Raw genomic sequence first — 56610 nt, 5'->3', positions numbered from 1 at the left:
CGAAGCCCGCGTCGATGTCGGCTATGATCGGCACGACGTGCGTCTGGTGGTTTTCGATCGCGTTCAGCAGGCGCTGCTCCTCGATCGCGTTGCCGGCAGCGCGCGCGGCGTCGACCTCGCGGAACATCATGCCGAGTTCGCGTGCGTCGGCCTGGCGGAGGAAGGTGTAGAGCTCCTCGATCAGCGCAGGGACGCTGGTCTTTTCGTGCATCGACTGGTCGGGCAGGGGGCCGAACTCGCTCCGCATCGCCGCGACCATCCAGCCCGAAAGGTAGAGGTATCGGCGGTCGGTGGTGCCGAAGTGCTTCTTGATGCTGATCATCTTCTGCTGCGCGATGAAGCCGTGCCAGCAGCCGAGAGACTGCGTGTAGGTGGTGGGGTCGGCGTCGTAGGCGGCCATGTCCTTGCGCATGATCGCGGCGGTGTAGCGGGCGATGTCGAGGCCGGTGGCGAAGCGGTTCTGGAGCCGCATCCGCGCGACCGATTCTGGCGAGATCGCGTCCCAAGTGCCGTTCTGGTCGGCGATGAGGTTGGTGATCCGGGCGATGTGCGTCTGGTAGGTCACGGGCGATCCTTCGCTGCTGCGTTGATCGTCGTGTAGGGTTGTTGACAGGGTTTTGGTCGGGAATGCGGTTGGGGATGAGGTGTGGATGTCACTGGCAGCGGACGCGTCGTGTCGTTGTGTAAAGAAGATTACAGAACGGGATAGGCAGCCATGATACGAAAAAGGGCGCCTGGATTGCTCCGGGCGCCCTCTTCCAATTCACCGACGTGGCAAAGCCACGCCGTCGGTCGTCGCGGTTCGCGACGCCGGCCGGGCTTCGGCGTCTCGCGGTCAGCTTGCGCTGGCCGCGTGCGCCGTGCGCCTTACCCGCTGTAGTACATGTCATACTCGACCGGGCTAGGCGTCATCTCCCAACGCGCAACCTCAGCGTACTTGATCTCGACATAGCTCTCGATCTGATCCTTCGAGAACACGTCGCCCTTCAGCAGGAAGTCGTGATCCGCGAGCAGGCATTCGAGCGCCTCGCGGAGCGAGCCCGCGACGGTCGGGACCTGGGCGAGCTCTGCCGGCGGCAGGTCGTACAGGTTCTTGTCCATCGCTTCGCCCGGATGGATCTTGTTGAGGATGCCGTCCATGCCGGCCATCATCAGCGCCGCGTAGGCAAGATACGGGTTGGCCAGCGCGTCCGGGAAACGCACTTCGACGCGCTTCGCCTTGGGGCCGGTGCCGTACGGAATGCGGCACGATGCCGAGCGGTTGCGTGCCGAATAGGCGAGCAGCACCGGCGCTTCGTAGCCGGGGACGAGGCGCTTGTAGCTGTTGGTCGACGGGTTGGTGAACGCGTTGACCGCCTTGGCGTGCTTGATGATGCCGCCGATAAAGTACAGGCACATGTCGCTGAGGCCCGCATAGCCATTGCCGGCGAACAGCGGGGTCTTGCCTTCCCAGATCGAGAAATGCGTGTGCATCCCCGAGCCGTTGTCCTCCTTGATCGGCTTCGGCATGAACGTTGCCGTCTTGCCGTACGCATGCGCGACCTGGTGGACGACATACTTGTAGATCTGCATGCGATCCGCGGTCTGCGTCAGCGTGCCGAACGTCAGGCCCAGCTCATGCTGCGCGGCTGCGACCTCGTGGTGATGCTTGTCGCAGGGCAGGCCCATCTCGATCATCGTCGAGACCATCTCGCCGCGGATGTCGACGGCGCTATCGACCGGTGCGACCGGAAAATAGCCGCCCTTGGCGCGCGGACGGTGGCCGAGGTTGCCGCCCTCGTACTCGCGACCCGAATTGCCCGGCAGCTCGATGTCGTCGATCTTGTAATAGCTGGTCGAATAGCTGTTCTCGAAGCGGACGTCGTCGAACATGAAGAATTCGGCTTCGGGGCCGACATACACGGTGTCGCCGACGCCGGTGGTCAGCAGATACGCCTCGGCGCGCTTGGCGGTCGAGCGCGGATCGCGTGAATACAGTTCCCCGGTCGACGGATCGGCGATGTCGCAGATCAGGATCATCATCGGCGTCGCCGAGAACGGATCGACATAAACCGCGTCGAGATCGGGCTTGAGCGTCATGTCGCTCTCGTTGATCGCCTTCCAGCCCTCGATCGACGAACCGTCGAACATCAGGCCGTCGGTCAGCTCGTCTTCGCCGATCAGGCTCGCGACCATCGTCAGATGCTGCCACTTGCCCTTGGGATCGGTGAACCGCAGATCGACCCACTCGATCTCCTGGTCCTTGATCATATTGAGAACGTCGGAGGCCGAATTCGCCATGATGCTTGCCCTTCGTTTTGAGATTTCCGCCGCATCATGCGGGGAATCTAATTGCGGTATGGAACGGGATTTCCACACAATGTTGCGTCGCGTCAAATGACGATGTCGTCACTCGTCGTCAACGCAATATGCGTGGTTCGAAACTAGATTGCGTCGTCGTCGCGCTCGCCAGTGCGGATGCGGAGCGCGCTCTCGACCGGGATGACGAAGATCTTGCCGTCGCCGATCCGGCCGGTCTGTGCGGCGGCCGCGATCGCCTCGACGACGCGTTGCGCGAGACCGTCCTCGACGACGACCTCGAGCTTCACCTTGGGCAGGAAGTCGACGACGTATTCCGCGCCGCGATACAGTTCGGTGTGGCCCTTCTGCCGGCCGAAACCCTTGGCCTCGGTCACGGTGATGCCGCTCACGCCGATCTCGTGCAGCGCTTCCTTCACCTCATCCAGCTTGAACGGCTTGATGATGGCTTCGATCTTTTTCACAGGTACGCCCCCGATTGTTGAAACCTTCGCCCTTTCAGACGAGCTGTACGCCCTGAAGGGCGCCTTGCACCAAGCGTGCCAGCCGCGGCGCCCTCGGGCAACCGCGGAATATCGTTGATTTCACTGCCCGAAATTGCGGCACCTTGGCGGTGCGTGCGCAATCCAAGGGCAGGGGCGCCGATCTCAGGATCTCGTGCAGCCGCGCAATCGGACGGCCGAGCCGGACGCCCTTGTCGGTCTCGACCAGCGGGCGTTCGATCAGCAGCGGGTCGATCATCATCGCATCGAGGATCGCCTCGGCGTCGCCATGCTTGACTGCCTTGGCGCCGTCCTCGGCCATGCGGAGCCCCTGGCGCGGCGTCATGCCGGCGCGGTCGTAGAGACGGACGAGTTCCGCGCGGGAGGGCGGGGTCTTGAGGTATTCGACGATCGTGACATCCGCTCCGGCGTCTTGCAGCAGCGCGAGCGCCTCGCGGGACTTGGAGCAACGCGGGTTGTGGTAGATCGTCGCCTTCACGAATGCTCCGTAATCATCTGACGCCCCGTCATCCCGCTCTACCTCCGTCATCCCAGCGAAAGCTGGGATCTCCCCGTTCGGGTCGCACCGCAAACCAAGCGAGAGATCCCAGCTTCCGCTGGGATGACGGGTGAGGTGGGGCGGCCGTTAAGCCCCCTGTTTGGCGAGCCACTCTTCCAGCCACTTGATCGTGTACGCGCCTTCCTGGAACTCAGGATCGTCGAGCAGCGCACGGTGCAGCGGGATCGTCGTCGTCACCCCCTCGATCACCATCTCCTCGAGCGCACGCCGCAATCGGCGCAGCGCACCCTGCCGAGTCGTCCCGTAGACGATCAGCTTGGCGATCATCGAGTCGTAGTAAGGCGGCACGCGATACCCGGCATACAGCCCGCTATCGACGCGGACGTGCATCCCGCCCGGTGCGTGATACACCTTCACCAGCCCCGGTGACGGCGCGAACGTGCGCGGGTCCTCGGCGTTGATGCGGCATTCGATGGCATGGCCCCGGAACTGGACGTCTTCCTGGCAGAGCGTCAGCGGATGACCCTCGGCCACGCGGATCTGCTCGCGCACGAGGTCCAGCCCGGTGATCATCTCGGTCACCGGATGCTCGACCTGGAGCCGGGTGTTCATCTCGATGAAGTAGAATTCGCCCGCTTCCCACAGGAACTCGATCGTCCCCGCGCCGCGATAGCCCATGTCGGCCATCGCCTTGGCGACGATCCCGCCCATCCGCTCGCGCTCTTCGGCGGTGATGATCGGCGATGGCGCTTCCTCGAGCACTTTCTGGTGGCGGCGCTGCAACGAGCAGTCGCGCTCGCCCAGGTGGATCGCGTTGCCATTGCCGTCGCCGAAGATCTGGAATTCGATATGCCGCGGATTGCCGAGGTATTTTTCCATGTAGACGGTGGCGTCGCCGAACGCGGCCTTTGCCTCGCTGCCGGCCTGCTGCATCTGCGTTTCGAGATCGGCGGCGTCGTTGACGACCTTCATCCCGCGACCACCGCCGCCTGATGCCGCCTTGATGATCACCGGATAGCCGATGTCCTCGGCGATCCGTTTGGCCTCAGCGATGTCGCTGATCGCACCGTCCGAACCGGGGACGAGCGGCAGCCCGAGAGCGCCAGCGGTACGCTTGGCTTGGACCTTGTCGCCCATCGTGCGGATGTGCTCGGGCTTCGGCCCGACGAACAGGATGTTGTGCAGCTCGACGATCTCCGCGAACTGCGCGTTCTCGCTGAGAAAGCCGTAGCCGGGATGGATCGCGTCCGCGCCCGAGATTTCGGCGGCCGAGATGATGTTCGGGATGTTCAGATAGCTGTCCGCGGCGGACGGCGGTCCGATGCAGATCGCCTCGTCCGCCAGCCGGACGTGCATCGCGTCGGCGTCGGCGGTCGAGTGCACCGCGACCGTCTTGATGCCCATCTCGTGGCAGGCACGATGGATCCGCAGCGCGATCTCGCCACGATTCGCAATGAGCAGCTTCTTGATTTGCGGCATTATTCCACCACGACCAGCGGCTGGTCGAACTCGACCGGCTGGCCGTTCTCGACCAGGATCGCGGTCACGGTACCGGCCGACGGCGCGACGATCGTGTTCATGACCTTCATCGCCTCGATGATAAGCAATGTGTCGCCCGCATTGACCTTCTGGCCGACGGTCGAGAACGGCTTCGCCTCGGGGTTGGCGGCGAGATAGACCGTGCCGACCATCGGCGACTTGACCGCGCTGGCGCTGATCGCCGGAGCGGACGCGCCGACCTCGGCCTGCGGGATCGACAGCGGCGCGGAAACGGGGGCCGGGGCGGGCGCCTGCGCGTAATGCGCGACGGGGGCAGCCTGAGCGGCCTTGCGCGCGACGCGAATACGGCGCGAGCCGTCCTCGACCTCGATCTCGGTCAGCTGCGTGGTGTCGAGCAGTTCGGCGAGCTGGCGTACCAGGGTCACGTCGACCTGCATCGCGCCTGTTGTTTCTGGTGTATCGTTCATGGCGGGGCCTCCTGTCAGAACCGTGCGACGGCTTCAAGCGCGAGCAGATACGAAAGCGCGCCGAAACCCGCGATCGTACCCTTCGCCGCCTGTCCGACCAGGCTCACATGCCTGAACGATTCACGCTTGTGGGGATTGGAAAGATGCACTTCGATCACCGGCGTCTTCACGCCCTTGATCGCGTCGTGCACCGCGACCGAGGTATGCGTGAACGCACCCGCGTTGAGGATCACGGCTTTCGCCCCACGCGCCTGCGCCTCCTGGATCCAGTCGACGAGATGCCCCTCGTGATTCGACTGGCGCATGTCGATCTCCAGGTCGAGCTCGCGGGCGCGGTCCTCCAGCATCCCGGCGATGTCGTCGAGCGTTTCGTCGCCATAGATTTCCGGCTCGCGCGTTCCCAGCAGGTTGAGGTTGGGGCCGTTCAGGACGAATATCGTATCGGGCAAGGGCGGCCTTTCGGTTACGGGTCGGTTGCGGGTGCTGCGGAGCGGTCTCTATATGCGCGTCACGCCATTCCTTACAGGCCCGTCTCGCGACAAGTCGAGCCGCGCCTTCGCTATATAGTGGATCACGCACCCATGCCCCATGCCGATGGCACCGTCTCGATCACCGTCAACGGCGAGCACAAGCGCGTCTCCGCCGGGCTTTCGCTCGCTGGCCTCGCGACCGAACTCGGCCTCGTACCCGAGAAGATCGCGGTCGAGCGGAACATGGAAGTCGTGCCGCGCTCGACCTTGGCCAACGTGATGGTCGAGGACGGCGACGATCTCGAGATCGTGCATTTCGTCGGAGGCGGCGACCATGAGGACAGCTGGACCGTCGCCGGCCAGACCTTCAAGTCGCGGCTGATCGTCGGCACCGGCAAGTACAAGGATTTTGCGCAGAACGCCGCCGCGGTCGAGGCGTCGGGCGCGGAGATCGTCACGGTCGCCGTCCGTCGCGTCAACGTGTCGGACCGCAACGCGCCGATGCTGACCGACTTCATCGATCCGAAGAAGATCACCTACCTCCCCAACACCGCCGGCTGCTTCGATGCCGAATCGGCGATTCGCACGCTGCGACTAGCGCGCGAGGCGGGCGGCTGGGAACTGGTGAAGCTCGAAGTGCTCGGCGAGGCGAAGACGCTGTATCCCGACATGGTCGAGACGCTGCGCGCGACCGAGATCCTGGCCAACGAGGGCTTCAAGCCGATGGTCTATTGCGTCGACGATCCGATCGCCACCAAGCGCCTGGAGAATGCCGGCGCGGTCGCGATCATGCCGCTGGGCGCGCCGATCGGCTCGGGGCTCGGCATCCAGAACCGCGTGACGATCCGGCTGATCGTCGAGGGGGCAGGGGTACCCGTGCTGGTCGACGCCGGCGTCGGCACCGCGTCGGATGCTGCGGTGGCGATGGAGCTCGGCTGCGACGGCGTGCTGATGAACACGGCCATTGCCGAGGCGAAGGACCCGCTGATGATGGCGGCGGCGATGAAGGCCGCGGTCGAATCGGGGCGGCTCGCCTACCGTGCCGGGCGGATGGGGCAGCGTCGCTATGCCGATCCGTCGAGCCCATTGGCGGGCTTGATCTGAAACATAGGTCATGACGCAAACGTCACGGAACCCACGGTAAAGACGGCCGTTATACCTTAGCAAGTTCAAGCGGCCCGGTTGGCGGGTCCGCAGAAGCAAGTGGAGGCTCTGATGGGCGAGTTCACCGACAAGGTCGCAGCAGCAGGCAACAAGGTTGCAGGCAACGTCAAAGAAGCCGTCGGCAAGGCGACCGACAACGAGAAGCTGGTAGCAGAAGGCGAAGCGCAGCAGGCCAAGGGCACTGCGCAGAACGTCAAGGGTAGCGTCAAGGGCGCACTCGGCGACGACATCTAAGCTTTGGCTTGATGTGAGAATACAGGCCGCTTCGGGAAACCGGGGCGGCCTTTTCTTTGCGCAACGTGTCCTAGCACCACCCCGGCGAAGGCCGGGGCCCAATTGGGGGACGATTCTGATTAAGAACAGCGCGCCCTTACATCGGCCATGCCCATTGGGCCCCGGCCTTCGCCGGGGTGGTGCCTTCGCCGGGGTGGTGCAGAGAACCAAACCGCCTTGCCCAACCCGCCAACCTCCCCCACGAGCACCCGCATGACCCTCCCCACTCGCACCTACGCCGCCTTCCTGTTCGACATGGACGGCACGATTCTCACCTCGATCGCGTCCGCCGAGCGCACCTGGACCAAATGGGCGATCGCGCATGGCCTCGACGCCGCGACGTTCGTGCCGACGATCCACGGCGTGCAGTCGGTCGAGACCGTTCGCCGCCTGAACCTCCCCGGCGTCGACCCGGTCGCCGAAGCCGCGGCGATCACTGCCGCCGAGATGGAAGATGTCGACGATATCGAACCGATCGCCGGGGCTGCTGCGTTCCTGGCCAGCCTGCCGCCCGAGCGCTGGACGATCGTCACCTCGGCACCGCGGGCGTTGGCCGAAGTCCGGTTGAAGGCTGCCGGCTTGCCGATGCCTGCCACCATGATCGCAGCCGACGACATCCCCAACGGCAAACCCGCACCGGACTGCTTCCTCGTCGCGGCCGAACGGCTCGGCGTTGCGGCGGGCGATTGCCTCGTGTTCGAGGACGCCGCCGCCGGGATCGCCGCGGGCGAAGCGGCGGGAGCGGACGTGCTGGTTATCACCGCCACGCATTCGCACGGTGTCGCGACGTCACATCCGACGGTGGTCGATTATGTCGGGTTGTCGGTCGCGGTCGGGCCGGACGGTCTGGTCGTCACGCGAGACTGACGCCCCGCCCTTCGTCATCCTGACGAAAGTCAGGATCCAGAGCCACGAAGCGCACCGACGGTTACCCTGGATCCTGACTTTCGTCAGGATGACGGAGGTGAGGGTAGCATCTGGGGCTCAGAACAGCCCCTCGATCAGCCCTTCGTCGTTCAAATGAATCGCCTCCGCTGCGGGCACGCGCGGCAGGCCCGGCATCGTCATGATCTCGCCGCAGATCGCGACGACGAACCCCGCACCCGCCGCAAGGCGGACTTCGCGGACCGGCACGATGTGACCGGTCGGCGCGCCCAACAGAGCGGGATCGGTCGAGAAGCTATACTGCGTCTTGGCGAGGCAAACGGGCAGATGGCCGTAGCCCGCATCCTCCCAGCGCTTGAGTTGCGCGAGCACGCTCGGCTCCGCGACCGCATGCTCCGCGCGATAAATCCGCCGCGCCACGGTGTCGATCTTGTCGAACAGCGACAGTTCGTCGCCATAGATCGGCGCAAACCCGCCACCATGCGTCTCGCAGATCTCGGCGACCGCGTCGGCCAGTTCGACTGCGCCCGCGCCCCCGTCGGCCCAATGCCGGCACAGGATCGCGCGCGAACCGTGCTGGGCAGCGGCCTCGACGATCGCCGCGATCTCGGCGTCACTGTCGGTGTAGAAATGGTTGATCGCGACGATCGCGGGGACGCCGAACTGGCGGATGTTCTCGATGTGGCGGACAAGATTGACCGCGCCCTTGCGGACCGCCTCGACATTCTCGTGCGCGAGGTCGGCCTTCGCGACGCCGCCGTTCATTTTCAGCGCGCGCGCGGTTGCGACGATCACGACCGCGTCGGGGGCGAGGCCCGCCTGGCGGCACTTGATGTCAAAGAACTTTTCCGCGCCCAAGTCCGCGCCGAAGCCCGCTTCCGTCACCACGTAGTCGCCGAGCGAAAGCGCTGCCCGCGTCGCGATCACCGAGTTGCAGCCGTGCGCGATGTTGGCGAACGGCCCGCCATGGAGGAACGCGGGCGTGCCCTCGAGCGACTGGACGAGGTTGGGCTTGATCGCCTCCGCCAGCAGCACCGCCATCGCGCCGTCGGCCTTCAGGTCGCGCGCGGTAACGGGCGTGCGGTCGCGCGTGTAGGCAACGACGATATCGCCGAGCCGGCGTTCCATGTCGGCCAAGTCGTTCGCAAGGCACAGGATTGCCATCACTTCGGAGGCGACGGTGATGTCGAAGCCCGACTCGCGCGGATACCCATTGGCGACGCCACCGATCGACTGGACGATATCGCGCAACGCACGGTCGTTCATGTCGAGCACGCGGCGCCAGACCACGCGACGGACGTCGATCTGGAGCGCGTTGCCCCAGTGGATGTGGTTGTCGATCATCGCCGCGAGCAGGTTGTGCGCGGCGGTGATGGCGTGGAAATCGCCCGTGAAGTGGAGGTTGATGTCCTCCATCGGCGCGACCTGCGCGCGTCCGCCCCCGGTAGCGCCGCCCTTTGTGCCGAAGCAGGGCCCGAGCGAGGGTTCGCGGAGTGCGAGGACGGCTTTGCGCCCGGTATGGCGCAGCGCGTCGGCGAGACCGATCGAGGTGGTGGTCTTGCCTTCGCCTGCCGGGGTCGGGTTGATCGCCGTGACGAGGATCAGCCGGCCCTTGGCGCCCGATTTACGCGTTTCGAGCCAGTCGAGCGCGATCTTCGCCTTGAAGCGGCCGTAAGGCTCGATCGCCGCGTCGGGGATGCCGAGGCCGTCCGCGATGGTAGCGATGGGGCGCAGCGCGACGCTGCGGGCGATGGCGATATCGGTGTCCATGCGGATCGGCCTAGCGAGGGTCGCGACAGGTTTCCAGATGCTAAGCTGGCGCGGGCGACGGCATTTCCGTAAACGCGACCGCAATGACGGATACCGACAGCAAGACGCCCGAGACTTCCTCCGGAATGACGACCGCTTTGACCACCGTGTTCGCGGTCGCGTGCGGCATGATGGTGGCCAACCTCTATTACGCACAGGCGCTGATCGGCGAGATCGCGCCGGCGCTAGGGCTTCACGGCAGCACCGCCGGGCTGATCGTGACGCTGACGCAGCTCGGCTATGGCGCGGGCCTGCTGCTGATCGTGTCGCTCGCCGATCTGGTCGAGAATCGCCGGCTTATCCTGATGATGGTCGCGGGGACGACGGTCGGCCTGATCGGCGTCGTATTCTCCAACGGCGCCATGAGCTTCCTACTATTCTCGTTCGTTACCGGCTTCTGTTCGGTCGGAGCGCAGATCATGGTGCCGCTCGCCGCGCACCTGGCGCCGGATGCCAAGCGCGGCCAGGTGATCGGCAACATCATGGCCGGGTTGATCACCGGGATCATGCTCGCGCGGCCGCTGGCGAGCGGGCTCGCGTCGGTGGCCGGATGGCGCGCGATCTTTGCCGTGTCGGCGGTGGCGATGGTCGCACTCGCGCTGTTGCTGGCCAAGATGCTGCCCGAGCGGCGACCGAGCCCGGGTCTCGGCTATGGCCAGATCCTTGCGTCGAGCTTCCGGCTGCTCGCGCGGACGCCGGCGATCCGGCGGCGGACGGCGTATCAGGCGACGATGTTCGCGATCTTCAACCTGTTCTGGACCGCGGTGCCGCTGGTGCTCGCGCGGAAGTTCGGTCTGGGACAAGTCGGTATCGCTCTGTTCGCGCTGGCGGGAGCGGGCGGTGCGCTGACCGCGCCGATCGCCGGCCGGTTGGGGGACCGCGGCTATATCCGGATAGGGACCGGGATCGCGCTGGGCAGCGCTATCCTCGCCTGCATGGTCGCGGGCTGGGCGGGCGCAGTGCACATGCTGATCGTGCTGGCGCTCGCGGCGGTGCTGCTCGATGCCGCGACGCAGTTGAACCAGGTGCTCGGCCAGCGCGTGATCTATTCGATCGCGCCCGAGGCGCGCGGGCGGATCAATGCGATCTACATGACCGTCGTGTTCCTCGGCGGGGCGGCGGGATCGATGCTGGCGTCGTTCAGCCTGTATCATGGCGGCTGGACCGCGACGATGGCGGTTGGCGGCGGGCTGGCGGTGGCGGCGTTCGCGCTGTTCCTGACCGAGCCGCGCGGCGATCACATCCTGAGCGGATCCGCGTAACCAGTGAGTTCGAGATAGCCGCTGCCGCCGGCCGTGCGGACCGCGCCCTCCCAATAGACCGGCATGCCGCTGCGCCGTGCGTCGAGCTCCTGATCGGCGAATAGCGGGTTCAGGTCGAACCGGCGGACGCCTTCGGGCAGGCGGATGCTGAGCCGTTGCGTGACGGGGTAGAGCGCGCCGGTGCGCGGCGAGCGCCACTGCCTGAGCGGATCAAAGCGGACGTCGCCGGGCGCGAACCGGACGACGCGGCCATCTGCGCGACGGAGCGAGCCGCCGGCCCAGACCTGTTTGCCGCCAGCCCCCCGGATCCGGAACGCCATCAGCGCGCCGCCATCGTCGAGGTTGAGCCCGGTCCAGTCCCAGCCGACCGCACCGCCGCCGAGATAATCCGACGACCATTCGCGATCGAGCCACGCCTGGCCGGTGACCGGCTGCGCCTTCCTGTCGCGGGTGAGGCTTCCCGTGATGGCGAGGTGAGGGACCGAGTAATAATAGCTCGCCTGCTCAGGGCGGGGGCCCTTCTGGCTGTAGCCATCCTGGCCTTCGAGCAGCGGGGATTGGCGTGGAGTGAGGGTCAGCGCGAGCGCGAAGTCGGGCGTCGCGACGGCAGTGACGAAGCGACCGTCGGGGAGGCGGCGGATCCGCCAGTCGCGCAAGGTCACGTCGGTGTCGCCAATCCGGGCTTGGGCAAGGCCGAAGCCGGCGCGGGCTGCGCGTTCGCCGTGGAGTAGATGGCCGATGTTCGGGTCCGACAAGGCGGCATGCGCGAACAAAATCTGCTTTGGCGCGAACCGGCTGGGGTTGGCGGCGTCGGTTTTGGGTGTGGTGCGGAAGAAGGTGATCTGGAAGCCGAGATCACGGCCTTCGCGGGTCTTGAGCAGGCCGGTGACGTACCACCATTCGGTACGGAATGCGGGGTGGGCGCCGTGCTCGCGCGGGAAGGCGAAGCGCGCGCCGGGGCGGACGACGGGATAATCGGTCGCGGCAGGCATCGCGGCGGTCAGCGCGAGCGCGGCGACGGTGAGAACGGATTTGACCGAGCGGCGCATCACCAATCCTCCCTGACCATGCGGACCGCGTCGGCGGCAATCGCGCGGCGTCCGGCGAGCGTGGCGGTTCCCGCGGCGGCAATGACCAGTGCGCCTGCGACGCTGACGACAATACCCCAGGGCACCCGCGTTGCCATCGTCCAGTTGAACGACTGCGGATTGATAACGTGGACGAGAACCTGTGCCATGATGCCGCCGAGCGCTATGCCAGCGATCTCGCCGACCAGCCCGAGCAGCGCGCCTTCGCTGGCCAGCATCGCGATGATCTGGCGTTTCGAGACGCCGATGTGGCGGAGCATGCCGAACTCGCGCGTGCGGGCGATGGTCTGCGCAGACATCGTCGCAGCGACCCCGGCCAGCCCGACGAGGATCGCGACCGCCTCGAGCAGATAGGTGACGGCGAAGCTGCGGTCGAACAGTTCGAGCGCGTAGCGGCGCAATGTCGCCGGTTGGGCGATCGAGATCAGGCTGGCGAGCGCGCGGGGGGAGCGGGCGGCGAGCGCGCGTTGGACTTCGCGGGCGTTGGCGGCGGGGCGAAGCGTGATCGCCGCCTCGGTGCGGGTAAGGTCGCCCGTCGCCTTCGCATAGTCGGTGTCGCGGATGACGATTGCTCCCTGCTGTCGGGCATAGTCGCGCCAGATGCCGGCGACCGCATAGCGACCGGCGAGCGGAAGCGTGACGGGTGCGCCGACCTTCCAGCCATAAAGCCGGGCGGCAGGTTCGGAGAGCCAGATCGGTGTCGTGCCGGCGGGGAGACGCTCGGCCTTGTCGAGCAATACCAGCGTCGGATCCTCGCCGTCAGCGACCGGACGGGCGATCAGAGTCACGGGGGGACGATCGGCGCGAAGCGTAAGCGGCACCTGACGGCTGAACGCGATGCGGGCCACGCCGGGCGTCGCGCGGAGGACCGCCTGCGCGGCGGGATCATAGCCGGTGCCACCCTCGACCCGCAGATACAGGTCGTCCGACAGGATCTGGCCGAGCCATTCGTCGACCGCGCCGCGGAAGCTGGTGACCATTACCGCCATCGCGATCATCAGCGCGGTACTGGCGACGATCCCGCACAGCGCGGTGGCGGCCTGGCCGGGGGCGCCGTGAAGATGACGGATTGCGAGGCCCGTTGCGACGTTGCGGTCCGGGCGGCGGGCGAGGGGGCTCAGCAACGTCCGCGCGAGCCAGGGCATGCCGGCGATGCCGCCCGCAAGGATCAGCGCCATGCTCGCAAACCCGAACAATGGCAGTCCGCCGATCGCCGGAATCAGCGCCGCGACGCCGCCGACCGCGATCAGGACCGCGGCAGGGATCCAGGGTACCGGCGTGCGCGGATCGATCACGTCGCCCGCATTGCGCAGCGCGGCGGCAGGCGCGGCACGGGCGGCGATACGCGCCGGGAGGACGCTGCCCGCGACCGCTGCGAGCAGCCCGAGCGAGAAGAAGCCGACCGCGACGGCGGGGGCGAAGGTCAGACGGACGCTGCCATCGGCGAAATAGCCTGCGCCGAGATCGCCACCGAACCGGGTCAGCGCGGCATAGGCGAGCGCATAACCGAGCAGCAGTCCAAGGCTCGCCCCGATCACGCCGATCGCGAGACCTTCGAGCGCGACGGTGGCGACGATCCCGTTGCGTGGCAGGCCAAGCGTGCGGATCAGGGCGAAGGCCCGCAGCCGGCGCGCGACCGACAGCGACTGCGCGGAGAACACCAGAAAGCCGCCGGTCAGCAACGCGACGAGCGCGAGCATGTCGAGGTTGACGCGATAGGCACGCGACAGCGCGTCGCTGCGCGAGGCATCGCTGGCGCTGGTCCCGATCGTCGCGTCGCGCGGCAGGATCGTGGCGAGCGCGGCTGTCGACGCCCCATCTGCCTGCTTGACGTCGATCCGGTCCAGCCGGTCCAGCCTGCCGAACCGCCACTGCGCAGTGGCGATGTCGACGACGCCAATCGCCTGGCCTTCCGCGACGCCGGGAAGGGCACCGGCGATGCGCAACGGCGTGGCCCGACCGTTCGCGGCGACGGTCAGCCTGTCGCCCGGCTTGGTGCCGATAGCGCGCATCGCCGCTGACGAGAGGAACAGCGCTTGTTCATCGAACGCGTCGTCGGTGCGACGGTCGATCCCGGCGGGCGCGATGCCGACCAGCGACGGCGTAACCTGTGCCGCGCGGATCACGTCGAGACCCAGCAGCGTGAAGCGCGCTTTGCCGGCTGTGGCGCGTAGCACGACGACCGGACTTGCATCGGCGACGCCGGACGCAGTCGAGACCCTGGCGTACAGCGCCTCGTCAAAGCCCAGCGGTGTGGTCGCGTTGACCTGGACATCCGCGCTGCCGTTGACGGTCCGCAGCGCGCCTTCGAACGACGTCAGCGCCGACCCGTTGACGAGATGAACCGCGAAGCCGAGCGCCACGCCGATCGCGATCGCAACCGCGGTGAGGGCGAGCCGGGCAGGGTGCGCACGCCATTCCCCGCCGATCAACCAACCCAGCGCAAGCCGCGCCGACACGAGGCTCACGGCCGCCGTTCCAGACCCGTCGCGGTCAGTGTCAGGACGACGTCCGCAATCGCCGCGGCGGCTTCGGAATGCGTGACGATGATCGCCGCGGCCCCGTCCTCGCGGACTGCCGTTGAGAACAGGTCGAGAACACTTGCCGCGGTATCGGGATCGAGATTGCCGGTCGGCTCGTCGGCGAGAATGATTGCTGGGCGATGGACGAAGGCGCGAGCGATCGCGACGCGCTGCAATTCGCCACCCGACAGATCGCGCGCATAGCCATCGCCGCGAGCGCCGAGACCGACGCGATCGAGCATATCGTCGGCGCGCGCGGCTAGCGCCTTGCGATCGGCGGACACGAGCGCGAGCGGCAAAGCGACGTTTTGACGCAGCGTCAGATACGGCAGGACGTGAAACGCCTGGAAGACGAAGCCGACCCGCGTCGCGCGGAGACGGGTCAACGCGGCTTCATCGAGCGATCCGAGATCGACGCCCTCGACCACGACATGCCCGGCATCGGCGCGGTCGAGACCGGCGAGGATATTGAGCAGCGTGGATTTTCCCACGCCGCTCTCGCCGACGATCGCGATCAACTGGCCACGCTGGGCGACCAGGTCGAGATTGCGGAACAGTTCGCGACCACCGGGCACCGACTTTGCAAGACCCGAAACGCGCAGAAGGCTATCGTCAATCATGCGTCGCTCATGCCATGCGCGCCGAGCTTGCGACAGTGACACGAGAGTGCGCTAGGTTGCTTTTCCGACGCATATGCCGGGACGAGCAAGGGCCTCACCCGCCAGATACGATAACTGATTTAACATAATATATATTATCGATCTTGCAGAGGTGGTGAGATTGATACCGGATACAGAGCGTTCGTGATCCCCGGCCACCAATTGCCTGTCAGCAGCGCAATGAGCGTCGCGCTTTGGTGACGTCGCGCGCTATGGCGATACGATAGGTTGATGACAGGCAGATGATTTCGATGATCGAACGGTTGGTGTCCATCATGGCGCGGTTGCGCGATCCGGTCGACGGATGCGAATGGGATCGCGTGCAGACGTGGTCGACGATCGCGCCCTACACGATCGAGGAAGCGTATGAGGTTGCCGATGCGATCGCGCGCGACGATCCTGCCGATCTCAAGGACGAGCTTGGCGACCTGCTGCTCCAGGTCGTGTTCCACAGCCGCATCGCCGAGGAATCGGGCGCGTTCACATTGGCCGATGTCGTCGCCGCGATCAGCGACAAGATGGAGCGCCGCCATCCGCATATCTTCGGCGATGTCGCGACCTCGCCGGGATGGGAAACGATCAAGGCGGCGGAGCGTGCGGGGAAGTCCGATCCCAGCGCCTTGGCCGGAGTCGCGATCGGCCTGCCCGCCTTGTCGCGCGCCGAGAAACTGCAGAAGCGCGCAGCACGCATAGGGTTCGACTGGCCCGATTCGGCAGGGCCGCTCGCGAAGGTTTTTGAAGAAATCGAGGAAGTTCGCGAAGCTGGCTCAGATACCGTGGTAGAAGAAGTCGGCGACCTGCTGTTCGCAGTGACGAACTGGGCGCGTCATCTCGGCATCGATCCGGAGGCGGCGTTACGCGCCGGCAATGCGAAGTTTGAGGCGCGGTTCAGGGCGATCGAGGCCGATGGCGGCGATGCTTTCGCCGCCATGACACTCGATCAGAAGGAAGCCCTGTGGCAGGCGGTCAAGCGTCGCGGCGGATGAACCGATCGTAGTCGTTTTCGGACAGCCGCACGTCGTAAGTCGTCTCGAGTTCGTCATCCAAGCTGCCAAGCACCTCACCGTGCGCATGCAACCATGCTGCTCCCGCCCCGTCGGTCGCATCGAGCGTGATGCTGTAGCGACGATGCGCGCCGGTAAGCTTGGCGGCGACCTGGTGGATCAACTCATCCACCCCTTCCCCGCTCAGCGCCGAGATGGCGACGACGTCGTCGCGGTGCGCAGCTTGGCCGGCGATCTCGTCATGCGTATCGGCATCGAGCAGATCGAGCTTGTTCCAGACCTCGAACCGCGGCGTGTTTTCATCCACGCCGATCTCGGCCAGCACGGTCTCGACGTCGGTGCGCTGCGCCTCGGTATCGGGATGCGCGATGTCACGAATATGGACGAGCAGATCGGCGGACACGACCTCCTCGAGCGTCGCCTTGAACGCCGCGACCAGCTGCGTCGGCAGGTCGGAGACGAACCCGACCGTGTCCGACAGGATCGCCTTGTCGATGCCGGGCAGCTGGATTTGCCGCAACGTCGGGTCGAGCGTGGCGAACAGCAGGTCCTCCGCCATCACGTCGGCGCCGGTGAGCCGGTTGAAGAGCGTCGACTTACCCGCATTGGTGTAGCCGACGAGCGCGATCACTGGCCACGGCGCACGCTGGCGCCGCTCGCGGTGAAGCCCACGGGTGCGGCTGACCTGCTCCAATTCGCGCTTCAACCGGGCCATCCGGTCGCGGATCAGGCGGCGATCCGCCTCGATCTGGGTCTCGCCCGGACCGCCGAGGAAGCCGAAGCCACCGCGCTGGCGTTCGAGATGGGTCCAGCTCCGTACCAGCCGGCCGGCCTGATAATCGAGATGCGCGAGTTCGACCTGCAGGCGTCCCTCGGCGGTCGCTGCGCGCTCGCCGAAGATCTCGAGGATCAGCCCGGTGCGATCGATGACCTTGGTCTCGAGCGCCTTTTCGAGATTGCGCTGCTGGACCGGGCTGAGACTCGCGTCGAACACGACGAGCCCCGCCTCTTCCATCCGCACCTGGGTCGCGAGCAGTTCGACCTGACCGCTGCCTATCAGCGTCGCCGGCTTGGGCTGACGAACGCGGTAAGCGATCCGCTCGACCACCTCGACGCCGATCGCCGCGGCGAGACCGGCGGTCTCCTCCAAGCGAGCATCGACGTCGCGCGATGCGTCACCCTGGTCGGGCAACACCACGATCGCGCGCGTACCGCGGGTGAACTCGTCCCGATCGCGTTCGAAACCGCTACTCAATCGTCATGGTCCGCGTCATCGACATCATCCGTATCAGTGGGTTCCTCGGCGAGGTTCAGCGGGCGCGCCGGCTGGATCGTCGAGACCGCGTGCTTGTAGACGAGCTGTGCCATGCCTTCGCGCTGGAGAAGCATGCAGAACAGGTCGAAGCCGGCGATCTGGCCCTGCAGCATGACGCCGTTGATCAGGAACATCGTCACGCTGTCTTCGGATTTCCGCACCGCGTTGAGGAAAATGTCCTGCAGCAACGGGTGCTTCTTCTGGTTCTCTCCAACCGCGTCCACGATCGCCGACACGTCCATCGGTCCGGCGGGCATGATCGTCGAAATGGCGTGCTTGTAGATCAGCTGCGACTGGCCGTCGCGGCGGAGCAGCACGGAAAAATTATCGAACCATGTGACGATGCCCTGGAGCTTCACGCCCTTGACGAGGAACATCGTGACCGGCGTCTTGGAGCGCCGGAGTGCATTCAGGAAGAGGTCCTGAAGCGAGCCTGGTTTATCGGCCAATGGGATAACCCTTTGTTTTTGGCGGGACTTTGCCCGCAAGGCGCTGTTTCCCAGCGTCGAAGATGCACCCGGTTACCGGGCACCGTATATGATCTATGATCGCCACCCCAATAGTTCCAGAGGGGGGCGAAATTGCGGCGCCTTATTCGTCGCGTGTTTCGGTGATGCCGAGGAGCTTCAGTTTGCGGTGGAGCGCCGATCGCTCCATGCCGATGAAGCTCGCCGTCCGCGAGATGTTTCCCGAAAAGCGCCGGATCTGGACGCGGAGATATTCGCGTTCGAACGTCTCCCGTGCTTCCCGCAGCGGCGATCCCATGATCGCGGTGCCGCCCGCCGCGCCCATGTCGCCCTGATCGCCAAGCACTTCGGCGGGCAAAAGGTCGATGTCGATCCGGCCGATCCGGTCGCCCGGTGCGAGGATGATCGTCCGCTCGACGACGTTGCGCAGCTGGCGGACGTTACCGGGCCAGTCATAGGATTGCAGCGCGACCATCGCGTCGGCTGCGATCTCGGGCGTCGGCACGCGGCGTTCGGACGCGTAATGCGCGATGAAATGCTGGACCAGCGCGGGGATGTCCTCGCGGCGATCGGATAGCGGCGGGATCGTCACGGGGACGACGTTGAGACGGTAGTACAGGTCTTCGCGGAACCGACCCTCGGCGATCTCGAACACGAGATCGCGGGCCGTCGCGGAGACGACGCGAACGTCGACTTTCACCACTCGGGTGCCGCCGACGCGCGTGAAACTCTGGTCGGTCAGCGCGCGCAAGATCCTCGCCTGCGTGGTGATCGGCATGTCGGCGATCTCGTCGAGGAACAATGTGCCGCCATGTGCCTGCTCGAACAGGCCGGGACGGACGAGATCACCCGCTTCCTCGACGCCGAACAGTTCCTCGTCGACGCGCTCGGGGGTCATCCGTGCGGCGCTGACGACGATGAACGGCGCGTCGGTGCGCAGGCTCCAGCCGTGCAACAGCCGGGCGGCGACTTCCTTGCCGACCCCTGCCCCGCCCATGATGAGCACGCGGCTGCCGGTCGCGGCGACGCGCTTCAGCGTGGCGCGGACGCCGTTGATCGATCCCGAACTGCCGGTGAGATCGGTCTCGCGGCCGACGGTTGCTCGCAACGTCGCGACCTCACGACGCAACCGCTCGGTCTCGGTGGCGCGCGCGACCATCAGCAACAGGCGCTCGGCCTCGAACGGCTTTTCGATGAAATCGGAGGCGCCGCGGCGGATGGCGGCGACCGCGGTGTCGAGATTGCCGTGGCCCGAGATCACCAGCACCGGGATCGACGGATCGCGCCGCTTGATCTCGTCGAGCAATTCTAGCCCGTCGAGCCGCGAGCCTTGCAGCCAGACGTCGAGCAGCACCAGCGATGGTCGCCGCGCGGCAATCGCCTCTAGCGCGCTGTCGCTGTCGCCAGCATCGCGCGTCGCATAGCCTTCGTCCTCCAGGACGCCGGCGACCAGTTCGCGAATGTCACGTTCGTCGTCCACGACGAGAATATCGAGCGCCATCAAATCATGTCCGGTTGCGAGTCATGGTGGCGAGTTGGCCATCCCCTGCCCCCTCGGGTAGCGGCCCTCTTGCGTCGAGCCCCCCTTGATCCAGGCCCCCTTGGTCGAGCGCGGTCAGCGCTCTGATATCGAAGATCATGGTGACGAGTGTACCGCCACCCGGTCGATCGGAGAACCCGATCGTGCCACAATGTTCCTCAATGATCTTCTTGACGATGGCAAGCCCGAGACCGGTGCCACGCGCCCGTGTCGTGACATAGGGCTCCATGATCCGGTCGCGATCGACGGGCAGGCCGATGCCCGTGTCGGCCAGCGCGATGGTCACGCTCCGGCCCGGATCCTGGCTCAGCGTCATGGTGACCGATCCACCGGGTTCACCCTTTGCCTCAATGGCTTCGACCGCGTTCTTAACGAGGTTCGTGAGCGCCTGTCCGATCTGGCGACGGTCGCAGACCAGCGCCAGGCCGGGATCATCGTTGACCAGATGGAAGCCGATTGCGGGATGCGCCACCTCGTGGAGGAAAAGCGCCTGCCGCGCGGCGTCGACCAGCGATTCCTCGCGGAAGACGGGCTTGGGCATTCGTGCGAACGACGAGAACTCGTCGACCATCCGGCGGAGATCGCCGACCTGACGGATGATCGTGTCGGTCAGCCGCGAGAAGGTGCCGTCCTGCATCTCGGTCTTTGTGCCGTAGCGGCGTTGCAGGCGTTCGGCGGCAAGCTGAATCGGGGTCAGCGGGTTCTTGATCTCGTGCGCGATCCGCCGCGCGACGTCGGACCAGGCGGCACGGCGCTGATCGAGTAATTGCTGCGTGATGTCGTCGAAGGTCAGGATCGGGCCCGTCGCAGGCCGCGCAATCCGCACCGCCAGCGTGCGGACGTCGCCGCCCTGCCCGACCTCGACGATCGCCTCGCGGTCGCCGCCATCGAGCATCGCGTCGAGCTCGGGTGCGACATCGACCAGTCGCCGACCGACCAGCCCGCCGGCATCGGTGCCAAGCAACGTCGTCGCCGAATCATTGGCGATCGTGATCGTCCGCTCGCGTCCGGTCGCGACGACGCCCGCGGAGACGCCCGCCATCACCGCCTCGATCAGCGCGCGGCGGCTTTCGAGCTGGCCGTTGGCGGTGACGAGTTCGGTGTTCTGCGCCTCCAGCTGCCCGGTCATCTGATTGAACGCGTTGGCGAGCGTGCCGACCTCGTCGCGGCTGCGCGGATCGGGCACGCGTGCGGTCAGGTCGCCGCCTGCCACCCGGCGCGCGGCGTCGACGAGCTCGCCGACCGGCCGGACGAGGCGATCCGCGACCGCCAGCGCGATCCACACCGCAATCCCGACGATCAACAACGAGATCAGCAGCAGTGCCGCATTGAACTGCAGTTGCAGGCTGCGCGCCCTGGCCAGAAGCGATCGATAACTCTTCAGCACATCGTTCGCGCGCGTGGTCTGTTCGGACAGTAATTTCGTATCCTCGACGCGGCCCGCATAGAGGAACAGCTCGTCAGATCCCGGCAGCATCGTGATCGTCTGGATACGATCGCCCGTCACCGCCACGACCGCGCTCTTGCCCGACCGTAGCTCGGCGATCGCCGAGGGGGTGACGCGACGCGTAAAGTCGATCTCGTACGGGTTGACGATCGCCAGCGTCTGGATCCCCTGCTGGGGGGACAGTTTGAACAACGCCGCTTCCGAGAGGCTGCGAAAATAGACCTGTTGGAGGAACCAACCGGAAAAATCCGGGCTCTGCAGCGAGCGTTCGCGGAGATAGGCGGACATGTCGCTCGCCATCGTCACGGTGGCTTCCTGCCATCGGTTAAGCTGGCGGGCGTAGGACGACTGGGCAAGCCCGGTCGCATTCTCAAGCATTCCGCGCGCCTGGTCGGAATACCAGAACTGGACGCCGTACTGGAACAGCAGCGACGCAAAGATCGTCACCAGCAGCATCGGCACCGCCGCAACGATCGAGAACAATGCGACGAGGCGGACGTGGAGGCGACCGCCACCACCGACCGGCGAACGCGCCGCACGCCGCATCGCCACGCGCCGCCCCAGCAGCATGAGCAGGGCGATCCCCGGCACGAGATTGGCGACGAGCAGCAGCGCGACGAGCGGCGGGGCCAACAGACGCTGCGGTGCGTCGGAGCCGGTGATGACGAAATAGCTGGCCACGGCGATCGCGATCGCGACGCCCAGCACAAGCGCTTCGACCGCAGGCGTCACCGCGAACCGGTGCGCGGGCCCGTCATCATCCATCGGTAGCGTCGCGGAAGCGATCATCGTTGCCCCGATACAACGTCAACCGTTGCCAGGAAACCACATAATGACAGGATCAGCGCCGTTCCGCCTCGTCACCGCGCTGCGCATCGACACCGCTGTCGATATGGATGCCGAGCGTATCGAGCCTTTTGCGGAGCGTATTGCGGTTGATGCCGAGCGCGCGCGCCGCGCGAAGCTGATTCTGGCCGTGGCGCGCGAGCATCGCCTCGATCAGCGGGCGTTCGACTTCGCCGATCACGCGGTCGTAGAGCGTGCCATCGTCGAGCGATGCGGGATCTTCGCGCGCGATCCGGTCGATCATCGCGCGCACCGCCTGGCCGATCTCGATCTCGACCGCTTCGCTCGACGCCGCCTGGGTGCCGATCATTGCCCGGATCGCCTCGGCGTCGATCACCTCGTCACGCGCCAGCACGGCGAGACGGCGCATCAGATTCTCGAGTTCACGGACATTGCCGGGCCAGTCGTGCGCCCCCAGTTCGGTCAGCGCGTCGCCGCCGAGTTGGCGGCGTGGCAGGCCTTGCATGGCGGCGTGGTCGAGGAAGTGGCGCGCAAGCAAGGCGATGTCCTGCCGCCGCTCGCGCAATGCCGGCAGCGCGATCGGCACGACGTTGAGGCGGTAGAACAGGTCTTCGCGAAACTGGCCATTAGCGACCTGCGATGCCAGATCGCGGTTGGTTGCGGCGACGATACGGACGTCGACGCGGATCGTCCGCGCGCCGCCGACGCTGGTGAACTCGCCCGACTGAAGCACGCGCAACAGGCGGGTCTGCGCATCCATCGGCATGTCGCCGATCTCGTCGAGGAACAGCGTGCCGCCCGACGCCTGCTCGAACCGCCCGGCATTGCGCGTTGCCGCGCCGGTGAAGGCACCGCGCTCATGCCCGAACAGCTCGGCCTCGATCAGTTCGCGCGGGATCGCCGCCATGTTGATTGCTACGAACGGCGCGGCGCTGCGCGGTCCGAGATCGTGGATCGCACGTGCGACGAGTTCCTTGCCGGTGCCTGATTCGCCCGAGATCAGCACGGTCAGGTCGTTCGAGACGACCCGGGCGATGATCCGATAGACGTCCTGCATCGCCGCCGAGCGCCCGATCAGCGGGAGCGCGCGATCCGCGTCGTGGAGCGCATCCTCGCTGACCATGCCGCCACGGGCAAGCGCACCGGCGACCGCACGCGTAAGGACGTCGAGGTCGAACGGCTTGGGGAGGTATTCGTAGGCACCGACTTCGGCCGCTCGGACCGCGGTGGTCAGCGTGTTCTGGGCCGAGAGGACGATGATCGGCAGCAGTGGAAAGCGCGCGGCGACGCTGCGGACGTGATCGATGCCGTCCCCGTCGGGGAGAATGACGTCGGTGACGAGGACGTCGGGAAGCGAGGCCGCGAGCGCGCGTTCGAGTTGCGCCAGACTGTCGGCGACGGTGACGTCATGCCCCGCCCGGCGGAGTGCCTGCGCGACGACGGTGCGGATCGCGGCATCGTCGTCGACGACCAGGACGGTGCTCATGATGCGGCCCTTGGCAGTAACAGGCGGAGGACGGTCATCTCGGGATTTCCTTCGCGGGCATATTGGACGATCCCGCCCATGTCGCGCGTGAGCTTGTCGACCAGCGCGAGACCTAGCCCCTGTCCTTCGCGACGGCCGGAGACGAACGGATCGAACAGGTGATCGGCGATGTCGGCGGGAGCGCCCGGCCCATTGTCGAAGACGCAGATCTCGATCGGCAGCGGCAGGCGCGGTTTGCCTGGGCCCGAGCTGACGGTAATGCCGTGACGGTAGGCGGTCGTCATGACGATGCGGGGTTCGCGTTCGTCTCGAACGGCTTCGCGCGCGTTCTTGAGCAGGTTTATGATGATCTGGAGCAGCGCGTCACGGTTGATCTGGGCTGGCGGAAGCGAGGGATCGAAGCGTTCCTCGATCGTGATGCCGCGCGCGAACCCGGCGAGCGCGAGCCGGCGGGCATGGCCGAGCAGCGGATAGATGTTCTCGCTGGCCAGCGGCAGCGGCCGCGTGTCGCTGAAATCCTGCATCCGATCGATCAACGCGGCGATGCGGTCGACCTCGGTGACGATCAGCGTGGTCAATTCACCGGCGCCGAGCAGTTGGGCGGCACCGCGGATGCCCGAAAGCGGGTTCTTGATCTCGTGCGCCAGCATTGCGGCCGCACCGACCGCAGCCCTGGCTCCGGCCGCGCGGTCTGCGGAATGGCCGAGGCGCCGCGAGGTTGCGGCGGAATGGAGCGTGATGGCGCGCCAGCCGGGATAGTCGGCGATCTGCGTCTCGGCAAAATCGACGCGGATCTTCACGCCGCGCGCGGTCGCTATCTCGGTGTCGTAGACCGCCAGGCCGTGGCCATCGCGGTTACGCGGATCGTCGGGCGGCGGGATGATCGCGTCGAGCGGCTGGCCGATCATCAGCCGCTCGGACAAGTTCAGCAGTTGCTCGGCGAGCGCATTGGCGTGCGCGACACGGTGGTCGGGATCGACGACGACGACCGCGACCGGGAGCGCGGCGAACAGATCCGCGAAACCCGGCCGTCCGCGTGAACTGGTGTCAGGCCGCCGCAAGGTCACGCCAGGGCGCGTAGAATTCGGCGAGCATCGCCTTGACCTGCTTGGGATCGGGCACCTGGTTCACCTTGTTGCGGAACTCGGCCGAACCGGGCAGCCCCTTGGTGTACCAGCCGATGTGCTTGCGCGCCATGTTGACGCCGGTCTCGATCCCGTAATGTTCGAGCATCGCCTCGTAATGCCCTGCGATCGCGTCATATTGCTCGGTGATCGACGGGTCTTCGATGCGGCGGCCGGTGGCGAACCACTCCATCACCTGGCCGAGCACCCACGGGCGACCGTAGCTGCCGCGGCCGATCATCAGGCCGTCCGCGCCCGACTGGTCCATCGCCGCTTCGGCGTCCTCGATGGTGCAGATGTCGCCGTTGACGATCACCGGGACCGTGACCGCGTCTTTGACCTTGCGGACGAAGCCCCAGTCGGCGCTGCCCTTGTACATCTGGTTGCGCGTGCGGCCGTGGACGGTGATCAGCTTGATGCCGAGATCTTCGGCGATCCGTGCGAGATCGGGGGCGTTGAGGCTGTCGTGGCACCAGCCCATCCGCATCTTCAACGTCACGGGCACGTCGACCGCCTTGACCGTCGCTTCGATGATCGCGCTGGCGAGCTTGGTGTCACGCATCAGCGCCGAGCCCGCGTCGCCGTTGACGACTTTGCGCACCGGGCAGCCCATGTTGATGTCGATGATCGCCGCGCCGCGATCCTGACTGAGCTTGGCGGCCTCGCCCATCTCGTACGGGGTGCAGCCGATCAGCTGCATCGACACCGGCTCTTCCAGCCGGTCCCACGCCGCCTTCTGGAGCGACTGGCGGGTCTCGCGGATCGCGGCCTGGCTCGCCACCATCTCGGTGACGTTGAGGCCAGAGCCATAGCGTCGCACGAGCGTGCGGAACGGCATGTCGGTGACGCCGGTCATCGGCGCGAGCACGACGGGGCTTTCGATCCGGACGGGACCGATCTGGATGGGGGATAGATTACGCATGAATGTGCCTGAAAAAGAGGCACGGCCCTACCCTGTCTGGCCGTTTCTCGCAAGACTGGCGAGCGCGGGGGCGAACCGCTAGGTCGCGGGGATGACACAGGGACAGCGTATCGTCGCGATCATCGTCGCAGCCGGAACCGGTGTGCGCGCCGGGGGATCGGTTCCCAAGCAATATGCGCGGATCGGTGGGCGACCGATGATCGCCTATTCGCACGCCGCGTTCGCCGCGCATCCTTCGATTGCCGAGACGATCGTCGTCGTAGCCGAAGGGCAGCAGGCGATGGCGATCGACGCACTGGGGCGCGGTGCGACGATCGTCATTGGTGGTGCGACCCGGCGCGAGTCGGTCGCGAACGGGGTCGCGGCAGTCGGCGGTGCGACGCATGTGTTGATCCACGACGCCGCCCGCCCCTTCCTGCCTGCCGCGGTTATCGATTCGCTCGTCGCCGCCTTGAAGATTAGGGACGCGGCGATTCCGGTGCTCCCGGTGACCGATACGCTCGCGCGCGGCAGTGGCCTGCTGGGTGACATCGTGCCGCGCGCGGACCTCAACCGGGTGCAAACTCCCCAGGCGTTTGCGGTGGAGGCCTTGCGCGCCGCGCACGCGGTCTGGCCTGCCGACGAAGAGGCGACTGACGATGCGCAGATGGTGCGACGGCTTGGCGTCGGCGTCGCGTTGGTGCAGGGCTCGGCGATGCTCGAGAAAGTCACCCATCCCGAAGATTTCGCGGCCGCCGAAGCGCGGGTCGCCTACGAAACCCGCACCGCGATGGGCTTCGATGTCCACCGGCTCGAAACCGGCGAAGAACTCTGGCTCGGCGGCGTCCTGATCCCGCACGACAAGGGACTGTCGGGGCATAGCGACGCCGACGTCGCGCTTCACGCGCTGACCGACGCGCTGCTGGGGACGATCGCGGCGGGCGATATCGGCACGCATTTCCCGCCGAGCGATCCGCAGTGGAAGGGCGCCGACTCCGCGCAGTTCCTCCAGCACGCGGCCAAGCTGATCGCCGACAAGCGTGGCCGGATCGATTTCGTCGACCTGACGATCATGTGCGAGGCGCCGAAGATCGGGCCACACCGAGCGGCGATGACCGCGCGGATCGCGGACTTGCTTGGGCTCACGCTCGACCGGGTCAGCGTCAAGGCGACGACGACCGAGCGCCTCGGCTTCACAGGCCGTGGCGAAGGGATTGCGGCGCAGGCCATCGCGACCGTGCGCGTTCCAGGAATGCCGGCATGAAGATCGCCGCTGCACTAGCTTCCATTGCTCTGCTCGCCAGCCCGGCGGTTGCGCAACCGCGCTGCATCACTGGACCCGAGGCCGAATCGCTCACACTCGTCGCGATGCCCGACATCCTGCGTGAGACCGGTCGTGTCTGCGCGGCACAGCTTCCCGCCGCCAGTCTCATCCGGTCGCAGTCGAGCGGCCTGATCGACCGGTATCAGATCGAATCCGACCGGGCCTGGCCCGCGGCGCGCGCCGCCATCGTCAAGCTGAGCGATCCTGCGGTCGACGCGATGCTCGATTCGGATTTTGCGCGGCCACTGCTGACCACGCTGCTGGTGCCGCAGATCGTCGGGCGGATCGCGACGCGCGATTGCGGGACGATCGACCGGATGGTGACGCTGCTCCAGCCCTTGCCACCGCGCAACACGGCGGGCATCGTCGTCGAGACGTTGCGGTACCTTAAATCCCAGAAGTCGCGCAGCGGTGATATCGCCGCGGTGGCGATGCTGCTCTGCCCGGTGGAGACACGCTGATGGATACCATCCTTCCCGCCGACCTGGTCGACGCCGCGCGTAAGGTCGTCGAGCAGAACCGCGCGATCGGCCGACGTGTCGCGGTCGCCGAAAGCTGCACCGGCGGCCTCGTCGCGGCTGCATTGACCGAGATTCCCGGATCGTCCGACGTGTTCGAAGTCGGCTTCGTCACCTATTCGAACGAAGCCAAGCTCGGCGTGCTCAAGATCAGTTCGGACGTGCTCGAAACGTTCGGCGCGGTCTCGATCGCGGTCGCCTGGAGCATGGCGCAGGCCGCGCTCAAGCAGTCGGGCGCCGACATCGCCGTGGCTATAACCGGCGTGGCGGGCCCCGGTGGCGGTTCGCTTAAGAAGCCGGTCGGCACGGTCGTGTTCGGCCGTGCGGAGAAGGGCGGCGACCCTTCCGACGTCCATGCCGATCGCAAGGACTTCGGCGATCTCGGCCGAGGCGGGATCCGGCTTCAGGCCGCGTTGTGGGCGCTCGAACTCTTGCTGCCGGATGCATCCGCACCATAGAGTTCGGCGGCGCGCGTTTCGAACGCGCCGATCATCTTTCGCAACGCGGCACCGAACACTTGGCCCGCGATCAGCTCGAACATCCGGTTCTTGAATGCGAAGTCGACGGTGAAGTCGACCGCGCAGCCCTGCGGCTCGGGTCGGAAATGCCATTCGTTACGCAGATACTTGAGCGGGCCATCGACGTAATCGACGTTGAGTTCGCTCGGCCGGACCTTCTGCACGCGCGACGTGAACGTCTCGCGCAGGCCCTTGAAGCCGACGATCATGTCGGCGAGCGTCTCGGTCTCGCTGTTCGAGCGCACGCGCATCGCGCTGACCCACGGCAGGAACTCGGCGTAGCGACCGACATCGGCGACCAAGTCGAACATCTGCTCAGGCGTGTAGGGCAAATGGCGCGTTTCCGAATGCTTCGGCATCAGATGCGCGCGACGCCCAGCTTGGCATCGCGGTTCGCGCGCAACCGCTCGAAGTCGTCACCCGCATGATAGCTCGACCGCGTCAGCGGCGACGACGCGACCAGCAGGAAACCCTTCGCGCGGGCGATCGAGGCATAGGCGTCGAACGCCTTGGGCGGCACGAACTCGGCAACCTTGGCGTGGCGCGGCGTGGGCTGGAGATACTGGCCCATCGTCAGGAAATCGATGTCGGCGCAGCGCATGTCGTCCATCACCTGATGGATCTCCAGACGTTCCTCGCCGAGCCCGAGCATCACGCCCGACTTGGTGAAGATCGACGGATCGTGGCGCTTCACGCTCTCCAGCAGCCGCAGCGACGCGTAATAGCGCGCACCTGGGCGGATCGTCGGATAAAGCCGCGGCACCGTCTCGAGGTTATGGTTGTAGACGTCGGGACGCGCCTCGACGATCGACTCGATCGCCGCCTGCGCCTTGTTGCGGAAGTCCGGGGTCAGGATCTCGATCGTCGTCGTCGGGTTCGACGCGCGGATCGCCTGGATGACCTTCACGAACTGCGACGCGCCACCGTCCGGAAGATCGTCACGATCGACCGACGTGATGACGATGTGGTTGAGGCCCATCTGTGCGGCCGCATCGGCCACGTTCTGCGGCTCCATGCGATCCACCGCGCGCGGCATGCCGGTCTTGACGTTGCAGAACGCGCACGCCCGCGTGCACGTGTCGCCGAGGATCATAACCGTCGCATGCTTCTTCGACCAGCATTCGCCGATATTCGGACACGCCGCCTCTTCGCACACGGTGGTGAGGCTTTTGGACCGCATGAGCTCACGCGTTTTTGCGAAGCCAGCGGAGGTCGGCGCCTTGACGCGGATCCAGTCGGGCTTGCGCGCACGGACCGGTGCAACCATCGGGGTCATGTCGTTCATGCACGCCAGATAGCCCCGCCCTGCCGCTGAGACAATGGTGGCGGGCCATGTCGGCGGGTTGGAACCATCGGACGAACCGGATAAAATCATGGAACCAGTTTCAACATGACAAGTTTGTCATGTTGCATCGCAAACTGATATGGAAGACTAACCGTGCCAACTCACTTTCCGGAAATGATCGAAGGCTATCACCGCTTCAAGGACGGCCCCTGGGAGGAGCAGCGCGAGCGCTGGAAGGAACTGCAGGACGGCCAGAGCCCCAAGGTGATGATCATCGCCTGCTCCGACAGCCGCGTCGAACCCGCGCAGATTTTCGATACGCTGCCGGGCGAAGTGTTCGTCGTCCGCAACGTCGCCAACCTCGTCCCGCCGTTCGAAACCGGTGGTGGTTATCACGGCGTCTCCGCGGCGATCGAGTTCGCGGTTACGCAGCTGAAGGTCGAAGAGATCGTCGTGATGGGCCACGAGAAGTGCGGTGGCTGCAAGGCCGCGCTGACGCAGGCGTTTGCCGATGCTGATCACGGTGCAGGCGGCTTCGTGTCCGACTGGGTCAGTCTGCTCGACGGTGCCCGCGAGAAGGTCATCGCGAAGTACGGTGAAGGTGCCGAGGCCGGCCGCGAGATGGAACTCGAATCCGTCCGGACCTCGATCGCCAACCTTCGCACCTTCCCGTTCGTGACCGAGGCCGAAGCCGCTGGCACACTGGCCCTGCGCGGTGCCTATTTCGGCATCGACAAGGGCCAGATGCTGCTGCTCAACGAGGATGACGAGTTCATCCAAGCAGAGTCGACAGAAGCCAAGTCAGCGAAGGCCTAACGCCTTCTCCGCCACCTTCTTGACCTTCGGGTCGAGCGGTGGCGGCACCATCGATACGCCGGCTTCGAGGCGGTCCGCGATCAGCGTCAGCGCTGCGATCCGGGCCGCCTTCTTGTCGTTGCCGTCGATGACGGTCCACGGCGCGGTCGCGGTGTCGGTGCGCGCGAACATCTCGGCCATCGCCTCCAGATACTCTTCGCGCCGCGACCGGTTGTGGAAATCGTCGAGCCCGGTCTTCCAGTGCTTCCACGGATCGTCGAGCCGCGCCTTCAATCGCCGGTCCTGCTCCTTCTGCGTGGTATGGATGAACAGCTTGATGAGGGTCGTGCCGCTCTCGACCTGCTGTGCCTCGAACGCGTTGATCTCGTCGTAACCGTGGCGCCATTCGTTCTCGCTGGCGAACCCCTCGACACGCTCGACCAGGACGCGGCCGTACCAGCTGCGATCGAACACCGCGATGTTGCCGTTCGCGGGCAGACGGCTCCAGAAGCGCCAGAGGAAATGATGCGCCTTCTCGTCCGCAGTCGGTGCCGAGATCGGCCAGACCTTGTAGTTGCGCGGGTCCCATTCGGCGGAGAGACGCTGGATGATGCCGCCCTTCCCTGCCGCATCCCAGCCCTCGAACATGACGATCGCGCGCGTACCACCGACGATGTGCGCGACCTGGATATGTTCGAGGCGCTTTTGAAGCGCGGCAAGGTCGTGCTTGTACTTGCCGTCGTATTCGTCGCCAGCTTCGTAATCGGCCAGGTGTATCGTCATGCATCGCGCTCCGTCGCAAGGGTCGGGATCTGAACGTTCCAGGCGCCGCGACGACGCAGGACGAACCAATAATAGGCGATCGAGAGCAGGATCTGCGCGCCCGTCATGATCAGACCGGGGCGCCCCTCCTCCAGATCGGACCAACTCGTCCAGCAGACATAGCCGAGCGCGAGCAGCGTCACCACCGGAGCGATTGGGTAGAACGGCATCTGGTAGGGGGCGTGGGCGGTCTTGCCGGTACGCCTGCCGACGATCGCCGCGACGCAGATACCCGTGTAGATCGCGACGAGGCCGGTGCCGCTGAGCACCAGCAGCAACTGGAGCGGCAGAAAGCACGCGACGATCCCGAACCCGCCGACCAGCAACGTGCCGACCCAGGGCGAGCCGAACTTCGGGTGGACCTGCGTCATCCAGCGATCGAGCGGACGGCCCCAGCTTCCATCGCGCGCGGTGCCGTAGAAGAAGCGCGCGCAGGCGAGGATGCAGGCGATCACCGCGTTGACGATCGCGACGACGACGCCGATCGAGATCCAGTTCGCCGTCGTGGTGCCGCTGCGGAGGGTGACGAGGAGGCCGAACGGGTCGTCGGCGGTAAGCGTGGCGTGAAGGTCTGGTGCACCGACGAGGACCGCGACGATCGGGATGCCCTCGAACAGCAGCGTCAGCGCGAGCGAGGCCATGATCGCGCGCGCGATCAGTCGGGGGGCCTCGAGCATCTCTTCGCCGAAATACACCGCCGCGCCGTAGCCGTTGAGTGCGAAGATCGCGATCGAGGTGGCGAGGCCGATCGATGCGGCTGACGCGGGGACGAGGGAGGCGCCTTGCGGCATGACAGGGTGGAGCAACAGGTCGCCGATCGGGCGGACGGTATCGGCGAACCCGAGCCAGACGACCGCGACGATCGCCAGCATCTCGACCAGCAGGAAGAGCCCGGTGAGCCAGGCGTTCACCTTGATCTGGAGGATCGCGACCAGCGTCGACCCTGCGACCACGGCGATAGCGATGGGGATCTGCGGCAGGCCGGGGACCAGCGTGCCGAGCACCGCGCTGACGCCCAGGCCTGCGACCGGGGGGAAGAGCAGGTTGTTGAAGACGTTGACGCCGAGCATGACGAACCCCGCCATCGGCCCGAGCGTATGCGCGACCGCGACATACTCGCCGCCTGCGACCGGCCAGGCGGAGGAGAGTTCGGCGTAGACGAACGCGGTCGCGACGCAGACGAGTCCGGCGATCAGCGTTGCCCAGACTGCGCCGGTGCCGGCGACCTGGAGCATTCCGGGGACGATGACGAACACCGACGATGCCGGGGTCGCGACTGAGAGGGTGAGGAACAGGACGCCCGTGACGCCGAGGCTGCGGACGAGGCTTGGCGCCGGTGTCATCTGATCGTTGCGCATGCCAACCCCTTATCGTGCAGAGGTATTTGCATGGTTGAGGGGGTTGAGGAAGCGTAGAACGTCTTTCCCTCGCCCCTTCGGGGAGAGGGAGGGGCCCGCCCGCGCTTGCGGGTGGGAGGGTGAGGGGCGGTTGGGATCCGCCAACCTCCCCTCACCCTCCCGTCGCCAAGCGGCTCCTCCTTCCCTCTCCCCGGAGGGGCGAGGGACAGGTAGATTACCCCGCGTTCGGCGCGGCCGCCTTTGTCGCGTCCTTCGGACCATCCACCGTCAGGCGGATGTTGAGTTCCTTCAGCTGCTTGGCGCTAACCGGGCTCGGCGCGCCCATCATCAGGTCCTCGGCCTTCTGGTTCATCGGGAACAGCACGACTTCGCGGATGTTCGGCTCGCCGGCGAGCAGCATCACCATCCGGTCGATCCCCGGCGCCGAGCCGCCATGCGGCGGCGCGCCGACCTTGAACGCGTTGATCATGCCCGCGAAGTTCGTGTCAACGTCGGCTTGCGTATAACCGGCGATTTCGAACGCCTTGTACATGATCTCCGGACGGTGGTTCCGGATCGCACCCGACGACAGCTCGACGCCATTACAGACGATGTCGTACTGGTACGCGAGGATATCGAGCGGATCCTTGTTTTCCAGCGCGTCCATCTCGCCCTGCGGCATCGAGAATGGGTTGTGACTGAAATCGACCTTCTTCGCGTCCTCGTCATATTCGAACATCGGGAAGTCGACGATCCAGCAGAACTCGAAGCGGTTCTCGTCGATCAGGCCGAGGTCGGCGCCGATCCGCGCCCGCGCAGCGCCCGCAAGCTTCGAGGCGGGCAGTTCCTTGCCGGCGGCGAAGAAGATGCCGTCGTTGGGGCCGAGGCCCATTTCGGCGATCAGCTTCCGCGTCGCTTCCTCGCCGTGGTTTTTGGCGATTGGGCCACCGAGTTCACCGTTCTTCTGCGTGATGTAGCCAAGCCCGGCATGTCCCTCGGCGCGCGCCCAGTCGTTCATGTCGGTGAAGAATTTCCGCGACTTGTCGGCGGTGTTCGGCGCGGGAATCGCGCGGACCACGTCACCGCCCGCGACGATTCCTGCGAACAGGCCAAAGCCCGAATCGACGAAGTGATGACCGACGTCGTGGATCAGGATCGGGTTGCGCAGGTCGGGCTTGTCGCTGCCGTACTTCAGCATCGATTCGCGGTAGGGGATGCGCTTGAACGGAAGCGCCGAGACCTGGCGCCCCTTACCCTGCCAGTCGGCGAACTCCTCGAACACGCCGTGCAAGACGGGCTCGATCGCATTGAACACGTCGTCCTGCGTGACGAAGCTCATCTCGAAATCGAGCTGGTAGAACTCGCCCGGCGAGCGATCGGCGCGTGCGTCCTCGTCGCGGAAGCAGGGCGCGATCTGGAAATAGCGGTCGAAGCCGGCGACCATCAGCAGCTGCTTGAACATCTGCGGCGCCTGCGGGAGCGCGTAGAACTTGCCCGGATGGACGCGGCTCGGCACCAGATAATCGCGCGCACCCTCAGGGCTCGACGCGGTCAGGATCGGCGTCTGGAATTCGGTGAACCCCTGCGAATTCATCCGGTTACGCAGCGATGTTATCACCTGGCTGCGGAGCATGATGTTGGCGTGGAGACGCTCGCGACGCAGATCGAGATAGCGATAGCGGAGACGGATATCCTCGGGATACTCCGCCTCGCCCGCGACCGGCATCGGCAGTTCGCCGGCCATCGACTGGACCGTCGCGGCGGTCGCGCGGATCTCGATCCCGCCGGTCGGCAGGTTCGGGTTCACGGCTTCGGGTGCACGTGCGGTCACCTTGCCGGTAATCGTGACGACGCTTTCGCTCTTCAGGCCCTCGATGACCTTGAACACCGGGCCGCTGACGTCGGTGACGATCTGCGTGATGCCGTAATGATCGCGCAGATCGATGAAGACGAGGTCGCCGTGATCGCGCTTCTTGTGGACCCAGCCGGAGACGCGAACCTCTTCGCCGACCTGTTCGGGGCGGAGGGCGGCGCAGTTGTGGGTGCGATAGGCGTGCATGTCTCTGTCTCTCATACGTCGACCCAGCATCTCGTGCGGCAAGGGTGCGCCCTGCGACGGGAGATCCCAGCTTTCGCTGGGATGACGGGAATTGGATGGCTCGCGCTTCACCTTCCCTACCCGCCTTTGTCAACCCGCCCCTTTGTCAACGAGAGGGAGCCTCGCTATGGACGGGCGATGCATATCCACCCGCTTATCTCCGACAGTGCCACGCTCGCCAATCTGTGCGCGCGCATGGCCGACGCCGACTATGTGTGCGTCGACACAGAATTCATGCGCGAGAGCACCTATTACCCGGAGCTCTGCCTGATCCAGATCGCCGACGACAAGGAGGCGGCCGCAATCGATCCGATGGCGCCTGGGATCGACCTGAAGCCGCTGCTGGATTTGCTCGTCGAGAATCACGACGTGCTGAAGGTCGTTCATGCCGGCGGGCAGGACATCGAAATCGTCTACAACCTCACCGGCAAGACACCCTTCCCGCTGTTCGACACGCAGGTCGCGGCGATGGCGCTCGGCCAGGGCGAGCAGATCGGCTATTCGAACCTCGTCGACAGCTGGCTCGGGATCGCGGTCGACAAGGGCGCGCGGTTTACCGATTGGGCGCGCCGGCCGCTCGACGCGCGGCAGATCGAATATGCGATCGGCGACGTGACGCATCTGTCGAAGATCTTCCCCAAGATGCTCGAGCGGTTGCGCAAGACCGGGCGCGGCGTGTGGCTCGATCAGGAGATGGAGCGGCTTGGCGACATTGCCAATTATGCGAACGATCCCGATCTGGCGTGGAAGCGCGTGCGGATTTCGGGGCGGAAGCCCGACGTGCTCGGCCGCCTGAAGGCTTTGGCTCGGTGGCGCGAGCTTGAGGCGCAGGCGAAGGATTTGCCGCGCGGACGGATCGTCAAGGACGAGACGCTGGGCGACATGGCGGGACATCCCCCGCGGAAGCAGACGGACCTAGCGCGGGTCCGTGGACTTTCCGCGACTTGGGCCGGCAACGATATTGGTGGTCGCCTGATGGCGGCGATCGAGGGTGCGCAACCGCTCGGCGATGACGAAATGCCGCCACGCGACGATCGTAAGCCGGGGCTCGGCAAGGAGGGCTCGCTGGTCGCGGATCTCCTCAAGCTGTTGCTCAAGATCCGCTCGCGAGACATTGATGTCGCATCGAAATTGCTCGCGCGGACCGATGAACTCGAGGCTTTGGCGGCGGGCGTGCGGACCGGGCTGCCGATGCTCGAGGGTTGGCGGTTCGATCAGTTCGGACGCGATGCGCTCGATCTGGTCGAGGGACGACTGGCGTTTGCGGTCATCGGCGGCAAGCTGAAGATGACGCGTACGGAGGATGCCGCATGAGAATCGTTCTTGTCGCAGCCTTGGCCGCCACGGCGGCGTGTACGCCGGTAGAGATGCGCGGCCAGACTCCTGCCGCTGCGCCGGTCGCTACCGCGTGCAATGCCGCCTCGTTGGGCGATCTGGTCGGCAAGCGCGCAAGCGATGCCCGGGCGGATGTGATGCAGACCCGGTCGGGATCGCGGACGCTGCGCTGGATCGCACCGAATACCGCGGTGACGATGGATTTTCGGGCTGACCGGCTGAATGTGTACGTCGATGCGAAGGGCCGGATCGAGCGCTTCACCTGCGCCTGAGTCGGCTCGGTATATCCTCCCCTTGCAGGGGAGGTGGCCGGCACTTGCCAGACGGAGGGGTGCCACCCTCTCGATAGCGCGATACCCCTCCGTCAGTCCTGCCGACTGCCACCTCCCCTGCCAGGGGAGGAATTAGATGAGAGCCAACACAGGTTTGCGGCCTAACGCGGTCGCCAGCGCGGTATGGCGACGTTCTACCGCCTCTCCGTAAAGTCCGCGATCGTCCGAGCGGAGCGTCAGCGTCAAGCAGACCCCGTCGTCCGCGAGGCTGGAGCGTTTCAGCGGTCCGGCCAGGCCGCCGCTCATGCGCTGGCCAAGACGCATCGCCAGCCCCCACGCGGTCGCGCTTTTTACCGCCGCGGGGCTCGCCAGGCGGCCCACCGGATCAGCGGCCGCCAAGTCGCCGCCGAGGCTCGTGTAAAGCGCTTGCGCCAACATGCCCCGGCCTGGAGCGTCGATCGCCACCCAATTGCCGTGCAGCGCGACCTCTACGCCGCGTTCGGCGCGGAACTCCGGATTGGCCCGCCAGCCAACGTCGGCGAGCAGGCATGCGGTATGACGGAGTCGCGCCATCGCAGGCGGCTCGGTGGTGAATAACGGCGCGAGCCAGCGATCGAGCAGGTCGCCGTGCTCGGGAAACCGGCCAAGCAGGCGGCCTTCTTCGCGCGCTGCAACGATCAGCGGGTCGAGCGTTCGGTCTGCGGGCTTCAGATGTTCGTAGAGCAGCCCTTCGCGCAGGCCGTAGGCCGATACGACCGTCGTCTTGCTGCCGAGTTGGCGCATCAGCACGCCGAGCAACGCGGCTGCGTCCGCCAGCGTCGCGGTACGGCCTGAAGACAAGCCGGGGATCGCCTTCAGGCGGGGCTTCGAAAGCTGCGGGATCGTTCGGCTCAACCGCGTGATGGTCGCGGCGGTCATCGGGTATTGATGGATAATCGGTAGCGGATAATTCGACAGCTCCATGTCGAGACGCGCCAGCGCACGCCACGATCCGCCGACGAGGTAGAGCGGAAGCCCCTGCCCCTTGGCCGTCCAGCCAGCCTCGCGGACCAACCGCGCCACATAGCGTTCGAGCACCTTGCCGCGTTTGGCGCGAAGCGGGCCGATGCGGAGGACGCCGAGAGGAAACGAGACACGGTCCTCGATCTTGCCGCGGCGGACGCGGACGAGTTCGAGACTGCCGCCGCCGAGATCGCCGACGATGCCGTCCGCATCGGGGATCGCCGAGAGCACGCCGTAGCCGGCGGCACTGGCTTCCTGCTCGCCGGAAAGAGTCTCGACCTTGAGGCCGAGTTGTTCAGCGGTCGCAATGAGTTCGCCGCCGTTCTTCGCATCGCGCACCGCCGCCGTTGCGACTGTACGAAGCGTCGAGCACTCCATCTCGCGCGCGACGGCAGCAAACCGCGCCAACGCGACACGCGCTGTCTTTAGCGCCGACTTCTCGATCGACCCAGTCGCCGCAAGGCCGCGACCGAGCCCGGCGAGCACCTTCTCGTTGAACCGGATCGCGGGCAGCCGTGGTGGCCCCTGATACACCACCAGACGGATCGAGTTCGAGCCGATATCGATGATTCCGGTACGCGGGTGATCGTCGGTCTCGGCCTTGGGCGGGGAATTGCCGAACAGGATATTGGTGACGCTCATCGTTTTCGACGGAGCGACAGCGTCGGCACGGCATTGCTGGTCGCGAGCGAGGCGCCGCGACCGGAGAGCGACGGGTTGGTCATGAAATACCGATGCAGGTTGAACGGGCGGTCGCCGGGATCGACGCGGCTATATTCGCCGTCCGGGCCTAGCTCCCAACTCTGCTCGTTGTCGATCAGGTTCGCGACCATGACCTGATCGAGGATCTGGTCGTGGACGGTCGGGTTGAGGATCGGCAGCATGTATTCGACGCGGCGGTCGAAGTTGCGCGGCATCCAGTCGGCCGACGAGATGAACAGCTTGGCGCCGTCGTTGGGGAGCGCCTTGCCGTTGCCGAATGCCCAGATCCGGCTGTGCTCGAGAAACCGCCCGATCACCGATTTCACGCGGATCGTCTCGGACAGGCCAGGTACGCCGGGTCGCAGGCAGCAGATTCCGCGAATGATGAGGTCGATCTCGACCCCTGCCCCGCTCGCCTCGTACAGCCTCTCGATCACAGCGGGGTCGACCAGCGAGTTCATCTTCGCCCAGACCCCAGCGGGCTTGCCGGCGCGCGCGTTGGCGATCTCTACGTCGATCAGGTTCATCAGATTCTGGCGTAGGTCGCGCGGGCTAAGGCTGACGCGCGCCATGTCGGTCGGTTCGACGTAGCCGGTGATGTAGTTGAACATCTGCGCCGCATCGCGCCCAACCGCGGCATCGGCGGTGAAGAAGCTGAGGTCGGTGTAGATCTTGGCGGTGACCGGGTGATAATTGCCCGTGCCGAAATGGCAGTAAGTGCGGAACGCCTGGCCTTCGCGGCGGACGACCAGCGAGACCTTGGCGTGCGTCTTCCAGTCGATGAAGCCGTAGACGACCTGCACGCCCGCGCGCTCCAGCGCGGAGGCCCAGACCATGTTCTGCTCTTCGTCGAACCGTGCCTTCAGCTCGACCACCGCGGTGACGGACTTGCCGGCCTCGGCCGCGGTGATGAGCGCGTTGATGACCGCGGGCTGCTTGCCGGCGCGGTAGAGCGTCTGCTTGATCGCGACCACATCCGGGTCGTTCGCCGCCTGTTTCAGGAAGGCGAGCACCACTTCGAACGTCTCGTACGGGTGGTGGACGACGATATCCTTCGCCTTGATCGCCGCGAAGCAATCGCCGCCGAATTCGCGGATGCGCTCGGGGAAGCGCGGCGTGAAGGGCGGGAACTTCAGGTCGGGGCGATCCTCGTCGACCAGCCCGTCGAGGTCGACGATGCCGAGCAGGTTGCCGCTTTCGGTGATGATCGCGTCCGCACCGCCGAGTTCGTCCTTGAGGACGGCGGCGAGCACGTCGGGAATGCCGGTTTCGAGTTCCAGGCGGATGACGCGGCCGCGGCGGCGACGCTTGATCGCGTTGGCGAAGTAGCGGACGAGGTCCTCGGCCTCCTCCTCGATCTCCATGTCACTGTCGCGCAGCACGCGGAAGCTCGCGGCGGCGAGGACGTCGTAGCCGGGGAAGAGGACCGGGGCGAACCGCTTGAGCAGCGTCTCGACCGCGATGTAGCGCGCGGGCTCGCCGGGAAGGCGGACGAAGCGCGTCATCGTGTGCGGGAGCATCACCAGTTCGCGGACCGGCTCATTGTCCGAGATGCGGACGAGGTCGAAGATCACCGACAGGCCGCGGTTCGGGATGAACGGGAACGGATGTGCGGGGTCGAGCGCCTGCGGGGTCAGGATTGGGAAGATCTGGTCACGGAAATGCGTTTCGAGCCACTCGTCGGCCTCGCCTTCGATCGCTTCGCGGCGGAGGACGAACAGCCCTGCTTCGTCGAGCAAAACGCGGAGATCGCCCCATACCGCCTGCTGGCTCGCCATCAGCGCATCGGCCTCACGGACGATCGCGGTCAGCTGTTGTCCGGCGGTAAGGCCGTCCGCCGAGCGGCGATCAACGTCCTGCGTCTGCTGTCCCTTCAGGCCGGCCACGCGGACCATGAAGAACTCGTCGAGGTTCGAGCCCGAGATCGACAGGAAGCGGAGCCGCTCGAGCAACGGGTGTGCGGGGTTGCATGCTTCCTCCAGCACACGCCGGTTGAACGCCAGCCAGGAGAGCTCGCGGTTGAAATACCGGTCGTTCGGCTCTGCGCCGATGGGATCGTCGTCGTCTTCCGATTGGCGGACGATATGGGCTGGACGGTTCATCGGGCCTCTTGGGAGCTTATGGTGGCGTGAAGAGCGGGAGGTCGAGCGCGAGTTGCGGCCGGAGGATCAGCCCGGCCTCGGTGAGTGTGGTTCGTGCAAGAGGAATGGACAAGCGCTTGCGACGTTCCATCGCCTCTTGGTCAAGCGCATCGACGGTTCGCGTTACGGTAATATGACTGCGCTCGATTCTGGTCGCGAGCCAGTCGATCAGATCGGGCCGCGCATCGAGGCTGCGGCGCTCGAACAGGTGCGCCAGCAACAGCCGCATGAGCTCGTCGTCGGGCGCGCCGATCGCCGCGATCGGGCTGGCGGCAAGGCGCGAGCGGAGATCGGGAAGCTTCACCTTCCATTCGGGCGGCGCTGCGTCCGCGACGATCAGCAGCGGCCTGTGCTCCTCCTGCGCGCGGTTCCAAGCGTGGAACAGCTGCGCCTCGGGCACGCGCTCGGCATCGTCGATGATCGTCCCGCCGCTCTTCGCCGCGAAGATCCGCGCGAGAAGGCTGCGGCCCGATTTGCGCGGGCCGGTTAGTATCGCGGTCATGACGGGCCAGGTCGCGGTGTGCTCCAGCGTGTGGACCGCGCGCGAGTTGGAGGGGGTAACCAGGAAGGCGTCGTCGCGAGGGTCCGCCGGCCATCCGAGTGGCAGCGCAATTTGAGTCATCTTGGTCGCGCTCACCCTGTCGTCGCATTGTCCGCGGGCAAGTCCGGCGGAAGAAGTTGGGCGACCCGGCGAATGCGGATCGTCTGGCCGGAGCCGAACACTTGGTAGCCGCGCGCTTCGAGCGCGGTCTTCAGCGCCGCAGGGTCGCCGTCGTACGCGACACGCATCAGCGAGACACCGCCGAGCGCGAGACTGGTGGTGGCCGCCGAGCGGACGCCGGGGATCGCGCGGAGTGCGGCTTCGGTCGAAGAGACGTTTGCTGCGGCGGGCGTGTCGAACTGGACGATGATCGAGATACCCGCGCCACCCGTCAGGACGGCGGTGTTGGCGTCGGCGGTCTCGTCGGTCGGCAGATCCTCGATCACCGCGGCTTCGGGCGGAGGCGGTGGCGACAGGCTGTAGTCGACACGGAGCGAGCCGTTGCGACGCGCCTGCTGGTACAGGTCGTCGATCCGCTTCACGCCGGTATCGAGTAGCTGCGCGATGCCGTCGGGCGTACCGACCCGCAGCGTGAAGCTGCCGATCAGGTCGTTGTCGGGACCGTGGCGCGCTTCGAACACGCCGATCACCGGGCCGCCGGGCCATTGGCGATAAAGTTTCACAACCGGGGTCAGTACGTCGCTCGCGCCATATTGGTCGAGGATCGTCCGCCACCAGCCGCGGCCGGGGCGCTGTGTCTGGCCGACGTTGAGCAGGAGCGCGTCGGGGCCGGAGCCGGACGGGCGGACATAGTCTATGCTGCTGTTGCCGGTGCGATAGCGCGCCCAGGCCTGCTGCCACTGCGTGCTCTGCTCGAACGCCTGCCCGACGCCGCCCGAATATTGGACGGGGATGACGAGCATCGGCTGTGAACGATCGGCATAGGTCGAGATGCCGAGGATCGATCCGGCGCGGCCGCGATCGAACAGCACGCCGAGCTTGGCGATGTAGCGCTGCGGGCCGATCTGTTCGTTCTCAACGACGATTCCGGAAACGAGCGAATCGAGCGTACCATCGGATACGAGGCCACCGCCGCCGCCGAGCCGGTTCGACAATTGGACCCAGGCCTTGCGCTGCGCGAGCCGCCAGCCGCCGTAGCGCGCGGCGTCGGCGGTCTTGCCGGCGACGTCGACCGTGACGCCGCTCACCTCGTACGCGCTGCCGCTGTCGACCGGAGCCGTGCCTCGGCTGCCGCCTTCGATCTGCGCGAGCACGGCTCCGCCGCTAAGCAGCAGGGCGGCGCCAGCAAGCGCGGTGGGAAGGGCACGGATACGCATCAAGCGGGCCTTTTGGCGAAGCAGACGTGGAAATCCAAGCGCGATGTGGCTAGCAGCACCGATCATGACCGATACGCCAGACTCCGCCGCTCCCGCCACGGGCTCCTATACATACGCTCAAGCGGGCGTTTCGATCGCCGCGGGCAACGCGCTGGTGCGGGCGATCGCCCCGCTCGCGCGCTCGACGCGTAGGCCGGGGGCGGATGCCGATCTTGGCGGGTTCGGGGGGATGTTCGACCTCAAGGCGGCAGGGTTCGTCGATCCTTTGCTGGTCGCGGCGAACGACGGCGTGGGCACCAAGCTGAAGCTGGCGATCGAGTGGGACCGGCATGAGGGTGTCGGCGTCGATCTCGTCGCGATGTGCGTCAACGACCTGATCGTCCAGGGTGCGGAGCCGCTGTTTTTCCTCGATTATTATGCGAGCGGGAAGCTTGATGCGGCAGTCGCCGAGCGCGTCGTCGCCTCGATCGCGGAGGGGTGCAAGACCGCGGGTTGCGCGCTGATCGGGGGCGAGACCGCCGAGATGCCGGGCATGTATGCGGATGGCGATTACGACCTCGCGGGCTTCTGCGTCGGTGCGGTCGAGCGGACCAACGTTCTCACCGGACGCGAGATCGCGGCGGGCGACGTGATGCTCGGACTGGCATCGTCGGGCGTGCATTCTAACGGGTTTTCGCTGGTTCGCCGGCTGGCCACCGATCGCGGGTGGAAGCTCGATCGACCGGCGCTGTTCGACCAGGACAAGTTGCTGATCGATCATCTGATGGCGCCGACTCGGATCTACGTCGCGAGCCTGCTGCCGTTGCTGCGCGAGCAGCGGATCAAGGGACTGGCGCATATTACCGGCGGCGGTCTGCTCGAGAACATCCCGCGGGTGCTGCCCGACGGCGTACATGCGGTGGTCGATGCGGATGCGTGGGAGCAGTCGCGATTGATGGCATTCCTGCAGGCGCAGGGCGCGATCGAGCCGGAGGAGATGGCGCGGACGTTCAACTGCGGGATCGGCATGGTCGTGATCGTGTCTGCTGACGAAGCCGAGGCGGTGACCGCGGCGCTTCAGGCGGCGGACGAGACGGTGTTCACGATCGGGCAGATCGAGACCGGGGCGCATGGCTGCACGGTGCGTGGGTCGGCGGGGACGTGGAGCGCGCGTGAGGACTGGACCGCGACGCATGGCTGACAAGACGCGCGTCGGCGTGCTGATCTCCGGGCGCGGATCGAACATGATGGCGCTGGTCGGCGCGTCGCGCGCGGCGGAGTGTCCGTATGAGATCGCGCTGGTCGCTTCCGACAAGCCGGACGCGGCCGGGGTCGACTGGGCTCAGGTCGAGGGTGTGGCAACGTTCGCGCTCTCGCCTAAGGGTTTGGGCAAGCCGGCATACGAGGCAGCGATCGATGCGGCGTTGCGCGAGGCTGGTGTCGAGGTCGTTGCGCTCGCCGGCTATATGCGGTTGCTGTCGGACGGGTTCGTCGCGGCGTGGCGCGACCGGATCGTCAACATCCATCCGTCGCTGCTGCCCAAGTACAAGGGGCTCGACACGCATGCGCGGGCGATCGCGGCGGGGGATGTGGTCGGCGGGTGTTCGGTGCATGTCGTGACCGAGGAACTCGATGGCGGCGCGGTGCTGGGGCAGGCCGAGGTGCCGATCCTTGCCGGCGACGATGCGGACGCGCTTGCGGCGCGCGTGTTGACGGCGGAACATGCTTTGTACCCGAAGACCTTGGCGGAGTTCGTGACGCGATGACCGATCTGTCCCCCCTCGACCGTGTTCGTGCGGCGGCGCTGGCGTTGCCGGAGACCGAAGAGAAGGTTTCGCATGGCCAGCCGACCTTCTTCGTCGCGGACAAGCAGTTCGCGCAGTTTCGGGCGGATCATCATGGCGATGGACTGGCCATCGTGTGCGTGAAGACCAGCGGCACCGATGAACAGGCGACGCTGATCGAGACGGACCCGGCAATGTATTCGCGACCGGCCTATCTCGGTGCGACCGGCTGGGTCGGAATGAATGTCGCCGGCGATCCGGACTGGGCGCTGGTCGAGGACCGGATCGCGCGGAGTTGGGAACTCGCCGCCCCTGCCCGTTTGCTGGAGGCTGGAGGGCGATGAGCACCGAGACTCCGACCGAACGGCGGGAAGCCGCGGCGACCCGGCGGCGCTGGGTTACGCTGGCGGAGGTGCTCGCCGTGGCCGGCGTGCTGATCGCGGCGCTGACCCTGTGGAGCAACTGGTCGGAGCGCAGCGCGGACAATGCTGAGAAGGCGAGCGCGCGGGCTAGCGAGGCGCGGAAGGACCAGCGTTTCGAAATCCGCGCGGTGGCGGCGGAAAATGGCGACTCGCTGATGCTGTTGCGTGACGAGAAGCATGAGATCGTGGACGCGACCGTGGTGTTTCCGACCGCCCTCGGCGTCGGGCGGAAGGATGCGCTGACCGATCAGATCCAGCGGAGTTGGTTCGAGAAGGCGCTGCTCAAGGCGACCGATGGTGGCGCGGACGATCAGGCTGGGCGGCTGCCGGTGTTCATTACGGTGAACTATACCGATGGCGATGCGACGCGGTCGGCTAGCGGAATTTATGACGTGATTTGGCAGACGAAGGCTGGCGTATTCCCATTCGGGCGTTCGTTGAAGTTGCAGGGGTTGCGGGTTCGCCAGCGTGGTGGGAGCCAAGCTAAGCTCGATGCGATCTGGGCGAAGGAGAAGCCGGCGGCTTAAGGCTACCTCCCGCAGGTTGTTTCCCCGCGAAGGCGGGGATCCAGTCTGGGCTCCCGCCTTCGCGGAAGAACAAGAAGGCGGGAGGAGCCGCCCCGCAGGACGCTTAAACCGCTCGCGCGTAGACCGGGTCGTCGTGGAGGGTGGTGCCGACCATGAACTGGCGGGCGCCGATCACCTCGAAGCCCTGCCGTTCGTAGAAGGCTCGGGCGCGGGTGTTCTGGTCCCATACGCCTAGGAGAACTCGGGTACGGTCTGCCGCGGCGGCGTCTTCGAGAGCGCGGGCCATCAGGGCGGCGCCCAGGCCTGAGCCTTGGGCCTGCTTCATGAGATAGATGCGGCGGAGTTCGATATCCGCGGGGCCGGGTTCGATCGGGAAATCCGGCGCGGTAAGCACCGTGTAGCCGATCGGCGCGTGGCCGGGTTCGTACTCGGCTAGCGTCACAATCGTCGCGGGATCGGACAGCCACGTCTCGAACGCGGCGACGCTGTTGTTGCGCGTGCAGTGGGCGACGATGTCCGCCCCCGTTAGCACGGTCGCATAGGTGTCGAGGAACGTGGTGGATGCGACGAGCGATAGCGCGGGCGCGTCGCCCGGCTCTGCCCGTCGCAACCGCCAGGTCATCAGCCGACGATTTCTTCGGGCTTGAAGAAATAGGCGATCTCGATTTCGGCGTTCTCGTCCGAATCCGAACCGTGGACCGAGTTGGCTTCGATCGACTCGGCGAGTTCCTTGCGGATCGTGCCAGGCTCTGCGTTGGCGGGGTTGGTGGCGCCCATGATGTCGCGGTTGCGCTGCATCGCGTTCTCGCCTTCGAGAACCTGGACGACGACCGGGCCCGAGATCATGAACGAGACGAGCTCGCCGAAGAACGGACGCTCCTTGTGGACCGCGTAGAAGCCTTCGGCCTGCTCGCGGGTCATCTGGATGCGCTTCGAAGCGACGACGCGCAGGCCGGCTTCCTCGAGCATCTTGGTGACCGCACCGGTCAGGTTGCGGCGGGTTGCGTCGGGCTTGATGATCGAAAAGGTACGGTTCGCGGCCATGATGGTCACGGGCTCCTGTGTTGACGGTAATCGGATGCGCGGCGCTTAGGCGGGGGACGCGGCTAAAGCAACGTTTATGCCGCTTGCTCCCGCCTAGGCTGCCTGTTCCCATCGCCCGGAGTCGTTCTGTTTCCAATAGCGGCGTTCGACACCGTCGCGGTCGGCTAGCGCTTTCCACGCCAAACGGGCTTCGCGGATAGCTTCATCGTCGAAGATGTGGAAGGCGCGGTCGAAGGTCAGGGTCAGGTCCCGCCACCGACCATCGACGATCGCGACGTTGCGCGCCGCATTGGCTGGGGCGGTTTCGGGTATGTCGTCCGCAATCAGAATGGGTTGCGCTGCATCGTCGTTGCTGCCGGCCTGCGCATGGGGGAGGAAGCTCTCGGAGGCGTAGGACCAGAGCAGGCGATCGAGCGCGACGCGTTGTTCTTCGGGTTCGGCGACTATCAGGAGGCGGCCGCCAGTCTGGACGACGCGCTCGGCAATGCGTGGGAGGACGCGGTCGAGGGGGCTGGTTAGGTGGTAGAAATCGACCTGCATAGTTACTCCCCTTTCGCTTGCGGGAGCGGTCGGGGGAGGGCTTTGCCTCGCTCGATACCGCCCGCGGTTGGCCCCTCCCCTAACCCCTCCCGCAAGCGGGAGGGGAATTCTTGGCCTCAGCCCTCGAAATTGTCGGCGACGAACTGGTCGAGCAGGCGAACGCCGTAGCCGGTGGCGCCCTTGTCGTGGTTCGTCCCGGTCTTGTCCGACCAGACCATGCCGGCGATGTCGAGATGCGCCCACTTCACGCCCTCGTCGACGAAACGCTTGATGAACTGCGCGGCGGTGATCGAGCCGGCGCCGCGGGGGCCGACGTTCTTCATGTCGGCGATCGGCGAGTCGATCAGCTTGTCGTAGGCGGGCGACAGCGGAAAGCGCCAGAGCGTGTCGCCGGTGGTCTTGCCCGCCGCGATCAGCTGGTCGGCGAGCGCGTCGTCATTGGCGAAGATGCCGCCATTCTCGGTGCCGAGCGCGACGATCATCGCGCCGGTGAGCGTGGCGAGATCGACGATCGTGGTCGGCTTGTGCGCCTGCTGCACCCAGGTGACGCAATCGCAGAGCACGAGGCGCCCCTCGGCGTCGGTGTTGAGCACTTCGATCGTCTGGCCGGACATCGAGGTGATGACGTCGCTCGGACGCAGCGCGGCGCCGTCGGGCATGTTCTCGACGAGGCCCATCACGCCGACGACGTTTGCCTTCGCCTTGCGGCTGGCGAGCGCCTTCATCGCGCCGGCGACGGCGCCGGCGCCGCCCATGTCCCACTTCATGTCTTCCATGCCCGCGCCGGGCTTGATCGATATGCCACCCGAATCGAACGTCACACCCTTGCCGACGAACGCGAGGGTGGGGGCATCGGCCCCTGCCCCGTTCCACTTCAGCGCGAGGATGCGCGCTTCACGCCGCGAGCCCTGGCTGACGCCGAGCAGCGAGCCCATGCCAAGTTCGGTCATCTGCGCTTCGTCGAGCACGGTGATCTCAAGCCCGAGACCCTCGACGTCCTTGGTCACCTTCTCGACGAAGCTCTCGGGGTAGACGACGTTCGGCGGAGAGGTGACCAGCCAGCGCGTCAGGTCGAGACCGCCAGTGACCGCGGACGCCTCGGTCCAGGCGGCGTCTGTCCCGTCGGGCGCGCCGGCGATGGTGATCTCGGTCAGCGTCGGCTTCGACTTCTCGGCCAGCTTGGTGCGGTACGTGTCGTAGCGCCATGCGCGCTGAACAGCGGCGGCGGCGAAGTGTGCAGCGGCCTTTGGCGTCGGCGTGGCACCGGCAGAGAGGTCAGCGACGACCGACGTTGCGCCCGAGGTCAGCAGGCGTCCGGTGATCGCACCGCCGGCCTTTTCCCAATCGGCGGTCTCGCCCGCGCCGACACCGACCAGCAGGACCTGACGGACCTTACCCTCGACCGACACGAACAGCTCGACCACCGCACCGGCTTCACCCGCGAAGCGTGCCGCGGCGGTCGCGCTGGTCGCAAGCGCCTCCGCATCGCCACCGATCGCGCGCCAAGTCACCTGCGCCATGCCGTCCTTCGCGACCGGAACGGCGAGAATCGGGGCATTGGCGGGGACGGTAGGCGCGAAGACGATTTGCATGAAGAAACCTCGGGAAGCGTTTTGAACGGATACACTAAGTTGATGCCGCATGCCCGGCAAAGCAAGGTGGCGGCCTGCCATCGCACGGCGATTGCAGCGAAGCCCCGGTGGTGCGATAGGCGGGCGATAGGGCGGCAAATGGCTGCCGAGTGCCAAAGGGGTTGGTTCGGATCGTGTTGCGTATCGACCTTTTGACGGGTTGTGCCGTTTCGCTCGCGCTGGCGTGCGGACTGGCGACTTCCCCCGTGCAGGCTCAGGATTTCCAGAACCGCCCGGTCGCGCCGCCGGTACAGGACGCGCCGGTTGCGAACGCGCCTGCCGCAGCCCCCGCCGACGATCAGGTCCAGTTCAGCGCTAACGGCCTGGAATACGACACCAATACCGAAATCGTCACCGCCAACGGCGAAGTCCGTATGTTCCGGCAAGGCGGTCGCCTGCGCGCCGACAAGGTCGTCTGGAACCGCAAGACCGGCAAGGTCGTCGCGACGGGCAATATCGCGGTCACCAATCCCGAAGGCGACATTGCCTATGGCGATGAGATCAATCTGACCGACTCGCTCAAGGACGGCGTGGTCGACAACATGCTCGTCGTTCTCGAACAAGGCGGGCGCCTCGCGGCCAAGCAGGGCACGCGCGAGACCGACGGCACGGTCAATCTGAAGAGCGCCGCCTACACCCCGTGCGGCGTCACGAACTCGGCGGGCTGCCCCAAGGAGCCGACGTGGAAGATCACCGCGGTCCGCGTCACCTATCGCCCCGAGCGCAAGCGCATCTATTATTCGGGCGCACGGCTGCATCTGTTCGGACTGCCGAGCCTGCCTTTGCCCAAATTCTCCAACCCGGTCGGCGGCGGCAGCGACAGCGGGCTGCTCTCGCCCAACGGTGGCTATAGCCGCGTCAACGGCCTCGAAGTCAGCGTCCCCTATTATTGGAAGCTCGCCCCGAACCAGGGTTTGGTCATTACGCCGCACATCTACAGCAGCGTGCTGCCGATGGCGCAGGTCGATTATTCCGCGCTCAATTCGAAGGGCGCGTTCAGCGTTCGCGCCTATGCGACCGAAAGCCGCCGCAGCGACGACTTGACCACTGGGGCGTCCACCGACACCAGCATGGCGTTCCGCGGCTATATCGATGGCATGGCGCGCTATCAGCTTTCGCCGAACTGGACCGCGAGCGGCTCACTCCGCCTGACGACCGACCGGACGTTCCTGCGCCGCTACGATATCTCGCGCGACGACCGGCTGCGCACCACGGCGAGCCTGGAGCGGATCGACGACACCAGCTATTTCTCGCTAAGCGGTTGGTACGCCCAGACGTTGCGCGTCAACGACAGCCAGGGTCAGCAGCCTATCGCGCTGCCGGAAATCGATTATCGCAAGCGCTTCGACGATGGCCTCGTCGGCGGTAAGTTCCAACTTCAGCTTAACACGCTCGCGCTGACCCGCATCGACGGCCAGGACACACAGCGCGCGTTCGCCAGCCTGCAATGGGACCTGCGTCGCTTCACCAACTGGGGCCAGGAGGTCACCTTCACGGCGTTTGCGCGCGGCGACCTCTACAATACCAACGACATCTCTGAGACCATCGTCAATTACCAGGGGCTGGAAGGCTTTCACCAGCGCGTGATCGGCGCGGCCGCAGTCGACGTGAAATGGCCGTTCATCGGCACGTTCCTGGGCGGGACGCAGCGCTTCACCCCGCGCGTCCAGTTCGTCGCCGCCCCGAAGGTCGCCAACCTCTCGCTGCCCAACGAGGATTCGCGCGCAGTCGATCTCGACGACACCAACCTCTTCTCGCTCAACCGGTTCGCCGGGTATGACAGGTTCGAGGATTCGTCACGCGTCACCTATGGCGGCGAATGGGCACTCGACCTGCCGGGGATCAGCTTCACGACCAATGTCGGGCAGAGCTACCGTGTCGACAAGCGCCCGACCATCCTGCCCGACGGTACCGGCCTCAGCGATCGGTTCTCCGACATCGTCGGGCGCAGCGAATTGCGGTTCCGCGACTTCGTCTCGATCGTCCACCGCTACCGGCTCGACAAGGACGGCTTTGCGATCCGTCGCAACGAAGTCGACGCTACGATCGGTTCGCGCGCGACCTATGTGCTGGTCGGCTACCTCAAACTCAACCGCAACATCGACGCGTCGATCGAAGATCTGCGCGACCGCGAGGAAGTCCGTCTCGCCGGCCGCGTCCAGTTCGCGCGCTTCTGGTCCGCATTCGGCTCGGGCGTGGTCGATCTGACCAACACCGCGGAGGATCCGCTTTCCCGCAGCGACGGCTTCACGCCGATCCGCCACCGGATCGGCATCCAGTATGAAGACGATTGCCTCCGCCTGGGCGGCACCTGGCGGCGGACCTACAACGACACCGGCGACGCGCGGAAGGGCAACAGCTTCCTGTTGACGCTGGCCTTCACCAACCTCGGCCGCTAAGCCCGCGTTCAGCTACTCTGGGGCAACCCGCGTCGGATATGCGTCGTCATGGCAATGATGGCGCGATGTACGGCGTGCGATGATGGGATACCGACACTTGAAGCATGATGTTCGACTGGCGGCGCGTGGCGGCCGTGTGATCGGTGGGGTGGTTCTGGCCGCGTTGGCGGCAAGCGCGATCGCGCAGGCTGTGCCGCCACAGGGCACGGCGCCTCAGGCTGCGCCGCCCAAGGGCGCACCGCGCGGTGCTCAGGCGCAGGCTCAGGCCCCGGGTCAAACCCCAGGTCAAACGGTGCAGGATCAGAGCGTGCCGGACAATACCGGTCTCGACATCCCGACCAACCTCCAGATCTTCGGCAAGCTCGATCCCAACGTCCGCAAGCCGACCGCGATCGTCAACGACACCGTGATCACGGGCACCGACGTCGACCAGCGCGTGGCGCTGGTGGCGATGGCGAACGAGGCAAAACTGTCGCCGGAGGATCGCGAGCGGCTGAAGCTCCAGGTGCTCCGCCAGCTGATCGACGAAACGCTCCAGATCCAGGAAGCGAAGACCGCCGACATCACGATCACCCCGGCCGAACTCACGCAGAGCTATGACGCGGTGTCGAAGCGGTTCAATCGCACGCCGGTCGCGATGCGCGCCTATCTGCGCGAGTCCGGTTCGTCCGAGCGGTCGCTGAAGCGCCAGATCGAGGGTGAGCTTGCGTGGCAGCGCTATCTGCGTCGCCGGGTCGAGCCGTTCGTCAACGTCGGCGACGAGGAGGTGAAGTCGATCATCGACCGTCTGCAGGCGGCGAAGGGCACCGACGAGTTCAACCTAAAGGAAATCTACCTCGCGGCAACGCCGGCGAACAGCCAGCAGGTCTATGCGAACGCCAAACAGATCCTGCAGGAAATCCAGAAGGGTGCGCAGCCGTTCGAATATTACGCGCGCCAGTTCTCCGAAGCCTCGACCCGCGCGGTCGGTGGCGATCTCGGCTGGATCCGTGCGGCGACGTTGCCGGCGCAGCTGGCCGAAGCCGCGACGACGATGCAGGTCGGTCAGGTTGCCGGACCGATCGAGGTCTCGGGCGGCTATTCGATCCTGTACCTTACGGACAAGCGGCAGGTACTGACCGCCGATCCGCGTGACGCCAAGCTCAGCCTGAAGCAGCTTACCTTGCGCTTCCCGCCGAACACCAACCAGGCGCAGGCTTCGGCGCGGGCACAGGCGTTCGCGAAGGCGACGCAGGAGCTGCGCGGCTGTGGTACGGTCGAGAAGGTTGCGGCCGGGATCGGCGCGGACGTGGTCGACAACGATACGGTCCGGATCCGCGACCTGCCGCCGCAGCTCCAGGAAGTGATGTTGAAGCTTCAGGTCGGCGAATCGAGCCCGCCGTTCGGGTCCGCCGAGCAGGGCGTTCGTGCGCTGGTGCTGTGCGGGCGCGACGAAGCGGCTGGCGGATCGGTGCCCAACTCCGAGCAGATCCAGGGCCAGCTCGAACAGCAGCGCGTCAATCTGCGCGCGCAGCAGAAGCTGCGCGATCTGCGGCGTGATGCCGTGGTCGAATATCGGTGATCGCGGCATGACGCGCGTCCAGCCGCTGGCGGTGTCGATGGGCGATCCTGCCGGGATTGGGCCCGAGATCATCGCCAAGGCGTGGGATGCGCGTGCAACGCATAGCCTGCCGCCTTTCGTGGCGGTGGGCGATGCGCGTGCGATCGAGCGGGTCTGGGCGGGCCCGATCGCGCGCGTCGCGGACATGACCGCCGCTGCCGACGCGTTCGCAACGGCATTGCCCGTGCTCACCGTCGGCGATGCAGGCGCGATCGTTCCGGGCGAGCCGGACGCCGATGGTGCGCGGTGTGCGCTGCATTCGCTCGAGCTCGCCGTCGGCTTGGTCCGCACAGGTGCAGCGCGTGCGCTCGTTACGGGCCCCGTGTCTAAGTCCCAGCTGTATGCGATCGGCTTCAGTCATCCGGGGCAGACCGAGTTCGTAGCCGAGCGCTACGGCGTCGCGGGCGACAACGCTGTGATGATGTTGGCCGGACCTTCGCTGAAGGTGGTGCCGATCACGACGCACGTGCCGTTGAAAGACGTGTCCGCGCTGCTGACGGTCGATCTGATCGTCGCCAAGGCGCGCGCGACCGCACGCGGCCTATTGCGGAACTTCGGCATCGAGAACCCGCGGCTCGCCTTCGCGGGGTTCAATCCGCATGCCGGCGAACAGGGTGCGCTTGGCCGGGAAGAGATCGATATCATCGCGCCGGCGATCGCGATCCTCCGCGAGGAAGGCATTGATGCGACCGGGCCGTTTGCGGCGGACACGATGTTCCACCCGCGCGCGCGCGAGACCTATGACGTCGTGATGTGCTGCTATCACGACCAGGCGCTCGTCCCGTTAAAGACAATTCATTTCGACGAAGGCGTCAACATGACGCTCGGCTTGCCGATCGTGCGGACATCGCCCGATCACGGCACCGCGTTCGCGATTGCTGGCAAGAACCTCGCCGAACCCGGCGCGATGATCGCGGCGATCGCGATGGCGGGTGAAGCAGCGGACCGACGCGCGCAGACCGCCGCCCAGTCGTGAGCGGACCAGCTATGACGGACCTCCCCCCGCTGCGCGAGGTCATCGCGCGCTATGGCTTGAACGCGAGCAAGGCGCTTGGGCAGAATTTCCTGTTCGACGGGCAATTGCTCAAGCGCATCGCGGCGGTGCCGGGTGATCTTCAGGATGCCGAGGTGCTCGAAGTCGGCCCCGGTCCTGGTGGTCTGACGCGGGCGCTGCTCGCGGCGGGAGCGCGGGTGACGGCGATCGAGCGTGACCGGCGGTGTATCCCGGCGCTGGCCGAACTCGGCGAGGCCTATCCGGGGCAGCTGCGCGTGATCGAGGGCGATGCGATGGAAGTCGATGCGTCGTCGCTGTTCGAGGGCAAGCCGCATATCGTCTCGAACCTGCCGTATAATATCGGCACGGCGTTGCTCGTCGGGTGGCTGTCGACGTCGTGGCTGCCGTGGTGGCAGTCGTGCACGCTGATGTTCCAGAAGGAAGTCGCGGAGCGGATCGTCGCGAAGACCAACGACGATCATTACGGACGGCTCGCGGTGCTGGCGCAGTGGCGTTCGACTGCGCGGATCGCGATGCCGGTGCACCGGTCGGCATTCACACCGCCGCCGAAGGTCATGTCGGCGGTGGTGCACCTGGTGCCGGTCGAGGCGCCGGAGGGGGTGAACTTTGCGGTTCTGGAGCGACTGACGGGCGCGGCGTTCGGGCAGCGGCGCAAGATGCTCCGGCAGAGCCTGAAGGGCGTGCCGGGCGCGCTCGATGCGCTGGAGCGGATCGGGGTGGACGCGACGCGTCGGGCGGAGACGCTGTCGGTTGCGGATTTCGTGGCGCTGGCAAAAGCAGTTGGAGCGCCCCGGGGCGACTAGCCTACACGCGCAGGACATTTCGAGGAATACCTCCCCGGCGGAGGCCGGGACCCAGTTGGAAGAGGCGTAGTAACGACCCGCCGTCCGAAGTTATAACCGTTCCCCAGCTGGGCCCCGGCCTCCGCCGGGGAGGTGCAGCTTTCGCAGGAACCCTCAGTCCTTGGCGGCGACCGGCGTCTTGTCGACTTGAGCCGTTGCAATCGGTGGGCCCTTGGCGATCACCGCGGCGAGTTGCGTCGCCTCGGGGCACGCGCCCTTGCAGAGCGTGCGGATCTTCACGAGATTGTCCTTCGCGCGGACCACTGCGCCCTTGGCGACCAGCGCCTCGCCCTGGCCCTTCAGTGCGGCGACATCGTTCGGTTCGAGCAACAACGCCTCGCGGTACAGCCGGATCGCCTTGCCCGGCAGATCGCGGCTCTCGGCGACCTGGGCGAGCAGCAGGAACGCCGCGCGGTTGCGCGGGTCGACCGCGACCGACGTTTCCAGCACATCGGTCGCGCCGTCGAGATTGCCCGCCGTCATCAACGAACGCCCCTGCGCTAGAAGCTGCATCGAGCGGGCATCGATCTGCGCGTCGGGACGCTGCCCGCTGAGCGAGGTCGATACGCACACGAGAGTCAGCGTGGCGGCAAGGGCAACGGACGAAAAACGCATGATCGTCTCCAGGCGGGTCATCAGCCGGCTGGCTAGCACGCAGCCCGGAGGCGCGCGACAAAAAAGCCGTCGGTGCCGTCGCGGCCGGGTTCGAGGCGGACGCCGTGGCCGTGCTTCGCGCCGGCGGGGAGCGTCAGGGGCTCGGTCGTCCAGCCGGGATGCGCGTTGAGGAACCAGGTGACTTGGTCGGTACCCTCGGCGTCGAGCAGCGAGCAGACGATGTAGACGAGCGCGCCGCCGGGCTTGACCAGCGTGGCGGCCACGGAGAGCACTTGCTGCTGCGTCGATTGCAGCCGCGAGACGCGGTCGGGGGTAAGCCGCCAGCGCGCCTCGGGATTGCGCCGCCATGTGCCGGTGCCCGAGCATGGGGCGTCGACCAGCACGCCGTCGGCGCGACCGGCCCATTCGCTGAGCGCTTCGATCTCGCGCGTCGGGTTGAGCAGGCGGCTTTCGACGATCGTCGCGCCGGCGCGCGTTGCGCGCGGGGCGAGGCGCGAGAGGCGGTTGCGGTCGGTGTCGCAGGCGAGGATGTCGCCTTCGTTCTGCATCGTCGCCGCAAGCGCGAGCGTCTTGCCGCCGGCGCCGGCGCAGAGATCGACAATGCGTTCGCCGGGCTTTGCCTGCATCGCGAGGCCGACCAGCTGGCTGCCTTCGTCCTGCACTTCGAGCGCGCCTTCGTTGAAGAGCGGAAGTGCTTCGACGTTGGTGCCGGTCGGGAGGCGAATGCCGTCCGGCGCGTGGGGGGTGGCTTCGGCTTCCGGAAGCGCGGCGAGGACGGTTGCTCGGTCGGAGATCAGCGTGTTGACGCGGAGATCGAGCGTGGCTCGGCCGGCTAGGTCTGTAAGGGCGGCGCCGTCGAGACCGGAGGCGCGGAGGGCCTTGCTCAGCCACTGCGGCGCTACGCCCGCGCGGGCGCGGGGTTCGTCCTTGGAGATCGAGGCGGGCGCGTGGGTGGAGCCGTCGAAGGTTGCGGCAACTTCCGGATCGGCGTCGGCGACAAGGAGCATCGCGGTGCGACCGTTTTCGGGGCGGTCTCCGGCCTTGCGGATCGCGGCGTAGACGAGCTCGCGGACCGCGCGGCGGTCCTTGGACCCGGCGTAGCGGCGAGTGGCGAAGTAGCGGGCGATCAGCGTGTCGGCGGCGGCGCCGGACTCGCGGGCGGCGGCGATGATCTGGTCGAGGAGCTCGATCGCGGCCTGGGTGCGTGCTGGGGGAGTCACTTCTGGGCTCCCGAGTTCGCGTTAGTTCGGGGGAAGGCCTGGTACGGAATGTTCGTCATCATCCCTTCCCCTAGCCCCTCCCGGGGGCGGGGGGGGAATAATTTCGGGTCGGCCGCCACGCAACAGCGCATCCCACCCGTTCACCCGACATTCCTTTCCCCGTCTCATCCCTTTCCCCGTCATCCCGGCGCACGCCGGGACCCATGGTTGCGATTTGGGTGATGGTTGCGCGCTAAGCTGGGTCCACCGTGTCCGTGGCTCCCGGCGTTCGCCGGGATGACGGAAGGGTGTGACCATTGTCACGTCGTTCTGGCTTAGGACCCGCACACAATCGTCATCCCCGCGCAGGCGGAGATAACGATTATGAGTAGGGATACTTCCCAGTCGCTGGCCAGTGAGCAAGCGGCAACCGACCCAAGCCCGCTTCCCTTTCCAGCGAGGGGTAAGCGCCGTTACCGCGTTGGGTAGTTCGGCGCTTCGCGCGTGATCGTGACGTCGTGAACATGGCTCTCCATCAACCCGGCACCGGTGATCTGCACGAACTCCGCCCGCGCCTGGAGATCCGGGATCGTCGCGGAACCGGTATAGCCCATCGCTGCCTTGATCCCGCCGACGAGCTGATGAACGACATCCCTTGCCGGGCCCTTGTAGGCGACCTGGCCCTCGATACCCTCGGGGACGAGCTTCAGCTGGTCCTTGATGTCACCCTGGAAGTAGCGATCCGCCGACCCGCGCCCCATCGCGCCGACCGAGCCCATGCCGCGGTACGATTTGTACGCGCGGCCCTGGTACAGGAACGTCTCGCCGGGGGCTTCGTCGGTGCCGGCGAGCAGCGAGCCGATCATCACGGTCGATGCGCCGGCCGCTAGCGCCTTGGCCATGTCGCCCGAGGTGCGGATGCCGCCGTCGGCGATCACGGGGACGCCGGCCTTGTGGCCAGCCTCGGCGCAATCCATCACCGCGGTGAGCTGTGGCACACCGACGCCGGCCACCACTCGGGTGGTGCAGATCGAGCCCGGCCCGATGCCAACCTTGATCCCGTCCGCGCCCGCACCGATCAGCGCGCGCGTCGCTTCGCCGGTGGCGACGTTGCCGGCGACCACCTGGACCGAGTTGGACAGTTTCTTCACGCGCTCGACTGCACGGCCGACGTCGCGGTTGTGGCCGTGCGCGGTGTCGATCACGATCAGGTCGCAGCCGGCGTCAACCAGCTGTTCAGTCCGGTCGAAGCCCTTGTCGCCGACCGTCGTCGCCGCGGCCACACGCAGGCGGCCCGCCTCGTCCTTGGTCGCATCCGGGAACATCACCGCCTTCTCGATGTCCTTGACGGTGATCAGGCCGACGCAGCGATACTGCGCATCGACCACCAGAAGCTTCTCGATGCGGCGGGCGTGGAGCAGGCGACGCGCCTCTTCCTTACCGACTTCGGTCGAGACGGTGGCGAGGTTCTCGTGCGTCATCAGCTCGCTGACGGG

52 protein-coding genes and 1 pseudogene (2 of these 53 running past the window's edge) are annotated in these 56610 nt (G+C 66.3%); 19 read left to right on the top strand and 34 right to left on the bottom strand.

Annotated elements, in window-relative coordinates; translation table 11 throughout:
• The 7 genes and pseudogenes from C8J46_RS00570 to aroQ all read right to left on the bottom strand — a co-directional run.
• Positions 1-565, bottom strand: partial view of an isocitrate lyase gene (locus C8J46_RS00570; RefSeq protein ID WP_132734085.1) — the beginning only. It extends 1031 nt beyond the left edge of the window; only the first 565 of its 1596 coding nucleotides appear in the window; the start codon lies at positions 563-565; its stop codon lies beyond the left edge, outside the window.
• 302 nt (positions 566-867) lie between these two features.
• On the bottom strand, positions 868-2280 hold the full coding sequence (glnA, locus tag C8J46_RS00565) for a type I glutamate--ammonia ligase (protein ID WP_056490605.1): 1413 nt from the start codon (positions 2278-2280) through the stop codon (positions 868-870).
• Between the two features lie 143 nt (positions 2281-2423).
• Positions 2424-2762, bottom strand: coding sequence for a P-II family nitrogen regulator (locus C8J46_RS00560; protein ID WP_055875939.1), 339 nt, complete (start codon positions 2760-2762; stop codon positions 2424-2426).
• A 184-nt stretch (positions 2763-2946) separates the two neighbouring features.
• Positions 2947-3279: pseudogene (locus C8J46_RS00555) on the bottom strand (arsenate reductase family protein); the annotation flags it as partial.
• Between the two features lie 147 nt (positions 3280-3426).
• Positions 3427-4779, bottom strand: a complete 1353-nt coding sequence (gene accC / locus C8J46_RS00550; RefSeq protein ID WP_132734081.1) for an acetyl-CoA carboxylase biotin carboxylase subunit — start codon at positions 4777-4779, stop codon at positions 3427-3429.
• Positions 4779-5267, bottom strand: a complete 489-nt coding sequence (accB, locus tag C8J46_RS00545; protein ID WP_132734079.1) for an acetyl-CoA carboxylase biotin carboxyl carrier protein — start codon at positions 5265-5267, stop codon at positions 4779-4781. Before accB ends, accC begins: the two co-directional genes overlap by 1 nt.
• A gap of 14 nt (positions 5268-5281) precedes the next feature.
• Positions 5282-5716, bottom strand: coding sequence for a type II 3-dehydroquinate dehydratase (gene aroQ / locus C8J46_RS00540; protein WP_056062978.1), 435 nt, complete (start codon positions 5714-5716; stop codon positions 5282-5284).
• A gap of 132 nt (positions 5717-5848) precedes the next feature.
• Between aroQ and thiS the strand changes: the two genes are divergently transcribed.
• The 3 genes from thiS to C8J46_RS00525 all read left to right on the top strand — a co-directional run bounded on the left by thiS (position 5849) and on the right by C8J46_RS00525 (position 8041).
• Entirely contained in the window at positions 5849-6841 is a 993-nt protein-coding gene (gene thiS / locus C8J46_RS00535) for a sulfur carrier protein ThiS (RefSeq protein WP_132734077.1), read from the top strand.
• A 111-nt stretch (positions 6842-6952) separates the two neighbouring features.
• Entirely contained in the window at positions 6953-7135 is a 183-nt protein-coding gene (locus C8J46_RS00530) for a CsbD family protein (protein ID WP_056050734.1), read from the top strand.
• Positions 7136-7387: 252 nt separating this feature from the next.
• Positions 7388-8041, top strand: a complete 654-nt coding sequence (locus C8J46_RS00525) for an HAD-IA family hydrolase (RefSeq protein WP_132734075.1) — start codon at positions 7388-7390, stop codon at positions 8039-8041.
• Between the two features lie 117 nt (positions 8042-8158).
• Here the strand turns inward: C8J46_RS00525 and C8J46_RS00520 are convergent, their stop codons facing one another.
• On the bottom strand, positions 8159-9829 hold the full coding sequence (locus C8J46_RS00520) for a formate--tetrahydrofolate ligase (RefSeq protein ID WP_132734073.1): 1671 nt from the start codon (positions 9827-9829) through the stop codon (positions 8159-8161).
• A gap of 83 nt (positions 9830-9912) precedes the next feature.
• Here C8J46_RS00520 and C8J46_RS00515 point away from each other — a divergent pair, with 83 nt between their 5' ends.
• On the top strand, positions 9913-11130 hold the full coding sequence (locus C8J46_RS00515; protein WP_132734071.1) for an MFS transporter: 1218 nt from the start codon (positions 9913-9915) through the stop codon (positions 11128-11130).
• Here C8J46_RS00515 and C8J46_RS00510 read toward each other — a convergent pair.
• From C8J46_RS00510 to C8J46_RS00500, 3 genes are read right to left on the bottom strand one after another with little or no spacing between them, the layout of a single operon-like run.
• Complete coding sequence (locus tag C8J46_RS00510; protein WP_132734069.1) at positions 11106-12179, bottom strand: carotenoid 1,2-hydratase; 1074 nt, start codon at positions 12177-12179, stop codon at positions 11106-11108. The two genes, C8J46_RS00515 and C8J46_RS00510, sit on opposite strands and share 25 nt — an antisense overlap.
• Positions 12179-14686 carry an FtsX-like permease family protein gene (locus C8J46_RS00505; protein ID WP_132734067.1) on the bottom strand — a complete coding sequence of 836 codons (2508 nt, stop codon included), beginning with the start codon at positions 14684-14686 and terminating at the stop codon, positions 12179-12181. Before C8J46_RS00505 ends, C8J46_RS00510 begins: the two co-directional genes overlap by 1 nt.
• Positions 14683-15360 carry an ABC transporter ATP-binding protein gene (locus C8J46_RS00500; RefSeq protein WP_132734065.1) on the bottom strand — a complete coding sequence of 226 codons (678 nt, stop codon included), beginning with the start codon at positions 15358-15360 and terminating at the stop codon, positions 14683-14685. Before C8J46_RS00500 ends, C8J46_RS00505 begins: the two co-directional genes overlap by 4 nt.
• Before the next feature lie 290 nt (positions 15361-15650).
• Here C8J46_RS00500 and mazG point away from each other — a divergent pair, with 290 nt between their 5' ends.
• On the top strand, positions 15651-16385 hold the full coding sequence (gene mazG / locus C8J46_RS00495; protein ID WP_132735240.1) for a nucleoside triphosphate pyrophosphohydrolase: 735 nt from the start codon (positions 15651-15653) through the stop codon (positions 16383-16385).
• On the opposite strand, the gene hflX is transcribed toward mazG, so the two are convergent.
• The 7 genes from hflX to dusB form a co-directional block, all read right to left on the bottom strand.
• Entirely contained in the window at positions 16366-17658 is a 1293-nt protein-coding gene (gene hflX, locus C8J46_RS00490; protein ID WP_132734063.1) for a GTPase HflX, read from the bottom strand. The two genes, mazG and hflX, sit on opposite strands and share 20 nt — an antisense overlap.
• A complete protein-coding gene (gene hfq, locus C8J46_RS00485) occupies positions 17655-18206 on the bottom strand; it encodes an RNA chaperone Hfq (protein WP_132734061.1) in 552 nt (183 codons plus the stop codon). Before hfq ends, hflX begins: the two co-directional genes overlap by 4 nt.
• Positions 18207-18309: 103 nt before the next feature.
• Complete coding sequence (locus C8J46_RS00480) at positions 18310-19686, bottom strand: sigma-54 dependent transcriptional regulator (protein WP_132734059.1); 1377 nt, start codon at positions 19684-19686, stop codon at positions 18310-18312.
• 4 nt (positions 19687-19690) lie between these two features.
• Positions 19691-21961, bottom strand: coding sequence for an ATP-binding protein (locus C8J46_RS00475; protein WP_132734057.1), 2271 nt, complete (start codon positions 21959-21961; stop codon positions 19691-19693).
• 52 nt (positions 21962-22013) lie between these two features.
• Positions 22014-23465, bottom strand: coding sequence for a nitrogen regulation protein NR(I) (ntrC, locus tag C8J46_RS00470; RefSeq protein ID WP_132734055.1), 1452 nt, complete (start codon positions 23463-23465; stop codon positions 22014-22016).
• Entirely contained in the window at positions 23462-24526 is a 1065-nt protein-coding gene (locus C8J46_RS00465; RefSeq protein WP_207894043.1) for an ATP-binding protein, read from the bottom strand. The genes ntrC and C8J46_RS00465 overlap by 4 nt, the downstream gene beginning before the upstream one ends.
• A complete protein-coding gene (dusB, locus tag C8J46_RS00460) occupies positions 24513-25511 on the bottom strand; it encodes a tRNA dihydrouridine synthase DusB (protein WP_132734051.1) in 999 nt (332 codons plus the stop codon). Before dusB ends, C8J46_RS00465 begins: the two co-directional genes overlap by 14 nt.
• Before the next feature lie 91 nt (positions 25512-25602).
• Here dusB and C8J46_RS00455 point away from each other — a divergent pair, with 91 nt between their 5' ends.
• From C8J46_RS00455 to C8J46_RS00445, 3 genes are read left to right on the top strand one after another with little or no spacing between them, the layout of a single operon-like run.
• Positions 25603-26754 carry a bifunctional 2-C-methyl-D-erythritol 4-phosphate cytidylyltransferase/2-C-methyl-D-erythritol 2,4-cyclodiphosphate synthase gene (locus C8J46_RS00455; protein WP_132734049.1) on the top strand — a complete coding sequence of 384 codons (1152 nt, stop codon included), beginning with the start codon at positions 25603-25605 and terminating at the stop codon, positions 26752-26754.
• Positions 26751-27275, top strand: a complete 525-nt coding sequence (locus C8J46_RS00450; RefSeq protein ID WP_132734047.1) for a hypothetical protein — start codon at positions 26751-26753, stop codon at positions 27273-27275. The genes C8J46_RS00455 and C8J46_RS00450 overlap by 4 nt, the downstream gene beginning before the upstream one ends.
• Entirely contained in the window at positions 27275-27790 is a 516-nt protein-coding gene (locus tag C8J46_RS00445) for a CinA family protein (RefSeq protein WP_132734045.1), read from the top strand. The genes C8J46_RS00450 and C8J46_RS00445 overlap by 1 nt, the downstream gene beginning before the upstream one ends.
• Here C8J46_RS00445 and C8J46_RS00440 read toward each other — a convergent pair.
• A complete protein-coding gene (locus tag C8J46_RS00440; RefSeq protein ID WP_132734043.1) occupies positions 27736-28209 on the bottom strand; it encodes a type II toxin-antitoxin system RatA family toxin in 474 nt (157 codons plus the stop codon). The genes C8J46_RS00445 and C8J46_RS00440 overlap by 55 nt on opposite strands.
• Positions 28209-29135 carry a lipoyl synthase gene (gene lipA, locus C8J46_RS00435; protein ID WP_132734041.1) on the bottom strand — a complete coding sequence of 309 codons (927 nt, stop codon included), beginning with the start codon at positions 29133-29135 and terminating at the stop codon, positions 28209-28211. The genes C8J46_RS00440 and lipA overlap by 1 nt, the downstream gene beginning before the upstream one ends.
• Before the next feature lie 174 nt (positions 29136-29309).
• Here lipA and C8J46_RS00430 point away from each other — a divergent pair, with 174 nt between their 5' ends.
• Positions 29310-29951: a carbonic anhydrase gene (locus C8J46_RS00430; protein WP_132735238.1), complete on the top strand. Its 642-nt coding sequence runs from the start codon at positions 29310-29312 to the stop codon at positions 29949-29951.
• Here the strand turns inward: C8J46_RS00430 and C8J46_RS00425 are convergent.
• From C8J46_RS00425 to aspS, 3 genes are all read right to left on the bottom strand, one after another.
• Positions 29937-30713: a polyphosphate kinase gene (locus tag C8J46_RS00425; protein WP_132734039.1), complete on the bottom strand. Its 777-nt coding sequence runs from the start codon at positions 30711-30713 to the stop codon at positions 29937-29939. The genes C8J46_RS00430 and C8J46_RS00425 overlap by 15 nt on opposite strands.
• Entirely contained in the window at positions 30710-32110 is a 1401-nt protein-coding gene (locus C8J46_RS00420) for an APC family permease (RefSeq protein ID WP_243643142.1), read from the bottom strand. The genes C8J46_RS00425 and C8J46_RS00420 overlap by 4 nt, the downstream gene beginning before the upstream one ends.
• Before the next feature lie 214 nt (positions 32111-32324).
• On the bottom strand, positions 32325-34148 hold the full coding sequence (gene aspS, locus C8J46_RS00415) for an aspartate--tRNA ligase (RefSeq protein WP_132734037.1): 1824 nt from the start codon (positions 34146-34148) through the stop codon (positions 32325-32327).
• Between the two features lie 177 nt (positions 34149-34325).
• On the opposite strand from aspS, the gene rnd reads away from it, so the two are divergent.
• Positions 34326-35501 (top strand): ribonuclease D, encoded by a 1176-nt coding sequence (rnd, locus tag C8J46_RS00410; protein WP_132734035.1) that lies wholly within the window; start codon positions 34326-34328, stop codon positions 35499-35501.
• Positions 35498-35794, top strand: a complete 297-nt coding sequence (locus tag C8J46_RS00405; RefSeq protein WP_132734033.1) for an I78 family peptidase inhibitor — start codon at positions 35498-35500, stop codon at positions 35792-35794. The genes rnd and C8J46_RS00405 overlap by 4 nt, the downstream gene beginning before the upstream one ends.
• A gap of 132 nt (positions 35795-35926) precedes the next feature.
• On the opposite strand, the gene C8J46_RS00400 is transcribed toward C8J46_RS00405, so the two are convergent.
• Genes C8J46_RS00400 through C8J46_RS00385 form a run of 4 tightly spaced genes read right to left on the bottom strand, consistent with a single transcriptional unit; the run spans position 35927 to position 41517 of the window.
• Positions 35927-37438: a Ppx/GppA family phosphatase gene (locus tag C8J46_RS00400; protein WP_132734031.1), complete on the bottom strand. Its 1512-nt coding sequence runs from the start codon at positions 37436-37438 to the stop codon at positions 35927-35929.
• Entirely contained in the window at positions 37435-39600 is a 2166-nt protein-coding gene (locus C8J46_RS00395) for an RNA degradosome polyphosphate kinase (protein WP_132734029.1), read from the bottom strand. Before C8J46_RS00395 ends, C8J46_RS00400 begins: the two co-directional genes overlap by 4 nt.
• Before the next feature lie 16 nt (positions 39601-39616).
• Complete coding sequence (locus C8J46_RS00390; RefSeq protein WP_056050416.1) at positions 39617-40261, bottom strand: DnaA/Hda family protein; 645 nt, start codon at positions 40259-40261, stop codon at positions 39617-39619.
• 11 nt (positions 40262-40272) lie between these two features.
• On the bottom strand, positions 40273-41517 hold the full coding sequence (locus C8J46_RS00385; RefSeq protein WP_132734027.1) for a heavy-metal-associated domain-containing protein: 1245 nt from the start codon (positions 41515-41517) through the stop codon (positions 40273-40275).
• A gap of 64 nt (positions 41518-41581) precedes the next feature.
• Here C8J46_RS00385 and purM point away from each other — a divergent pair, with 64 nt between their 5' ends.
• Genes purM through C8J46_RS00365 form a run of 4 tightly spaced genes read left to right on the top strand, consistent with a single transcriptional unit; the run spans position 41582 to position 44229 of the window.
• Positions 41582-42697, top strand: coding sequence for a phosphoribosylformylglycinamidine cyclo-ligase (gene purM, locus C8J46_RS00380; protein ID WP_132734025.1), 1116 nt, complete (start codon positions 41582-41584; stop codon positions 42695-42697).
• Positions 42690-43262 carry a phosphoribosylglycinamide formyltransferase gene (gene purN / locus C8J46_RS00375; RefSeq protein ID WP_132734023.1) on the top strand — a complete coding sequence of 191 codons (573 nt, stop codon included), beginning with the start codon at positions 42690-42692 and terminating at the stop codon, positions 43260-43262. The genes purM and purN overlap by 8 nt, the downstream gene beginning before the upstream one ends.
• The gene (locus C8J46_RS00370; protein WP_132734021.1) at positions 43259-43624 is read left to right on the top strand and encodes an MmcQ/YjbR family DNA-binding protein; all 366 of its coding nucleotides are present in this window, start codon (positions 43259-43261) and stop codon (positions 43622-43624) included. The genes purN and C8J46_RS00370 overlap by 4 nt, the downstream gene beginning before the upstream one ends.
• Positions 43621-44229: a hypothetical protein gene (locus C8J46_RS00365; RefSeq protein WP_132734019.1), complete on the top strand. Its 609-nt coding sequence runs from the start codon at positions 43621-43623 to the stop codon at positions 44227-44229. The genes C8J46_RS00370 and C8J46_RS00365 overlap by 4 nt, the downstream gene beginning before the upstream one ends.
• A gap of 103 nt (positions 44230-44332) precedes the next feature.
• Here C8J46_RS00365 and C8J46_RS00360 read toward each other — a convergent pair whose 3' ends face one another.
• From C8J46_RS00360 to C8J46_RS00345, 4 genes are all read right to left on the bottom strand, one after another.
• Positions 44333-44851: a GNAT family N-acetyltransferase gene (locus C8J46_RS00360; protein WP_132734017.1), complete on the bottom strand. Its 519-nt coding sequence runs from the start codon at positions 44849-44851 to the stop codon at positions 44333-44335.
• On the bottom strand, positions 44851-45273 hold the full coding sequence (gene ndk, locus C8J46_RS00355) for a nucleoside-diphosphate kinase (RefSeq protein WP_031393391.1): 423 nt from the start codon (positions 45271-45273) through the stop codon (positions 44851-44853). Before ndk ends, C8J46_RS00360 begins: the two co-directional genes overlap by 1 nt.
• A 93-nt stretch (positions 45274-45366) precedes the next feature.
• Positions 45367-45813 carry a DNA polymerase III subunit chi gene (locus tag C8J46_RS00350; RefSeq protein ID WP_132734015.1) on the bottom strand — a complete coding sequence of 149 codons (447 nt, stop codon included), beginning with the start codon at positions 45811-45813 and terminating at the stop codon, positions 45367-45369.
• A 116-nt stretch (positions 45814-45929) separates the two neighbouring features.
• Positions 45930-47405 carry a leucyl aminopeptidase gene (locus tag C8J46_RS00345; protein WP_132734013.1) on the bottom strand — a complete coding sequence of 492 codons (1476 nt, stop codon included), beginning with the start codon at positions 47403-47405 and terminating at the stop codon, positions 45930-45932.
• A 182-nt stretch (positions 47406-47587) separates the two neighbouring features.
• Here C8J46_RS00345 and lptD point away from each other — a divergent pair, with 182 nt between their 5' ends.
• The 4 genes from lptD (at position 47588) to rsmA (ending at position 53261) form a co-directional block, all read left to right on the top strand.
• The gene (gene lptD, locus C8J46_RS00340) at positions 47588-49843 is read left to right on the top strand and encodes an LPS assembly protein LptD (RefSeq protein ID WP_207894085.1); all 2256 of its coding nucleotides are present in this window, start codon (positions 47588-47590) and stop codon (positions 49841-49843) included.
• A gap of 79 nt (positions 49844-49922) precedes the next feature.
• Positions 49923-51404 carry a peptidylprolyl isomerase gene (locus tag C8J46_RS00335; protein WP_243643141.1) on the top strand — a complete coding sequence of 494 codons (1482 nt, stop codon included), beginning with the start codon at positions 49923-49925 and terminating at the stop codon, positions 51402-51404.
• A 7-nt stretch (positions 51405-51411) separates the two neighbouring features.
• Positions 51412-52419, top strand: a complete 1008-nt coding sequence (gene pdxA, locus C8J46_RS00330; protein ID WP_243643140.1) for a 4-hydroxythreonine-4-phosphate dehydrogenase PdxA — start codon at positions 51412-51414, stop codon at positions 52417-52419.
• A gap of 11 nt (positions 52420-52430) precedes the next feature.
• A complete protein-coding gene (gene rsmA / locus C8J46_RS00325; protein WP_132734009.1) occupies positions 52431-53261 on the top strand; it encodes a 16S rRNA (adenine(1518)-N(6)/adenine(1519)-N(6))-dimethyltransferase RsmA in 831 nt (276 codons plus the stop codon).
• A 153-nt stretch (positions 53262-53414) separates the two neighbouring features.
• Here the strand turns inward: rsmA and C8J46_RS00320 are convergent, their stop codons facing one another.
• The 3 genes from C8J46_RS00320 to guaB all read right to left on the bottom strand — a co-directional run.
• Entirely contained in the window at positions 53415-53915 is a 501-nt protein-coding gene (locus C8J46_RS00320) for a tetratricopeptide repeat protein (RefSeq protein WP_207894042.1), read from the bottom strand.
• Positions 53916-53947: 32 nt separating this feature from the next.
• Positions 53948-55135, bottom strand: a complete 1188-nt coding sequence (locus tag C8J46_RS00315; RefSeq protein ID WP_132734005.1) for an RsmB/NOP family class I SAM-dependent RNA methyltransferase — start codon at positions 55133-55135, stop codon at positions 53948-53950.
• 452 nt (positions 55136-55587) lie between these two features.
• On the bottom strand, positions 55588-56610 hold the 3' portion of the coding sequence (gene guaB / locus C8J46_RS00310; RefSeq protein ID WP_056048837.1) for an IMP dehydrogenase. Its footprint extends 435 nt past the window's final position; only the last 1023 of its 1458 coding nucleotides appear in the window; its start codon lies beyond the right edge, outside the window — the gene reads right to left on this strand; its stop codon occupies positions 55588-55590.

Origin of the sequence: Sphingomonas sp. PP-F2F-A104-K0414, from assembly GCF_004340945.1 — a bacterium.
Classification (GTDB): domain Bacteria; phylum Pseudomonadota; class Alphaproteobacteria; order Sphingomonadales; family Sphingomonadaceae; genus Sphingomonas.
Note: the sequence above shows the minus strand (reverse complement) of the source record. Positions and strands in the feature narration are given on the sequence as shown.

Excerpts from the sequence above, each read along its gene's own strand:
- C8J46_RS00345 (WP_132734013.1), bottom strand. The coding sequence starts at position 47,405 with ATGCAAATCGTCTTCGCGCCTACCGTCCCCGCCAATGCCCCGATTCTC.
- C8J46_RS00365 (WP_132734019.1), top strand. The coding sequence starts at position 43,621 with ATGAGCACCGAGACTCCGACCGAACGGCGGGAAGCCGCGGCGACCCGG.
- ndk (WP_031393391.1), bottom strand. The coding sequence starts at position 45,273 with ATGGCCGCGAACCGTACCTTTTCGATCATCAAGCCCGACGCAACCCGC.
- purM (WP_132734025.1), top strand. The coding sequence starts at position 41,582 with ATGACCGATACGCCAGACTCCGCCGCTCCCGCCACGGGCTCCTATACA.
- ntrC (WP_132734055.1), bottom strand. The coding sequence starts at position 23,465 with ATGAGCACCGTCCTGGTCGTCGACGACGATGCCGCGATCCGCACCGTC.
- C8J46_RS00525 (WP_132734075.1), top strand. The coding sequence starts at position 7,388 with ATGACCCTCCCCACTCGCACCTACGCCGCCTTCCTGTTCGACATGGAC.
- C8J46_RS00320 (WP_207894042.1), bottom strand. The coding sequence starts at position 53,915 with ATGCGTTTTTCGTCCGTTGCCCTTGCCGCCACGCTGACTCTCGTGTGC.
- rnd (WP_132734035.1), top strand. The coding sequence starts at position 34,326 with ATGCATATCCACCCGCTTATCTCCGACAGTGCCACGCTCGCCAATCTG.
- accB (WP_132734079.1), bottom strand. The coding sequence starts at position 5,267 with ATGAACGATACACCAGAAACAACAGGCGCGATGCAGGTCGACGTGACC.
- pdxA (WP_243643140.1), top strand. The coding sequence starts at position 51,412 with ATGACGCGCGTCCAGCCGCTGGCGGTGTCGATGGGCGATCCTGCCGGG.
- C8J46_RS00385 (WP_132734027.1), bottom strand. The coding sequence starts at position 41,517 with ATGCGTATCCGTGCCCTTCCCACCGCGCTTGCTGGCGCCGCCCTGCTG.
- C8J46_RS00335 (WP_243643141.1), top strand. The coding sequence starts at position 49,923 with ATGATGGGATACCGACACTTGAAGCATGATGTTCGACTGGCGGCGCGT.
- C8J46_RS00500 (WP_132734065.1), bottom strand. The coding sequence starts at position 15,360 with ATGATTGACGATAGCCTTCTGCGCGTTTCGGGTCTTGCAAAGTCGGTG.
- C8J46_RS00430 (WP_132735238.1), top strand. The coding sequence starts at position 29,310 with ATGATCGAAGGCTATCACCGCTTCAAGGACGGCCCCTGGGAGGAGCAG.
- C8J46_RS00405 (WP_132734033.1), top strand. The coding sequence starts at position 35,498 with ATGAGAATCGTTCTTGTCGCAGCCTTGGCCGCCACGGCGGCGTGTACG.
- lipA (WP_132734041.1), bottom strand. The coding sequence starts at position 29,135 with ATGAACGACATGACCCCGATGGTTGCACCGGTCCGTGCGCGCAAGCCC.
- C8J46_RS00390 (WP_056050416.1), bottom strand. The coding sequence starts at position 40,261 with ATGACTCAAATTGCGCTGCCACTCGGATGGCCGGCGGACCCTCGCGAC.
- aspS (WP_132734037.1), bottom strand. The coding sequence starts at position 34,148 with ATGCACGCCTATCGCACCCACAACTGCGCCGCCCTCCGCCCCGAACAG.
- C8J46_RS00510 (WP_132734069.1), bottom strand. The coding sequence starts at position 12,179 with ATGCGCCGCTCGGTCAAATCCGTTCTCACCGTCGCCGCGCTCGCGCTG.
- accC (WP_132734081.1), bottom strand. The coding sequence starts at position 4,779 with ATGCCGCAAATCAAGAAGCTGCTCATTGCGAATCGTGGCGAGATCGCG.
- purN (WP_132734023.1), top strand. The coding sequence starts at position 42,690 with ATGGCTGACAAGACGCGCGTCGGCGTGCTGATCTCCGGGCGCGGATCG.
- C8J46_RS00350 (WP_132734015.1), bottom strand. The coding sequence starts at position 45,813 with ATGCAGGTCGATTTCTACCACCTAACCAGCCCCCTCGACCGCGTCCTC.
- dusB (WP_132734051.1), bottom strand. The coding sequence starts at position 25,511 with ATGCGTAATCTATCCCCCATCCAGATCGGTCCCGTCCGGATCGAAAGC.
- C8J46_RS00475 (WP_132734057.1), bottom strand. The coding sequence starts at position 21,961 with ATGATCGCTTCCGCGACGCTACCGATGGATGATGACGGGCCCGCGCAC.
- C8J46_RS00530 (WP_056050734.1), top strand. The coding sequence starts at position 6,953 with ATGGGCGAGTTCACCGACAAGGTCGCAGCAGCAGGCAACAAGGTTGCA.
- C8J46_RS00455 (WP_132734049.1), top strand. The coding sequence starts at position 25,603 with ATGACACAGGGACAGCGTATCGTCGCGATCATCGTCGCAGCCGGAACC.
- C8J46_RS00420 (WP_243643142.1), bottom strand. The coding sequence starts at position 32,110 with ATGCGCAACGATCAGATGACACCGGCGCCAAGCCTCGTCCGCAGCCTC.
- thiS (WP_132734077.1), top strand. The coding sequence starts at position 5,849 with ATGCCCCATGCCGATGGCACCGTCTCGATCACCGTCAACGGCGAGCAC.
- C8J46_RS00515 (WP_132734071.1), top strand. The coding sequence starts at position 9,913 with ATGACGGATACCGACAGCAAGACGCCCGAGACTTCCTCCGGAATGACG.
- C8J46_RS00400 (WP_132734031.1), bottom strand. The coding sequence starts at position 37,438 with ATGAGCGTCACCAATATCCTGTTCGGCAATTCCCCGCCCAAGGCCGAG.
- C8J46_RS00370 (WP_132734021.1), top strand. The coding sequence starts at position 43,259 with ATGACCGATCTGTCCCCCCTCGACCGTGTTCGTGCGGCGGCGCTGGCG.
- rsmA (WP_132734009.1), top strand. The coding sequence starts at position 52,431 with ATGACGGACCTCCCCCCGCTGCGCGAGGTCATCGCGCGCTATGGCTTG.
- C8J46_RS00450 (WP_132734047.1), top strand. The coding sequence starts at position 26,751 with ATGAAGATCGCCGCTGCACTAGCTTCCATTGCTCTGCTCGCCAGCCCG.
- glnA (WP_056490605.1), bottom strand. The coding sequence starts at position 2,280 with ATGGCGAATTCGGCCTCCGACGTTCTCAATATGATCAAGGACCAGGAG.
- C8J46_RS00445 (WP_132734045.1), top strand. The coding sequence starts at position 27,275 with ATGGATACCATCCTTCCCGCCGACCTGGTCGACGCCGCGCGTAAGGTC.
- C8J46_RS00425 (WP_132734039.1), bottom strand. The coding sequence starts at position 30,713 with ATGACGATACACCTGGCCGATTACGAAGCTGGCGACGAATACGACGGC.
- C8J46_RS00440 (WP_132734043.1), bottom strand. The coding sequence starts at position 28,209 with ATGCCGAAGCATTCGGAAACGCGCCATTTGCCCTACACGCCTGAGCAG.
- C8J46_RS00480 (WP_132734059.1), bottom strand. The coding sequence starts at position 19,686 with ATGGCGCTCGATATTCTCGTCGTGGACGACGAACGTGACATTCGCGAA.
- C8J46_RS00520 (WP_132734073.1), bottom strand. The coding sequence starts at position 9,829 with ATGGACACCGATATCGCCATCGCCCGCAGCGTCGCGCTGCGCCCCATC.
- C8J46_RS00360 (WP_132734017.1), bottom strand. The coding sequence starts at position 44,851 with ATGACCTGGCGGTTGCGACGGGCAGAGCCGGGCGACGCGCCCGCGCTA.
- C8J46_RS00395 (WP_132734029.1), bottom strand. The coding sequence starts at position 39,600 with ATGAACCGTCCAGCCCATATCGTCCGCCAATCGGAAGACGACGACGAT.
- mazG (WP_132735240.1), top strand. The coding sequence starts at position 15,651 with ATGATCGAACGGTTGGTGTCCATCATGGCGCGGTTGCGCGATCCGGTC.